The sequence below is a fragment of the Vibrio sp. 10N.247.311.47 genome (genome assembly GCF_041467535.1).
GTDB classification, from domain to species: domain Bacteria; phylum Pseudomonadota; class Gammaproteobacteria; order Enterobacterales; family Vibrionaceae; genus Vibrio; species Vibrio crassostreae_C.
Genome location: NZ_JBFSUR010000015.1, coordinates 57,672 through 115,342, shown reverse-complemented (window position 1 = coordinate 115,342; position 57,671 = coordinate 57,672). Strand labels below are relative to the sequence as shown.

The following is a 57,671-nucleotide window of genomic DNA, read 5'->3' as shown; positions in this document are numbered from 1 at the left end:
TATTGCGTTGCTCACCACTTAAGCGGGCGTAATATACCAATACAGATAGGAAGTAAGAATGAACGCTGTATATGAATTTCTATATGTACTTTCATTATCCAAACGCACTCAATTTGCATTGATTCTTGGTGTCGTTTTTTACTTTGTAATTTTATTGGTTGGCAAATACTACATCGCTGAAATTGAGTTCCAAGGGGTAATGAAACCTTTGGAAGATGCCATAGTTGGGAAGCTATTACATAGATACGACAAGCTAGCGTTGTTTGCCTTGGTTTCTTTCTGGGTCTTGGCTTTTAAATGCTACCGTAAAGATCACAAAAGGTTTTATAGTTTATAGTCCTTACTTTAGGCTCCCATTAAGGGACTTTCAAATGTGGGGGGAACTGGCTTTAATAAACGAACATGGCGCCAAAGCAACTTGGTGCTATCTATCCCTTGCATACCATCATCTCTTAGCTTCAAATCTGGCAGCGTGTAAACCTCCTACTGCCACAGAGCCAATAGAAACACAAATAGCCCAATCACAAGCGTTACTTTTAGAAGCAAGGCAAGAGGGGCTCCACCTTTTGGGGCTTTGTTACAACATCCCATAATTGATTCCTAATTCAGTGTTGGTTCAGTTCAACCTTAAACCTTTCCCTTACGGTAAGGTCAATGCATTTGTTGACGTTGAATTTCAGAAAACAAAAAGGCGAACCACTTGGCTCGCCTTTTATTATGTTTTATCGCTTAGCGTCCGAATTAGTCTTCGTAGTTGTCGATGCTTGGGCAAGAACAGATTAGATTACGGTCGCCGTATACGTTGTCTACACGGTTAACTGTTGGCCAGTACTTCGAGTTCTTCGTTGCTTTCGATGGGAAGCAACCAAGTTCACGAGAGTAAGGGCGATCCCATTCTGCGCCAGCTAGATCAACTTGTGTGTGCGGTGCGTTCACTAGAGGGTTGTTGTCTAGTGGCCATTCACCGTTTTTCACTGCTGCCATTTCGTGGCGGATTGCGATCATCGCTTCACAGAAACGGTCCAGCTCTTCTAGGTCTTCTGACTCAGTTGGCTCTACCATTAGCGTGCCAGCTACTGGGAAAGACATAGTCGGTGCGTGGAAACCGAAGTCCATCAGACGCTTAGCAATATCTTCTTCGCTGATGCCTGTGTCTTCTTTAAGCGGACGAATATCGATAATACATTCGTGAGCTACGCGGCCGTTAGTGCCACGGTAAAGAACAGGGTAGTGAGGACGTAGTTTCTCCATCACGTAGTTCGCGTTTAGAATCGCAACTTTAGTCGCGTCCGTAAGGCCAGGTTCGCCCATCATTGCGATGTAAGCCCAAGAGATAGGTAGGATTGAAGCACTACCTAAATCTGCTGCTGATACCGCGTAGTCAGAACCTTGGACACCGTTTTCGATGTGACCCGGTAGGAAAGGTGCTAGGTGCGATTTAACACCGATAGGACCCATACCCGGACCGCCACCACCGTGTGGAATACAGAATGTTTTGTGTAGGTTCAAGTGAGATACGTCTGAACCGATGAAGCCAGGTGAAGTTAGACCTACTTGAGCGTTCATGTTCGCGCCGTCTAGGTAAACCTGACCACCCGCTGCGTGAACTTGTTCACACACTTCTTTCACTTGCTCTTCGTATACGCCGTGCGTAGAAGGGTAAGTGATCATGATGCTTGATAGGTTTTCTTTGTGCTTCTCGATTTTCGCTGCTAGGTCTGTCATGTCGATGTTGCCATCTTCATCACACTTAACAACCACTACCTTCATTGAAACCATTGATGCTGTAGCAGGGTTAGTACCATGCGCAGAGCTTGGAATCAGACAAACGTTACGGTGAGCTTCACCGCGGCTTGCATGGTAACGTTGAATTGCGATTAGACCTGCGTATTCGCCAGATGCACCAGAGTTAGGCTGTAGTGAGAAATCGTCGTAACCGGTGATTTCACATAGCTTCTCTTTAAGATCTTTTGCTAGTGCCGTGTAACCCGCCGCTTGCTCTAGAGGTGCGAATGGGTGAATTGAACCAAACTCAGGCCATGTTACTGGAATCATCTCAGCAGCAGCGTTCAGCTTCATCGTACAGCTGCCCAGTGGGATCATGCCGTGCGTTAGTGAGAAGTCTTTGTTCTCAAGCTGTTTTAGGTAACGCATCATTTGCGTTTCGCTGTGGTGCGTGTTGAACACTGGGTGAGTTAGGAACTCTGATTCACGACGACAGTTTTCTGGAATTGCCGCAAACTCATTTGATGCAATGTCAGAAGATAGCGCTTGAACGTCTTCTTTTACGTCGAAGATAGCGAATAGGGCATTCACGTCGTCGACTGTGGTTGTTTCATCTAAGCTGATACCGATCTTACCTTTAAGAAGGCGCAAGTTGATGTCTGCTGCTTGTGCTTTCGCGTACAGTGCATCTGTCTTCTCTTCAGAGTTGATTGTGATGGTATCGAAGAAGCTGTTGTTTGTTAGCTCGTAACCCGCTTTAGTCAGGCCAGCCGCTAGGATAGCTGTCATGTGGTGTGTACGACGAGCGATAGTACGTAGGCCTTCTGCACCGTGGTAAACCGCGTAGAAAGACGCCATGTTTGCTAGAAGTGCTTGAGCTGTACAGATGTTCGATGTCGCTTTCTCGCGGCGGATGTGTTGCTCACGAGTTTGCATTGCCATACGTAGCGCTTGGTTACCGTGAGTATCGATAGAAACACCGATTACACGACCTGGCATTGTACGCTTATGCTTTTCACGAGTACCCATGAATGCAGCGTGTGGACCGCCGTAACCCATAGGAACGCCGAAACGTTGCGCTGAACCGATTACTACGTCTGCGCCCATTTCGCCAGCTGGCTTAAGTAGAGCAGAAGCAAGTAGGTCAGTTGCAACCGTTACAAGAGTCTTGTTTGCTTGAGCTTTCGCAATGATGTCTGTTAGATCACGAACTTCGCCTGTTGTACCAGGGTATTGAACTAACGCACCAAATACGTCTTGCTCTGGAAGTGTTTCAAGAGCGCCAACCATTACTTCAAAACCGATGTACTCAGCACGAGTTTTAACAACTTCTAGTGTTTGAGGGTGAACATCGTCAGCAACGAAGAATACTTTGCTCTTGCTTTTACCAGCACGCTTACACAGTGTCATTGCTTCGCCAGCCGCTGTCGCTTCGTCAAGAAGAGACGCGTTCGCGATTTCCATACCTGTAAGGTCCATTACCATTTGTTGGTAATTTAGTAGAGCTTCAAGACGACCTTGAGAAATCTCTGGTTGGTATGGTGTGTAAGCTGTGTACCAGCCTGGGTTCTCTAAAACGTTACGTAGAATAACGTTTGGAGTGAATGTGTTGTAGTAGCCTTGGCCAATGAAAGTACGTTTCACTTGGTTTAGGTTAGCGATCTCTTTTAGAGAGGTCAGCATGTCCATTTCGCTCAGTGGCGCAGCAAGTGTCATTGGTTTTTCAAGACGGATTTGTGCAGGAACCGTTTCGTCGATCAGTGCGTCTAGGCTAGTCGCGTTGATCGCTTCAAGCATTTTTTGCTGGTCTGCTTTATTTGGGCCGTTATGACGAGTAACAAACTCGTTTTGTGTACCCAAGTCTTTCAGTAATTGGCTTTGAAGTAATTCAGTCATGATATGTTCTACTTTCTCTCTGGAGCCGTGAGCTAGCCCCTAAAATTAAGCTGCTCAAAAGAGCAGCTTTATCGTAATGAGGTTACCTATTAGTCTTCTTCGATAGAGCTTAGGTATTCTTCCGCATCTTTAAGGTTGTTTAGTTCAGACGCATCAGACATCTTCACTTTAACAATCCAACCACCTTCATAAGGTTCTTCGTTGATTAGCTCTGGGCTATCTTCTAATTCTTCGTTGATTTCTACGATTTCGCCAGAGATTGGTGCGTAGATATCAGAAGCAGCTTTCACTGATTCAACTAGAGAGAAGCTTTCGCCAGCTTCAATTTCGTCGTCAGTGTCAGGCAGGTCAACAAACACAACGTCACCTAGCATCTCTTGAGCGTGCTCAGAGATACCGATAGTTACAGTACCGTCACCGTTGTCTTTTACCCACTCGTGGCTGTCTGCAAACTTTAGTGTATTGTCCATTGCTTATTCTCCAAAAATTTATGAGGTTTTAATTTAAATCTTAAAAACGGTTTAACGGTAAAGAGGGAAGCGTTTGCAAAGCTCTTTAACTTGCTTGCGAACACGTTGCTCAACTTCAGCGTTGCCTTCAGGGCTTTCAACTAAGCCGTCAAGAACATCGCCGATCCATTCACCGATAAGTTTGAATTCTTCAGTGCCAAAACCACGACTGGTTCCAGCTGGCGTACCTAAACGAATGCCAGAGGTAATCATAGGCTTCTCTGAGTCGAATGGTATGCCATTTTTGTTACATGTGATCCCTGCACGCTCTAATGCTTCTTCAGTTACGTTACCTTTCAAGCCCTTAGGACGAAGGTCAACCAGCATTAGGTGCGTGTCTGTTCCGCCAGTCACAATGTCACAACCGCGAGTTTGCAACACTTCAGCAAGAACTTTTGCGTTGTCGATCACTGAATCAATATAAGTATTAAATTCTGGGCCAAGTGCCTCGCCAAACGCCACTGCTTTAGCCGCGATAACGTGCATTAATGGGCCACCTTGAAGGCCAGGGAACACTGCAGAGTTGATCTTTTTGTTGATGTCTTCGTGGTTAGTCAGAATCATGCCGCCGCGTGGGCCACGAAGTGTTTTGTGCGTTGTTGTAGTCACAACGTGTGCGTGTGGTAGTGGGCTAGGGTGAGCACCTGTCGCGATAAGACCCGCGATGTGTGCCATATCGACCATTAGGATAGCGCCAACTTCGTCAGCGATTTCTCGGAACTTAGCGAAATCAATAACGCGTGGGATAGCACTACCACCAGCAATAATCATTTTAGGTTGGCTTTCAATTGCTAAAGCGCGAACCGCTTCGTAATCGATTTCAAGTGTGTCGCGGTCTACGCCATATTGAACTGCGTTGAACCACTTACCAGACATTGCAGGGCGCGCACCGTGTGTAAGGTGACCACCAGCGTCTAGAGACATACCTAGGATAGTGTCGCCAGGTTGAAGTAGGGCAAGTTTAACTGCGCCGTTCGCTTGAGCGCCAGAGTGAGGCTGTACGTTTACGTATTCACATTTGAACAGCTGCTTAGCACGTTCAATCGCAATAGCTTCTACTGTATCTACGTGCTCACAACCACCGTAGTAACGACGACCTGGGTAGCCTTCTGCGTATTTGTTGGTAAGGCAAGTGCCTTGAGCTTGCATTACTGCTTTAGAAACGATGTTCTCAGAAGCAATAAGTTCGATTTGTTCGTTTTGACGAGTGTTCTCTGCTTGGATTCCAGCAAATACTGCGTCGTCAGTCGCAGATAGGTTTGTAGAGAAAAAACTGTCTAAGCTATGGTTTTGGTAAGCGTTCATTGTCGAGACCTTTCATTAAGCTAATGGTGATTGTTTTTATAGTCCATTAGGTCTTACGTTGATTTCTGCATCGGTATCGTTTGCGCTATATAGGTATAGATAAACGTGAATTGCGTTATAAATATACTCTTACAGCGTCTAAGCGATCGTTGTAGGGTCAATGCAGCACGAATTGTTTCCCAAAAAGTTCGGGTAAAAAACAGCTCTTACAAATGTTAAATCTATCATTTGCTGCAAGCTGAAGTAGCATCTCTTCATCTAACAAGTCGATAACATAGCTCCGATAAAATCAATTTTCAACAAAAATTTCCAATAGGAAACAACTTTTCTTGTTTTGCTACGGGGAGCACGCTTTATTTCTCTGTGTGCTCTTTAATCAACAAAGCGCTTCATGCAACAATGAAATGAATAGACAGGAAGTAAGAAAATAATGAGGGACCTATGTCAGAAGACATTTATGATGAGTACCCATCTTTAACGTTGGCGAAAGAAACGTTAGACCAGAATATAGAGCCACTTAGGCTTGGCCAGCGCATTAAAGATATCCGCGGCAAGCTTGGGATCACGCTAGAAGAAGCAAGCCAAAGAACTGGCTTGGCGCGTTCTACGCTCAGCAAAATCGAGAATGAACAGATCTCACCAACCTTTCAGGCTATGCAAAAATTAGCGATGGGTTTGCAAATAGATATGCCTCAACTCTTTGAGCCACCGAGAAAAAAAGTGGCAACAGGACGTCGCGATTTAACCAAGGCAGGCCAAGGTAAACCACACCCAACACCGACTTATGAACATGAGCTGCTTGCGACTGAGCTTTCTAATAAGAAGATGATGCCGTTTAAGAGCCGCGTAAGAGCACGTACTTTTGAAGAGTATAATGATTGGGTGCGTCATGACGGTGAGGAGTTCTTAATGATCATCTCTGGCGATGTGATGTTCTATTCAGAATTCTACGAACCTGTGCCAATGAGCGAAGGCGATAGCATGTATTACGATGCTAATATGGGCCACATGCTGATTTCTACCAGTACAGAAGATGCACTTATTTTGTGGGTGACTGCAAAATAAGTTAACAAACTTAGAATTTCTTATAGTGAATGCAAACGTTTGCTTTTGTTTCGAACGTTAGGCAACAGACGCGATATTGATGTGAAAATCATCAATATCGCGTTTTTGTATGCATCTATAAATTGTTTTTAAATTGTTAAATGTCACATTTTGAGCTGTTTTAATCTTGTTAAGGGTGTAAAACTCACTCAGGCTTGTTTATTATAGTGAACACGGTTTACTCATGTTGATTGAAGTTTACTGAAGTGAATTCTTAGAAAGTGAGTTGTATGGGATTTGTACAGCTATTCAGATTTATAAAGCTAACAATATAAGCCTATATAAAAGACATCACTTTTTACTATCTACTGTTTCTAACGTTAATCCGTATCGTTAGAGGCGACTCTAAATAGAGATATAAGCGGCAGACTCGATTTTGGACAGCCTGCAACGCTTCATGGAGAATAAAATGACTCAAGAACACGCTAATCAAGACCTACTAAAAACACCACTGCATGCACTTCACGTTGAAGAGGGTGCGAAAATGGTTCCTTTCGCTGGCTACGATATGCCAGTTCAGTACCCACTAGGTGTAAAGAAAGAGCACTTACACACTCGTGACGCTGCCGGTCTTTTTGATGTTTCTCACATGGGGCAACTTCGTCTACATGGTGCAAACGCAGCTGCTGTCTTAGAATCTTTGGTTCCTGTGGATATTATCGACCTTCCTTCTGGTAAACAGCGTTACGCTTTCTTTACTAATGAGCAGGGCGGCATCATGGATGACCTTATGGTTGCGAACCTAGGCGATCACCTATTTGTTGTTGTGAACGCGGCTTGTAAGACACAAGATATCGACCACCTTACTGCGCACCTACCGGCTGACGTAGAGATGGAAGTGATCGATGACCGCGCTCTATTAGCACTTCAAGGCCCTAAAGCGTCTGAAGTTCTTGCTCGTTTCCAACCAAGCGTTGCAGATATGCTGTTCATGGATGTTCAAAAAGTCGATATCGATGGCGTTGAATGCATCGTGAGCCGCAGTGGCTACACGGGTGAAGATGGCTATGAAATCTCAGTACCGAACGATCACGCTGAAGCACTAGCGCGTAAACTAACGGCAGAAGCTGAAGTAGAGTGGATTGGCCTTGGCGCACGTGATTCACTTCGTCTTGAGTGTGGCCTATGCCTATACGGTCACGACTTAGATACAACAACGACTCCAGTAGAAGCTAGCCTTCTATGGGGCATTCAAAAAGTGCGTCGTACTGACGGTGAGCGTGCTGGCGGTTTCCCAGGTGCTGATATCATCCTTGAACAAATCGCAACTAAAGACGTTCAACGCAAGCGTGTTGGTCTAGTGGGTCAAACTAAAGCGCCTGTACGTGAAGGTGCTGAACTGTTCGATGCGGAAGGAAACAAAGTAGGTGTGGTAACGAGTGGCACTGCGGGTCCTAACGCGGGTAAACCTGTTTCAATGGCATACGTGCGCACTGATCTAGCGGCTATCGGTACAGAAGTATTTGCTGAAGTTCGTGGTAAGAAGCTACCAATGACAGTAGAAAAAATGCCATTCGTACCTCAACGTTACTACCGTGGCTAATCTCTTTTAAGAGAAAACACAAACTATAACGAAAGCCTATTGTTAGCTTCTCTTTTTAGGGATGTTTAACGGTAGGCTTTTTTGTTTTTTGAAACGTATACAAGGCAGAATAGAACAATTGAAGTCAGGTTGTTAAATTCGTCTATAAATTGAGAGATGTGGCAATATCGTTACAAATACTTACTATAATGATGGTCAGTACGTGTTATGGTGTCTATTCATCAATTTTGTAAATAAGTAGTAGGGGTTACAAGGAGTTATCTATGAATGTGAATCATACAATGAGTCCAGTTCGTAAAGCCGTTTTAGGGCTTTTAGCGCCAATGATTTACACATCAAGTGTTATGGCGACAGAAAACTCGGTCGAAGTTTCTCCTGACGCGACTGTGACACCTTATATTGTTAATGGCAGCGACGCTTCAGTCACGGAATTTCCTTCGATGGCAAGCTTGTTCATTGATCGTATTGATTATGACGGTGTTTACTCAACAGGCCCTTACTGTGGTGCAACAATTTTAGATCCAACGCATATTCTAACCGCAGCGCATTGTATATACGGTAATGAAGAAGGGCAGTTGTTTACTGTTGTCGTCCCTCAAATTGAAAATACTTCTCAGTTTCCCAACGGTAACATCCAAAAAGCTCGTGTATCTGAGGTTTACTATCGCAGCGATTATTCAAATGCGTTGAGCGACCTATTACGCAATGACGTTGCAATACTTAAGTTAGAAAGCGCACTGAATATCGACTCAATCAATGATGTTGTAAAGCGTCCTAGTTCGGATGGTTATCGCAGTTCTTCTGAGGCGTTTACCGCTGTGGGCCATGGTGATACACGCACTGGTTTCGACGGAACCACTTTGCTACAAAAAGCAAACCTCAATTATGTAGACAATGCGACTTGTAAAACGGTATTTGCTGCTGGCAATGAGTTAACAGAGAATCAAATTTGTTTCGTTGGAGATGTGGCTACTTCTGGCTTGTACGGTGGCACTTGTCAAGGTGACTCTGGAGGTCCTGTCTACTGGAAGGATGGTTCGGTTTACAGACAAGTAGGGATTACCAGCTTTGGTCCTGAAACGTGTGGTGGCAGCTCAAGAGTAACTTCGGTATTCACTGAAATCTATGACTACAGAGATTGGATTACAGATGTAACTGGTGGTGTGATAGATAGTTCTGAAACCGTTCAAATTTCAGCAACAGAAGCTAAGCGAACGGCTTATGTGAATGCACGGACTTCATCTGGTTCAGGCGGCAGTGGAGGCAGTTTGTCGTTTGGCGTGCTAGGCGCGTTGATGTTACTCGGTAGGTTTAGAAGAGCGATGTCTTGTTAGATACCCACGTCTTCATGTTAGCTAAACAAACGGCCAGTCATTCAACTATGACTGGCCGTTTTTGTTTTGTTTGTTTAAGCCGTTCAGAGGATTAGGCACAGAATTCAGTAGACGCTTTTCTAATGTACCTTTCGACAATCACATCCATCTCTTTAACTGCGTCGTTGATGCTTTGAATACCGCCTTGTGCGACACCTTTTTCATTTTGGTTCAGAGCAGAAAAGGCCTGCTTCAATTCTTTCTCTTCCAACATACTTCCGTGCAGCATCACTTCTTTGTAAGTGAGTAGCCTATGCTGCACTGCAATAATTTCGGAGCGGGCATTGTCCGTTTCTAATGCGTGCTTAATGCAAGGAAATGCCAATTTATAACGATTCGCAATTTCCAATATGACGTCTTTCTTATTCGCAATTTGCAATTTTTCTAATTTCCCAACACTTGAATACTCAAGTTACCTAGCCTGTACGTTCACAACTGATATCAGTGTGAAGGTTTATGAAACGTAACGGTTTTATCAAGCGAATAATATGCCTTTGATGGCTTATGTAAACCATCACAAGTCAATATGGTCTGCTTCTTGCTGAATTTAGGACATAACTGTCTTTTGAGGATGAGCTTATGTCGCAAGAACCCATAATATTGGCGCTGATTGAGCGTAGGAAACAAGCCAACTTGTCTCAAGAAAAGTTGGCCTCGAGTGCAGGAATGAGCTTAAAAACCTATCAAAGGATTGAACGCGGAGAGGCGGACATCAAGATGTCTCAGTATCGTTCAATCACTAGAACCTTAAAAGTGACGGATTTGGATGTGGTTCTTGATATTGTTGGCGCATCACAAGTAACAGCGGAAGATGTAGCTGCGGTCAGTCGTCTGCTGACCAGCGAAGAGCGCCTGTTGTTGATCAAGCTGATTTTGTCGGTCAAAAAGAAGCAGTAGTCTTTCTTTCAAATAAACAGCGTAATAGATCGATTCGTTAGTCAAATTGACAGATACTTCTAGGGTAATGTGTTCTCTGAGGGCATGAAGCCATCAGCTCACTCTTCCACGCAGCTGTTTGGTGGTGCTTCTTTGTTTTTTGCTTTCTAAACGTCTTTTCTGAGAGCCACGCGTCGGCTTAGTTGCTCGTCTTACTTTTTGAACCTTTGTCGCTTCCAAGATCAATTCTTTCAAGCGCACTAAAGCATCATCTCGGTTTTGTTCCTGAGTTCTATACTGTTGCGCTTTAATGATAATCACACCGTCTTTGGTGATGCGGCTATCTTTGTGTGCGAGGAGCTTTTCTTTATAGAAGTCAGGTAGGGTAGAGTGCTTGATATCAAAACGTAAATGTATCGCGCTCGATACTTTATTGACGTTCTGACCGCCGGCTCCTTGTGCTCTGATCGCTGTTAACTGAAGTTCCCAGTCTTGAATCGAAACAGAATTAGATATTTGTAACATAAACATCCATTTTGAACGGTAATATGGCGCCATGATACTGAATATTGGTTATGGTATCAGTAACTTTATTAAAGAGTGGTAGTAGTGATGAAAATAGATTTAACGGCATATGAAGGATTAATCTTTGATATGGACGGTACGTTGATCGATACAATGCCTGCACATGTAAAGGCGTGGCAGCAAACGGCTGAAGAGTTTGGTTTTCATTTTGAAGCGTCTTGGCTACATAGTTTAGGTGGCATGCCGAGTTATAAGATAGCCGGTGAGGTGAACAGCAAATACGGTTTATCGCTCGACCCACAAGCGGTTTCTACGTTTAAAATGGCGTCGTTTGCGGCTATTGAAGACAAAGGAGACGTTATCCCTTGTACTCACTCTCTGTTGTTAGAGCATCTGGGTAACAAGAAGATTGCAGTAGGAACGGGCAGTCAACGTAAAAGTGCCGAACAGTTGTTGGACAAAACAGATATTTTGAGCAAGCTGGATATCCTAGTGACAGCAACAGATGTGAAGAATCACAAACCAAATCCGGATACCTTCTTAGATGCGTGTTTTGGTATGGGATTACAGCCAAAGCAGTGTGTTGTGTTTGAAGATACGAACTTAGGTAAGCAGGCTGCTCATGCTGCGAACATGGATTGTATTCTGGTGGTAGAAGGGAAAAAGTTAGAGTTCTATCCAGCACCAAGCTGATTGAAAGGATTGGGTTGTTAAACCGCCAAACTGATAGCCTAGCGGAACAATACTGATTTTCTGTTAGGCGATTTCGCTCATTTCGCTGTCTAGGAACAGGCAAACACTGTTTCGACCTGCGGCTTTGGCTTCATAGAGTGCTAAATCCGCACACTTGTAGTTGAGAGTAGGGTCGTTGGTCAGGTTGGTGATTCCGCCACTGACCGTCACCACGTTGTCGAGCTCAATATTGACTGCGATTCTCAATCTGTTAAGCACATATTCAGCTTCTTCAGTTGTGGTATGAGGCAGAATAACGCCAAATTCTTCACCACCAATGCGAGCCACAAAATCAGTTTCTCGACACTCACGTTGTAATACCTCAGCAACGGTTTGAATGACGCGATCACCATAATCGTGACCAAATCTGTCGTTAATGCGTTTGAAATAGTCTATGTCCAAGATCGCTAAGCAAGAGTGTTCGCGAGTAGGGTATCGATTCACACGAGAGCACTCATCTCTCAGCTCAAGATCGAACTTACGGCGGTTCCAACACCCAGCTAAGGCATCTTTTTCGCTCAGGTTTCTCAGTTTGTTTTCTAGCTCTTTGTGTTTACTGATATCCACAAATGAAGCGACATAAAACTGAATCACGTCTTTCGAGTCTTTAATGGTTTGGATTCGCAATATTTCCGTGATCAAAGATCCGTCTTTACGGCGATTGACCACTTCGCCTTCCCATACCCCAGTCTTAGTGATTATGCTCCACATCTTGATGTAGAACTCTTCGTTGTAGCGACCAGAGGCAAACATGGATGGTTGGCGGCCTTTTACGTCTTCTAACTCGTAGCCACTAACACGGGTGAATTCTTGGTTTACCTTGATGATACGGTTGTTTCTGTCGGTAATCACTAAGGCAGACATACCATTCATCGCGGCTTTAGCCAGTTGACTATCGATACTGTTCTTCTTGTGGTTACTGTTCCACAATACAAAGCCAGCGGAGATCATCGAAATCAAGAAAGACAAGGTGATGATCTGAACGACAATCGCTTGTTTTTCTTGTCGGTATTGACTGCTGAAATGCTGATTCTCAATGTGAAGAACCATGTAAATAGGGCCTGCAAACTGCTTTATCTTTGGGCTGATGTCCGAGTGGAAATACCAGTTCTTACCATCGAAATAGCTAGACGAAGAGTTGTCTTGAATGTCTTTCCAAAGCTCTGGGTATAGCTTTGCGTATGTCTTGTCTGAACGTGATTCAATCACATGCCCAAATGATTCAGCTGGGTCAGGGCCCATGATGACATGACCAGTTTTGTTTAGAATGACCGGGACTGCATCTGAGTCTCCAATTTGGTAATGAAGGCGGTTGTAAATCTCTAGCATGTTTAGATTTGCAATGAAGTAACCAATAATTCGATTCCCTTCAGCGACTGGTGTCATAATGCGAAGCGCCGGCGTTAACGGGTGGATGATTTCTCCATTTTCCATTTCTAGGTCAATGCCTCTGGATCTGACATCGCCAATCTCTAATTTCTGAAGCATCTGGTAGTAATCTCGAGAAGATTTGTTCTGCAGTTCGTTCTCGGGGACGACAGTGGCTCGACCGTCTTTGTAGTTAACGCGGAACACTTCGTTGCCGGCTAGATCGAGATAACGAAGCTGGGAATAGTATTTTTGGCCACGAGCTAACATCACCCAAAGATCTTGCAGGGTTTCTTTATGGATAATAGAAGGTTCTCGAATCGCTCGGAGTAGTGTTTGAGAGTCGGCGATTGACGGAACAGAGTTAGAGATTTGCTCAACAATAACAGCGAGTTCATGAAAGCTGTATTCGATCTGGTTCTGGCTGGACTGTTGGATATTTAGCGTGTGCTGAGCTTCAACCCTGTCAAATTCAGAGTTAATGTAGAGGGCAGGGACTAGTCCTAGGGCAAAGATGGTACATAGAAATTGGCTGACTAGTTTTTTTATACTTGTATTCATCACTGTCCTCAAAGAATCAGCGCAATACTATATATTTTATAGGGTTTTTAATGTGATCTTGACCCAGAAGTTAAGGCAAGATTCGCATATAACTACGATTTAAGTGCAACTTTTTGCATTTAAGCTTGATTGTTGAGCAATCACTTCGTTAGTAAATGATTGCTCAATATAGAACACTGCTCCGAAACCTAAGCTAAATTAATCGCGATTAATTGCCGATTATCTAACTAAGGGCAGCTAGCTTAGGCCGACGATATTTCCATTACTATCAATATCTAACGACATGAACGCCGGTTTGTCAGGCAAGCCTGGCATGGTCATTACATTGCCGCACAACGCGTAAATAAAGCCAGCACCAGCACACAATTTTAGTTCTCTAACAGGCACGTCAAATTGGGTTGGTGCACCTTTTACGTGTGCTTCTGTCGAGATCGATAGTGGTGTTTTTGCCAAACAAACTGATAGGTCGCTATAGCCATGCAGTTTGAATTCAGCCAGTTGTTTTTTAGCCAGTGGAGATAGCGAAATACTTGCCGCGCCATAACCAACTTCAGCAACTGCCATCAGCTTTTCTTCTAGGCTTTGCTCTGAGTGATACAAAGGCTTAAATTCACTCTGTTTTTGGCAAGCTTTGACTACAGCGTGAGCCAGTTGAGTCGCGCCTTCGCCACCTTGACCAAATGCTTCGCTTACTTCAACGTTAACGCTTGAGTCGAAGTCGGTGATCATCTGTTTCAAAGCATCGAGCTCTTGAGCTGAGTCTTGTGGGAATCGGTTAATCGCAACAACTGTAGGCACTTGGTATTGCTTAACGTTGTTGATGTGCCATTTTAGGTTCTCAAAGCCTGCAATTAGCGCGTCTTGGTCATCATTAAAAATTGAATCTGGTAATGGAGTGCCGGGTCTCAAATCGTATAAACCAGAGTTGGCCTTTAATCCACGTAATGTTGCAACAACCACAGCGCAATCGGGCTTTTTGTTCGACGCTTTTGCTTTTATGTTGCACGCTTTTTCAAAGCCCATATCTGAGCCGAAACCACCTTCGGTCACGACAAAGTCACTCAGTTTTAACGCTATCTTATCGGCAATAATTGAAGAGTTACCATGTGCGATGTTCGCGAAAGGCCCGGCGTGAATTAGGGTAGGAACGCCTTCAAGGGTTTGCATCAATGTTGGTTCAATAGAATCCTTCATGGTTACGGTCATTGCGCCTGCAACGTTGAAGTCATCTGCGGTCAACGGCAAGCCTTGTTTGTTGTAGGCAAGTACCACTCGTCCGATGCGCTTTCTCAAATCTTGAAGGTCATTGGCTAGAGCAAGAATGGCCATTAGCTCTGAAGCAGCTGAGATATCAAATCCATCTTCTCGCTCAAAGCCGTTAATTGTTTTGTCTGCTTCGTTCTTGCCAACCGTGATCATGCGTAGTGCGCGATCATTGTGGTCAAGTACACGTCGCCAAACGATTCTGCTTGGGTCAATATCCAAGGCTTTTAAGCCAGAACGCGCTTCAAACGCCTCTAAGCCTTCCCGTTGTTCATGATACAAACGTGCATCAATGGCGGCAGAGGCGAGGTTGTGAGCGGCCGTAACAGCATGAATATCGCCCGTCAGGTGCAGGTTTAATTGTTCCATAGGGGCAACTTGAGAGTAACCACCACCCGCAGCGCCACCTTTTACACCAAATACCGGACCCATTGAAGGCTGGCGAATGCAGGCCATTGCAGATTGGTTAATCTCTGCGAGGCCTTGTGCTAATCCGATAGTAGTGACGGTTTTGCCTTCACCAAGAGGTGTCGGTGTGATCGCCGTGACTACGACTAATTTACCATCTTGTTGGTTGGCGAGGCGTTCAAGTGACGTGAGAGACACTTTAGATTTGAATTGCCCTAATGGCTGATGTTCGTTGTGGTGCAGGCCAGCTTGCTTGGCAACCTCACTGATGTTTTTAAGGGGAGTAGAGCGACAAATATCAATATCAGACAGCATATTTGATCCTTATATCAGAACCGAAAGGCGGTACGTAAACGTTTGCGTGGCGATAGTACTGTATAAATTTGCCAAGTAAAGGCAAACCACACGAATTATGTGCTGGAAGATAACAGATCTAAAGAGTCATTGCGCGAGATCAAATCTTAAACGAGCAAAATATTCGTTCTGATTACCTTCAGTTGCAATTATATTGGCGTTGAATACAAAAAGGGCTGCATATAGCAGCCCTTCAAGGAATGGGTAATCTCACTTGGCGTTAACCTCTAAGAGGTAACTACCTAATATGGCCGATTAACGATCCCAGTATGTTTCTTCTAAGCTATCTTCGCGTTCAGGTAATGCACGAGAAAGGCGAGGAGAGTGCTGAGTCAACACTTCGTAGCTTACACGGTTTGCGTACTTACAAATTTGAGACAGTGAAGAGTACGTCAGACAAGCGTGCTCGTGTTTCTCTGAGTTTGGTACATTCACGTGGTGGTAGCTGTTTGCTGCCATGTCGTGAAGTAGTGCTGAAAGTGCACCATCGCCAGCGCCATTGGTATTCTTAATCTCAAGTGGGCCGCCTAGGTAAGGGCCAATGTGAGAGTACACTTTTACTGGGTCTTTACAGTCTTGCTTACGCATCGCACGGCTGAATTCGTATTTATTGAACTCAGGGATGTTACCCGGTAACAATGGCAGTGTGGTTTCGCGTTTCGCTGGTTCGTCAGTGTAACCTGCCATGTATAGACCAATAGGACCTGCAGTACATAGAACTAGGTCAACCCACTCAAGTGCCTTGTTAGCAGCCAATAGAGGATCTTTTTCACCCGTTAGCGCTTCACCTTCATCTTCGTTCATCGCGACGATGGTTACGTTTTCTTTCAGGTATTCTTGCCACCATTCAGCGTTGCCTTCGATCACATACTTAGTACCAAGTGTTAGTACAACAGGCACATTGTGCGCTTTCGCGTATTCAATCGCTTTTTGTACCGCTTTTGGCATCGGATCTTCAGGTTTGCCACGCATTAGGTATGACGACACAACCAATGCAGAAGCTTTCTCGAAGACTTTTTCAGGAATGCTTTCTGGAAGAAGTTGGTTCATGTGGCCTTCGTTGATTGCAAACGTACGTTCGCCATCTTCAGAAATCAGCGTGTAACAACGACCAATTGGACCATCAACAGTTTGAAGGTGGTTTAGATTCATACGAGAAGAAGTGCGGCAAAGGTAACGATAACCAAATGAGCCAACTTCAATCTTCTTAGACATTACGCCAAGCAGGACAGATTTGCTGTCCGCAAGTACGGAATAGTTGTGCAGTGTGTTGCCGATAGTATCGCCAGGATATTGATGCGTGATCAAACCGCGCTCAACTAACTCTTCATACAGCGCATCTGCTTTACTTTCTTCCAATACCAGTGAGTGACCTTTACTCAGCTCGTATTTTTCTAGGAACTCGTTGTCAACACGGGCTTCGATATCAACAATCGTTTGGCCAACACCCACAATCGTTGCGCGGTGAAGCTTAGGCGTTTGTTGAATTTGGTTGACCAACGGATCACGTGCGTGAGTTGGAAAGTAGTGCTTAGATTTACGCTGTCCAGGAAACTTCATATGAAAAATACAGTGAAAAAATTTTGCCGCATGATATCACATTTTGTTTCTGTTTCTTTCATTTTTATTACATTTTGAATCACCTGCACAATGTCTGTACAGGTGATTCAACTAACTATATGTTTGAAACTACTCGGTTGGCTGTACTAACGTCGCTGGATCAACGTAAGCCTCTGTACCCCATAGTGGAACAGTTGAAAGGCTGTGTTTGAAGCTACCTTCTGTTTCTTTGGTGGTGTAAGACAAGTAAAGCAGCGACTGATTCTCTGCATCGTAGATACGACGAACCTTCATTGTTTTAAAGAAGATACTTTTCGATTGCTTGAATACCACTTCGCCAGACTTACTCTTGTCTATTTGAGCAATCATTTCTGGTGTAATTTCACCTGTTTGACGACAAGATATAGAGCTATCACTTGGATCAGAAAGGCTAAGGTTTGCTTCGATTGATGCGATATGACAGGTAACACCCGCGATCTTATCGTCATCTAATGAAGACATCTTGATATCCTTCATTGTGAAGAAACCCAGTGAGACGTCGCCAACCTCGTTGTCCGAACAGCCAGCTAACATTGTCACGATACCTGCTGCTATTAAGGCTTTTTTCATAAGAAGTCCTTTTTATTTATATAGTTCTGTTTACTATAAGGATATTGAAAGCTTGGATACGAGTGTAGAGCTTTTCGTTAAGTTCTTAAAGGATGTTGTTGGATAATGAAAAATATGAAGCATTTAAAGTACTTGTTGGCCTTGGTCATGCTCTGTATGCTCTCTGCTTGTAGCTCGGCACCTCAGCCGACCGTATGTCTTCCAAATAACTGCGATATTTGGGGATACTAACCGTAGGTACTAAAAGAATGAATAACGAAATACCTGAAATTGCACACAAGAAAAACCAATGGCTATTTAGTCAGCTCGATATTGCTTACCCCGCAAAAGAGAGCCTCCTCGGCCGTGAACTTTATCAAAGCAAACTTCCATCCAAGACATACCAACTCCTAGCACAAGATCAAACTCCTTCCCAAATTGATGAACTGCATAAAGTCGATTTCCATAAATTGACCGTGCTATTTTCACTCAACCAAGCAAGCGTTTACCAAGATGAAATCGAAAGGGCACACATGCTTGAGTTCTTGAGCCAAATTATGCTTTCTGACGATCATGTATTATATATTGGTACTCAAAACGGTGAAGTTGTGGCGAGCGCTATCGTCACAGAAGCGGATGGTTCCCTATTGATCTCGGATGTCGTTGCTGAAAATGGTCAAAGTATCAACAACTTTGCTAAGCAGTTACACGATTTTTGGGCACAAGATCATGCTTCTTGCGATAAAGTATGGATCGAGAACTAAAGATTCTTTGACAAAGCGTTAATCTAAGTACAATACCCCGTCTTATTTAAAGGGTATTGTATGTACAAGCTATTGATATCAATCGCTGTATTATGTGTTAGCGCTTATTCTTCACTCAGTTTTGCTAACGACTGGGATATTAAACGCATCCTAGTTTTACACTCATACGAACCTTCTTATCAATGGACTGCTGACTTCCAAAAAGGGATAGACAGTGCGTTCAGCCAGTCTCAAACCGAAGTTAAACTCTCAATAGAGTATTTGGATTCAAAGCGTGTCCACAGCCCAGAGTATTACGACTCTCTCGCGAACTACTTACGTGCGAAGTATGCAGGTTATAAATTTGATGGCGTAATTGCGACGGACGATAACGCAGCCAATTTTCTTGAATCTCTGCCTAATTTGATTGATCGCTCCACACCTGTCGTTGCAGCCGGCATCAATGATTTCAGCACCGACATGTACGCGGTGTCTGACAGAGCAACTGTGCTTTACGAGAACGATCAGATAGACGTTAATATTAAGCTGATCTCCAAATTAAGACCTAATCTAAAGAATCTCTATTTTGTAAATGATTATAGTGTCACGTCTGAATTGATTCATAAAGAAATGAACAAAATGATGGCTGAATTTTCAAATATCAATCTCGTAGAAATTCGCGACTTGTCGCTGGAGCATACGAGCCAATTTTTGGAAGGGATCTCTGCGGACGATGCGGTATTGCTCAGTCATTACAACACCGAGTTAAAGCAAGGGGTTTATCACACTTACCAAGAGATTGCGGATACGTTGTCAAAAGCGAGTGCTGCTCCGGTGTTTGCTTTATGGCAGTTCTATATTTCGGGTGATGTACTCGGTGGTTACGTTAATCACTCACAAAGCATGGGTGAACAGGCCGTCGATGCGTTGGATAAATACCTTCCACTTGGTTTTACTACACCGTTAACTCCCGGAGACAACAAACGTTTTGTATTCAATTACCCTGCAATGAAGAGATACGGGATTAGTGGAAACGCGTTACCTGACGAAGCGGTTTTCATTAACGAGCCTTCATCCTTTATTCGCAAAAACTTCCAGTTGTTATTGGGGCTGTCGATGGTGATTGCGGGTTTGAGCCTGATCATCTTGATGCAATTTGTCACTCTGCGCCAAAAGAAAGAGTTGGCGAATAAGAACAAACGAATCTTAAAGCTTCAGAAACAGACCTTGAATATCCAAAAGGATATGATTCATGTTCTCGGAGAGGCAATTGAAACCCGCTCTGGCGAAACTGGTAATCATGTTAAGCGTGTAGCCAAGTTGTCTGCACTGCTTGCTAAGTATCGTGGCTTGAGCCATCGCGAGGTCGAGATGATTGAGATCATCAGCCCAATGCACGATGTGGGTAAGATTTCAGTCCCTGAATCAATCTTGGATAAACCTGGGAAATTAACCGACCAAGAGTGGGAGGTGATGAAGCTTCATACTACGGCTGGCTATAACTTACTAAAGAGCGGAGCGGGTGATATTACCAACCTCGCGGCAATCATTGCTAACGAACATCACGAGCGTTGGGATGGTGCTGGATACCCGAATGGAAAAGTGGGTGATGAAATACACCTGTTTGCTCGTATCACTGCCGTAGCCGATGTGTTTGATGCGCTGCTTAGTGCACGTTGCTACAAAGAACCGTGGCCGTTAGATATGGTGGTCGATTTGTTTGAGCGAGAGTGTGGCTACCAGTTTGATCCTCAGCTAACTAAATTGCTACTGAAACACTTATCCGAGTTTGTCGCTATCCGAGATTCGTACCCCGATACTGGAACTGTAGAATATGCGTCTTCACCTTCGCTTGAAGCTAAGGTCTTAGAAGAGTCGGTTGTTAGCTAATTGTCGCTCTATCTGAGTAGCCTATAAGCCATTTTTTTTATCGATTCACCACGATCCGGCTAGGAAGTAGTGATTTATATTTTCTCCTGAAATTGAGTAGCTTATGTAAACCTCGCAGTATTTGGTTTCGTAGAATCTGGGTTAATTTAATGAAAACTGTTGCTTATGCTGAGCGATAAAGTGATCAACTCCATATTTCGCGAAGAGAAATAAGCCTGTATCTGCAAACTGTTACCTCAATCATCTCGCGCATTGAAAGAACACTATAGGATAAAACTTGGATTCAATCTGAGTGAGATACCTATGCGGTTAGAACAGACTAAATGTGTGATTTTCGATTGTGACGGAACACTTATCGATAGTGAAAAGCTGTGCTGCCAAGCTTTGGTGAACGTTTTCACTGGCTTTGGAGCGGAGCTAAACGTCAACGACTGCTATGCGCACTTTCAAGGCGGGAAGCTAGCCGACATCTTAATGGATACACAAGAACGTCTTGGGTTATCTATCTCGATTGATACACTTGAGCCGTTATATCGCAATGAATTACAAGCACTGTTCCAGCGTCATTTAAAACCGATGGATGGCGCTATCGAACTTATTGAATTCCTCAAACAACAAGACATCGAGTTTTGTATTGCTTCCAATGCACCGAAATCTAGGGTTGAATCTTCATTGGCGATGACAGGCATGCTAGACGACTTCAAAGGCAAAGTGTTCTCAGCTTTTGATGCTAACAGCTGGAAGCCAGAGCCTGATCTAATCATGTACACGGCCATGAACATGGGCTTTCTGCCAAATGAGTGCATCTACGTGGATGATACGTTGAAAGGGATTGAGGCTGGTGTTCGCGCGGGTATCCAATCGTTTCGATTACGCCCGAGTATTGATGAAGCAATCGTAGATCCCGAAGCCGACTCAGCAGAACTCGCGGCTCAGGATATCTACAGTTTAGAAGAAATTTCAGTTTGGATTAATGGCAAGCACTGCTCAAATGGTGGTATATCGAATTCTGCAGCTTTGGTGGGGTAGAGCTTAGTTGAAGGCTGACTACCTTACTAAATTGTTTGGTGTGGAAACCGCAAGATGCACAAGTAAACTTTTCTCCACTTTCTGAAAGCAGATACTCGTCGTGTTGGCATAAAGGGCATGCAATGTCGTCGGTGTTTGGTGTTTCTGTTTTATTCATTATGTGTCACCTGCAGCAAGGGGGTAAGCGAAAAAAGACCCGTTCAATTAGATTACTCCTAAGCTCGAATATTAGACAGTTCTGACACTTCTTAATCTCTCCTTTGCGACTTGCTTCATGGTAATTGATAATGTCATCGTTATTGACCATGGTTCTTGTAATGTTATTAAACAAAAGCCAAAAAGAAAGGACCCATTACGAGTCCTCATTAGTTTGTTTTCAATTCACGCCGCTAGTTCACCAGTTGATCCTTAAGTTCGGTAGCGTGCCAATGTCTGAGATAGAGAAACCGACGCTTCTGTTAGCCTAGATACGCCATTTGAAGAATTCTGAGCCACGTCTTTAATCACATCGGATTGGCTTCGAATATCGTTAAGCTCTGCTGCAATCGTATTGGCAACGTTACTTTGCTCATCGGCTGATGTTGCGATTTGGATACTCATGTCCATTAGTGCTTGAGCTGAATCTGCAATCGAGTTTACGTCGTGACCAATGTTTGAAATCAACTGGCTACTGGTTTGCGCTTGGTCAACCGTCTGTTCGGTGATCTTCGCGATATTTTGGCTCTCTTGCTGTAAGCGTTCAATCATCGCTTGGATTTCTACAGTAGCCGACTGAGTGCGGCTTGCCAGTGTTCTTACTTCATCAGCAACAACAGCGAAACCTCGGCCTTGCTCGCCCGCACGAGCGGCTTCAATCGCGGCATTTAAAGCAAGTAAGTTAGTTTGCTCTGAAATAGCATTGATCGTCGTGATGACCTCGTTAATTTGGCTCGTATTCACATTCAAGCTAGTAACAGAAGATGAGGTTTGCTCAATCAAAGAAGAAAGGGTGGTGATTTCCGAGATTGCCTGTTGAACCTTCGCGTGGCTATCGTTGATTTGCTGCGCGTCTTGTTCTGTTTGTTCAGTTGAGCGTGCAGAGATGTTAGAGACTTCATTTGCCGAAGCTGTCATCTGATCCATTGCTGTCGCTACAGAGTCTAGAGAGGCATTTTGGCTCATGATTTGTGTTTCGCTGCGCTTCATCTCAGTTTCGAAAGAAGCCGATGTTTCGCTTAGCGTTGCTGCACTGTGGTTTACGTTGTTGACTAACTCACTAAGCGTGTCCATTGAACGGTCAAGCGCACAACCAATCGTGCCGAACTCATCACGGCCAGGGTGGAAGCCAAGGCGTGATGTTAAGTCACCATCACCAATCTTTTGAGTCGTTGAATAAAGAACCCAAAGTGCGCCGCCTAGGAAAGTCGCTACCCAGTAACAGAAAAGACCAAAAGGCACACACCACAAGAAGCTCAGTAATAAAGTGTACAGTGCTTGCTGCTTTTGATTCTGTATATCGTTAGTTGAAACGGTAAGTGAGTAGTAGTTGCCATCTTGTGCGAGTGCTGTGGCAGTCACAGAACCATTATTTGAAATAGTGGTTTGTTGAGCGCGAGTTTGCTGGCTAACAGAGCGAACAGAAGCAGGGGAATCTGATGCTGATAAAATGCCTTGCAGTTGATACTCGACCTGCTGTTTTGCAGTTACGTCAATGTGTTCCATTTTGTTGACGTAGTTCAGTCCAGCTAGGCTTGCCAAAGCGGCAAAAAAGATTAAGAAAATGACCCAAAATTTGTCGTTGATCGACATCTTGATAAACAGTTTGTCTATCGTTCGAAATTGTACTTCTTTCATAAAAACTCCACGGTAAATCCTTTACCGTGGACTCTAAATAACCGACCTCAATAAAAATGTGACTTCAATCTACTAATTGTGAAAATTAATGATAGTGACATGTTATTTGTGAGATCTGGATCAAGTAAATTAGTTCTGTATAGGTTTATTAGCCCAAAGAAGGCAGTAACCCTACTGAAATAAGAACTTGAATGGCAATGATAAATACGCCAACGCTACCTGCTAAAAACAACGCTTTGCTACCGCCTAACACTTGGTAACTGGCTTCTGCAGATTGAGGTTTGACAGAGAAATCAGTGTAACGAACCTTGTAGACCATCACTGTTGGTAACAGAATCGCGAGCACTGAAAGTGCAATGGCTGCGTAGCCTAAAGCCATGATGAAGCCTTGTGGGTAAAATAAGGCAAAACCCAGTGGCGGTAAGAAGGTGATAGCAGCTGTCTTAACACGTTTTGCGTTACCTAGTTTCTTGCTCAGTGAGTCGCCCATGAATTCAAATAAGCCCAAGCTCACACCAATAAAAGATGTCAGCAGTGCAAGGTCTGCAAACACACCGACGATCACGCTTAGGTTGGATTGATGAACCGTTTGCGATAGCGAGACTAATAGCGCGCCCAAGCTTGTGTCAGACAACAACTGCTCTTGGCTAATCACGCCCAAAGTAACACTTTGCCAGAAAACGTAGATAACCAGAGGCAGTGCCGAGCCAATAATCATTACCTTACGTAAAGAACGAACGTCACCATCTAGGTATCGAACAATTGATGGGATGCTGCCGTGGAAACCAAAAGAGGTAAACACAACCGGAATAGCCGCAACAATCAGGCCTTGCTGTAAAGGCATGCTCATTAAGTATTGAGAGGTAATGTTTGGCGCTAGGAAGCTGAGTACCAAAACCATCGCGATAAGCTTTAAGCCAAACAAAACGCGGTTAACTTTATCAACACTGTGTGTACCAATCGTAACAACGCCGGCAACTAATAGGGTAAATAGAAGCGTGGTGATTTGAGCATTAAGTTCGATACCCGCGATATCCGAAATTCGTTGGTTAAATTGCGCACCGCCGCCAGCTATGTATGCCGCACACAGAGCGTAGAAAAGAAACATCACCGCGAAGCTCGCAATCCACTTTCCTTTTGTCCCCAAAATGGTATGAGCTAACGTGTGTAGGGTAGCGTCAGATTCTGCGAATTGGTGAAGCTCTACCATTAATAGCGCAGTAAAAGCCATTAACGCCCATAAACCCAGCATCAAGAAAAGTGAAGTTGAAAAGCCAATACCTGCAGAAGCAAGTGGAAGAGCGAGCATGCCAGCACCAATGGTTGTGCCTGCAATGATCAAAGTACTACCAAAAACCTTTGATTTATTCATTGTATATAATTCTTTACGTTAGGGTGTGTTTTCATTGTAATTCTTCTAGCTTAAGCGCATAAACCCAAAGAATATCTCGATTTTGAAGTATTCTGATTGAATTTAATTCCAAATGCAATTCTTATTGTAATTAAAAACATCCACTGTAAATTAATATTTACACAAAGGGCGTGTCAGCATTCAAATGAGCAAAGCAAACGTTTGACCATGATCGGTTTCAAAATTTATAGAGTAATTTGTTGTACTTGGTGTAAGGTGGCAGTACATATGTCGTTCGCGTATACCCCTTTAACGCAAAAAAGCGTTAATGATCGCGAGTAGCTTTAAGCTATGAATATGGAATGGGTAGAGTAGAGTGCGTTCATCAAAGTGACATAATATAAGTCCAAGATGGTGCACTAGTTAATCGGACATCATGTCCACATCAAGGAATAGAGGGGGCACAATGAGTGACCAATCTTATAATGACGAAAGTCTAGAGTTGTTAGATGCTATGGAAATTGGCATTGATTTGTCTGACTATGAGCAGACAGTGAAACAGTTAGCAGAAGAGCTTTTCAAGTCTTCGAACTAAGCTTTTAAGATCTTTAATTCAGTTTCAACTGAAACGTTTTAAAGCTAAAAGTTTTCTTAGCTAAAGCTTCTCAAAGCAAACAATTCTAAACTGAGCAAATCGTATTCGCTCACACGTCATACCAAAACTATCCTCATTAAAGTTCGCGAAGATAAACGAGTACGTTTACCATGTTACTTAGTTCTCGATACTTTAATGAGGTTCAATGAACTTTCTCGCACACCTTCACATCGCCAAGCACTGTAACAGCAACTTAGCAGGTAACCTGTTAGGTGATTTTGTTAAAGGCGACCCTAATAAACACTATTCTGATTCCCTTTCTGACGGTATTAGGCTTCATCGATTTGTTGATAGCTATACTGATCGTCATGATGTATCTCGTTCTGCAAAATCACTTTTCTCAGACCAAACACGACGCTTTGCGCCTATCGCACTCGATGTATTTTGGGATCACTGCTTAGCCAATCATTGGGATCAGTTTTCACAGCAGACATTAGAGCGTTTTTGTTTAGATAGCCATGAGCAGATCTTTGAACATCAAGAGCCACACTGGCCTGAAAATTTCGTTATGGTTCATCAGAAAATGGCTGAGCATAGATGGTTAGAGAGCTATCAAGACATGTCATCTATAGAGGTGGTGTTGCAGCGAATGGCGTTGAGAAGGCCTAAGCTCGGTATGCTCGAGGCATGTTACGATGACCTCGAACGTCACTATGATACGTTGCAGTGTCACTTTAATGAGCTTTATCCCAACGTTTTAGAGGAAGCTAAGCAGTTTAATGCGCTTCAAATGAAGAAAAATCAAAAGGAAAGGTAAACAGCGTAATGTAGGTTTGCTACAATCCGCGCCTATTTAATCTTTGAGCATCTTACTATGTCTGAATCTACCAAATCTTTTAATCAATTAGGATTGTCTGATCATCTACTTGCTACGCTAGAAGAGCTGAACTTCACGGCTCCAACCAGTGTTCAAGAACAAGCGATTCCTTTGGTTTTAGAGGGCAAAGATGTACTGGCTGGTGCTCAAACGGGGACAGGTAAAACGGCGGCTTTTGGCTTGCCAATTATTCAAAGATTACTTGCTACTAAAGATAATGTAATTCCAAATCCTAAACTGGTTCGAGCTTTGGTTTTAGTGCCAACCCGTGAGCTTGCGCAACAGGTGTTTGATAACGTAACCAGTTATGCAAAAGGTACCGATCTTAAAGTGGTCGTAGCTTACGGTGGTGTAAGTATGAAGGTGCAAACTGATAACTTACGCGGTGGCGCAGATATTCTTGTCGCGACGCCTGGTCGTCTTATTGATCACATGTTCACTAGAAACATCATGTTGAGCCAAACGGAAGTACTGGTACTGGATGAAGCTGACCGTATGTTAGATATGGGCTTCATGCCTGACATTAAGCGTATTCTTTCTCGCATGAACGAAGTGCGTCAAACTCTGTTCTTCTCTGCAACGTTTGATAACAAAATCAAAGCGATTGCACACCGTATGATGCAGAAGCCAAGTGAAATCCAAGTTACTCCAAAAAACAGCACCGCTGAAACCGTAACACAGATGGTTTACCCGGTAGATAAGTCGCGTAAAAGTGAGCTATTAGCGTATTTGATTGGTTCAAAAAACTGGCAACAAGTGTTGGTGTTCACAAAGACTAAGCAGGGCACTGATGCTCTCGTTAAAGAGCTTAAGTTAGACGGCATTAAAGCGGCATCAATCAATGGCGATAAGAGCCAAGGTGCGCGTCAAAAAGCCCTAGACGATTTTAAGTCAGGCAGAGTTCGTGCGTTGATCGCAACCGACGTGGCAGCTCGTGGTATTGATATTCAGCAGCTAGAACAAGTTGTGAACTATGACATGCCATTTAAAGCAGAAGATTATGTTCACCGCATCGGACGTACTGGCCGTGCGGGTAACAGCGGCTTAGCGATCTCTTTGATGAGTCAGGATGAAGCTTACCTATTGGGTGACATTGAGCGATTACTTGATACGCGCTTGCCTCAAGAGTGGCTAGAGGGCTTTGAACCAAGCCTTGAAAAAGATCTAGCGCCCGATCGTGGTGGTCGCAGCAAGAGCCGTTCATCAGAAAAACGTAAGATGAAAGCGAAGCTTAAGATTCACCAAAACCGCGGTAAAGCACGTCGTTAACAAGCTGGACAAAGCTCCAGTTTAAAGATCTATACATATAAAAATGCGCCGTTACAGTGACTTCTGTAACGGCGCGTTTTTGTATCTTATAAGCTCATCATGGGTATGAACCCGATTAAGCTTTATGTTCCTGGTTACATTTCCATTCACATGGCACTTCATAAATCAGCTCTTCAATCGAGGTTGGGTTTAGAACCCACTCTTCATCAATATTGAACTTGCTGACCATCTGCGTGTTGAAAAGCTGCCAATGCTTAAGTAGAACATCTTCAGGAGAGGTGACCATATCGCCTTCATTCCAAGTGCTTTCCATAAAGGGAGTGAGGCATACAGCGCCGTTTGCGTACATGATCATTTGCCATTTAACTTCGTAAATGTTGATCATTTTGTCTGGGTTAGCTGCATTGTACTCAGCGGCAAGCCCGTTAATCTCTTTTTCAACATCGCCGACATTGTCGATGAAGTAATCAACTAGGTTGTCTTCTTGGCGAACAGAGTCTGAAATAAGCTGCATTGGCCTACGTGAGTGAATCATGTTGGTGAACAGACGCATGCTAAACAGGTAGATAGCGATATTTGGCGCAACATCTTTGGGCAGCTCTTCCATAATCTTACTGATGTAAGACTGAAAATAATCGTGTAAACAATCACTTATTGCATGCCAAATCTTTTCTTTGCTACCAAAGTGGTGGCGGATAAGGCTATGCGAGACGCCTGCCTTTTCACTGATGTTTCGCAGTGATACACGATCGTAGCCAAAGTCACAGAACATGTCTGCGGCAACGCTCATGATCAAAAAACGCGTCTCTTCGGCGTCTTTTGCACTTCTTCTACCTTGCTTCTTTTCGGTCATCTTCATTTCACATAATTACCTGATTACAACATTCTACACTGTTTTTACAGAAATAAAAAATACTGCACAAGTGGAAAGTAAAGCTTGAGAATTATTTAATATTAAATATACTGCCCACCTGTGTAATAAATCATAATAATTAAACGGAGAGGCATCATGCAGTTCAATTTGTCGATCAATGCCATATCGAGCAAGCGCATGGGAGCTGTTATTGCAGCACTATTGCTCGCAGGCTCTCTAACTGGATGTGACAAAGTTCAGTCAGAGGAAAATGTGCAGGTAATCAAGCCAGTCAAGCTGTTCGAAATCCCACAACAGACTGATATTGATCTCGATAGCTTCATTGCAAAGGTTGATGCAACCGACCGTGCGGCACTTTCTTTCCAAGTGGGTGGAGATATAGAAACCTTCGATGTTCGTATGGGACAAGAAGTGAAGAAAGGTCAGGTGTTAGCCGTATTAGACGCGACGGATTACCGTATTGCCGTTGACGCAGCCCAAGCTAAATTTGATCTGGCGAACAGCCAATACAAACAAGCTTCTGAGTTGTATGCGAAAAAACTGGTCAGTACCGATTACTACGACCAAGCCGTAAACACCTTTACTGCCGCTGAAGTTGAGTTGGACCAAGCAAAAACAAACCTTGGCTACACTACCTTAGTTGCTCCATTCGATGGCGTGGTATCGATGGTGTTTGGAAAGCAATATCAATTGATCGCAGAAAAGCAGCCTGTACTGAATATTTTGAATCACAGTGAAATGGATGTGACGTTTTCAATTCCAGTATCAAAGCTTGAAGACCGTTCTATTCAAGACCTAACGAGCTCAAACATGTGGTTTGTGATGGAGAGCCACCGCGGCATTCGTATCCCGACTCGCTTTAAAGAAATCTCAACGCAACCAGATGAAGATACCAACAGCTACCAAGCGGTTGTGTCTATCGAAAAGCCAGAAGGCATCAATCTACTTTCTGGTATGACAGCGCAAGTTGAAGTTCAGAAAAGTAAATCTGACTACGGCATTGGTATTGTGGATTCAGCTTGGTTAAACAAAGACGTAGGCCATGGTGAACTATGGCGTTATAACCCTGACTCTCAACTGATTTCTAAAGTACAAGTCCTTCTTGATGAGCAAGGCAAGGTTATCGACGGATTGTCGTCTGGTGACCTTATCGTTGAAGCGGGTGTGGATGTGTTATCAGACGGACAACAAGTAAAAGCTTGGCTTCGTGAGGGCGGTATTTAATGAACCTTTCAAAATTATCAGTTGTTGTCGCGTCGGTTCTGTTACTTCAAGCCTGTAACAATGAAGCTGTACACCGTGAACAACCACCTTTGTTGGTTTCTACCTTTGAAGTTGGCGCACCGCTTACTAATCAGTTCAGAAGTTTTAATGGACAGGTGATGCCAGCTGAATTGACTCCCTTGGCATTTAAGCTAGCAGGCGAGATTCAACAAGTATTAGTAGAAGCGGGCGACAATGTCGAAAAAGGGCAGTTATTAGCCACCTTAGATAACGCAACGTACGTCCAAGATCTGACTGATGCTCAATCTCAATTCAAACTGGCGAGCAAACAGTTGGCCCGTGGTACTGAGATGTTTGGCAGCGAAATGTTATCGCAATCAGAACACGACCAACTGACGGCTAACTACAAGCTCGCATCGGCGAATTTGGCGGCGGCGAAACGCAAGCTAGGTTACACAGAACTTTTAGCGCCATTCTCAGGAACAGTCTCAACTGTCGATAAGCATTGCTAGCACAACAAAACAGTGTGGTATCGGCAGGCGAGGTGATGCTGAATGGTCAAAGCCTAACGATTAAGCCAAACGGCACATTAAGCACGGTTGAAGAACTAGAAAACCTAATCATTCATGGTCGTGACACTGGCAATCTAATTCGTCTAAAAGACGTTGCTGAAGTGACTCGTGGTATTCAAGAAAAGCCGGGCAATGTATTAACGTACAACGGTAAACCTGCAATCAACTTAGGTATTGCTTTCTCATCAGGCGTAAACGTGGTTGAGATTGGTAAAGCACTGGATGCGGAACTGGATCGCCTAGAAAGCATTAAGCCAGCGGGTGTAGAACTGAATTACTTCTACAACCAAGCGCAAGAAGTAGACAAATCTGTGGCTGACTTCTTAATCAGCCTAGTTGAAGCGGTAGCCATCGTTATCATTGTATTGTTGTTCGCAATGGGCTTACGCAGTGGTTTGATCATCGGTTTGGTTCTTCTATTGACGGTATTCGGTACCTTCATCCTGATGGATTACAACGATGTTGAACTGCACCGCATCTCTCTGGGGGCACTGATCATCGCGCTGGGTATGCTGGTGGATAATGCGATTGTTGTCGTTGAAGGTATTTTGGTGGGCTTGAAGAAAGGCAAAACCAAGCTTCAAGCAGCGAAAGACATCGTCAAGCAAACACAATGGCCACTGTTAGGTGCGACCATTATCGCTATCACAGCGTTTGCACCGATTGGTTTGTCGAAGGATGCGACAGGCGAATTCATGGGTTCACTGTTTTGGGTACTGTGTTTCTCACTGTTTTTGAGTTGGGTAACTGCACTAACACTAACGCCATTCCTTGCCGAGATGTTGCTTAAAGAAGAAGACAAGGTTGATGAGAACGAAGACCCATACAAAGGCATCCTGTTTGTGGTATTCGGTGCGTGTCTGAAAGTAGCACTTCGATTTAGATGGCTTACTGTAGTTAGTAAGGTCGCTCTATTAGCAGTTTCTGTCGTCGGTTTTGGTATGGTGAAGCAGCAGTTCTTCCCGCCATCAAATACCCCAATGTTTTACGTAGACATGTGGATGCCAGAAGGCACCGATGTTCGTGAAACGATCAAGCAGACAGAAAAAGTTGAAAGCTACATTAGCCAGCAAGACGACGTGGAGTTTGTAACGACAACAGTTGGGCAGGGCATGCAACGTTTCGCACTGACTTACCAACCAGAGAAAAGCTACGAAGCGTACGCCCAGTTACAAGTAAGAACCACTGACCGCGACACTATGTTTAAGGCTCTAGCGGCGCTAGACAAAGACTTAGCGAACGAATTTGAGCAACCAACGTTCCAGTTCAAGTTGATTGAGTTTGGTCCGTCACCCGCTTCAAAAATTGAAGCGCGTATTATCGGTGCCGATCCACAAGTACTGCGTAACATTGCAGTTGAAGTCGAAGACATCTTGCTTGCCGATCCAGGCTCTCGAAATGTTCGTCATGACTGGCGTGAACGCACTAAAGAACTTGTACCACTGTTCAACGAATCTAAGGCTCGTCGCCTAGGCATTTCAAAAACTGACTTGTCTGAGACATTACAGATGGCGTTTGGCGGTTACAACATCGGCCTACTGCGTGATGGTACTCATATGTTACCTATCGTGGCGCGTTTACCGGAAGAAGAGCGTTTTAATTTCGAATCGCTAAACAATGTGAAGATTTGGAGCCCATCACTACAAACTTACATCCCAGTTGAGCAAGTGATTGATGGCGTAGAGCTTCAATGGTCTGAGCCACTGATTCAGCGTCGCGACAGAAAACGTACGCTAACAGTATTGGCTGACCACGATGTTCTTGGTGATGAAACGCCAGCGAGTCTGTTTGCTCGTGTGAAACCAAAGGTAGAAGCATTAGATTTACCAGAAGGCTACAGCATTAGCTGGGGTGGTGAGTACGAAAGCTCTAAAGATGCGCAAGAATCTCTGTTTGGTTCACTGCCAATGGGTTATTTGCTGATGTTTATCATCACGATGCTTCTGTTTAACTCGGTTCGTAAGCCGCTTGTGATTTGGTTTACGGTTCCACTCTCTATCATTGGTGTTTCAATTGGTCTGTTAGGTACCAATATGCCATTCAGCTTCACAGCGTTCCTTGGCTTATTGAGTCTAAGCGGCATGATTTTGAAGAACGGCATTGTACTGCTTGACCAGATCAACAGTGAGCTATCAACAGGTAAAGACCCATATTTAGCGGTTGTCGACAGTGCGATTAGTCGTGTACGACCGGTATCTATGGCAGCATTAACGACTATCTTGGGTATGATTCCTTTGGTATTCGATGCATTTTTCGGCTCGATGGCGATTACCATCATGGCAGGCTTAGGCTTTGCTACCGTACTAACGCTAATAGTAGTACCGATGATGTTCGCTATTTTATATAGAATCAAACCGTCCACTGCGGGTTATTAGGGAATGATATAAAACAGATTCTTTTAAGCCAGCCCAGTCAAATTTGACTGGGTTTTTTATGCGTGTTGTCCCGTCCTGAAATGTGTTGACACGTGAGAGCGGTATGAGGGTACGAATAGGCAAGCATTAAAAAATCCGCTACTCAATGGTCAAGCGGCTTTGAGAAGGATAGGGCAATTCTAGATTGCTAGGCGTATGTCTAATTCAATCGGCTTTGGCATGGCTAAGTGATAGCCTTGATACATATTGAAGCCTAAGCTCTGCATCGCTTGGAGTTGTTGTTGGGTTTCTATGCCTTCAATCACTGTCTTTGCGCCAATTTGGTTTGCAAGATCAAGCACTAACTCCATTCCTCGAGTGTCGCCTTGTTCAAAGTCCAACATAACCGAGCGGTCTATCTTGATGATATGAGGGTTAATGTGACGAACGCGTTGTTCGGTTGACGCTTGTGTTCCGAAATCATCAACAGCGATTTGAAAGCCATTATCCGCAAGAGAAAGAGCGGCATCTTTCAAGCGCTCTTCACTTTCTGCATTCAACTCTACCAACTCCATCACTATCTGTTCGCATGAAAGATTAAGCTCGTGAAGGCGTTTAGCTAACAAGCTATCGCTGACCTTTTCTGCAGCAAACAACTCACCAACGTTTGGAAGAACGTTCAAAAATAGATGTAAATGACGGATTGTCGATTGTGCGAAGTTACGGATATGAATCGCTCGACTCAACCTCTCTACATTGATTTTGTCTGTGCTTGAGGTTTCGTCGGAATGGAAGAAGTGATCAGGACGAACAATATCACCTTTGTTATTTGAAATGCGCACCAAACCCTCAACACCTATCTGAGTCATAGAAGAGTCGAATATAGGTTGATAGACGCTTCTAAGCGTCAGGTCTTGGTATTTCGCAATAAACTGCATATCAGCATCTACGGATATACAGCTAATAAATTCACTTCTGTCTGATAAAATCATAGTCGCTAGTAAAGAGGGCTTATTCAATGGCGGACGTACATGTCGCGGCTGTCACAATATTGACAGGTGTAAGTAAATTGTCAATTAATAAAAACTCTTTTGTAGAGTCAATATTTAAATAAATATAATTAACGAAAAAACAGCATGATATTAGTCATTAAAATTACTTATCATTCACCATTAATAATGACTATTGTGAATTTAATCTCTGAGTGATCTATCTCATATCAACACCAATCAATATAAGCTTTCAACGCCAATACACCAGGTGAAAGTAAGGATAAAGCCTCAGGTTATGGGGGAATGTCAAAGTTACATTATTAACAAACAACTCTGTTTGCATATAAATGATATCTACTTCTCAAAATATGAACGATGAGCTGATAAGTTATTATTTTATCGAAGATAAACTTTGATTGATTATTGGGTAGGGCTTGAGTTAGGTTTTATAAAATGTTGGGATGGAGGTCTAACTATTTACTTTCAAGACTGATTAAAAAAGTTGACCCGTATTCTTACTGCCATTGAAGTACTGCGTAAAGTTGCAGATATTTACGAACCAGTTGTTGATTTCCTGACCGCTTTAAAGGGTGTCCAAATTTAATGAAGCAAGGGCTGATTTTAAAATTATTATTTAAGTCAGTAGCAAATTGAGAATCACTCTCTCTTAGCGTGATACCTTGTTGACTATATTCCGTGATCTCATCTGGGAGTTCACCCATCCACCAATGCAATAATTCGCCACTGTTTTTACTTCGGCTAATCCAATGGTCGGAGACAATGATCAAAACGTCATTGGGTTGAATGGAAAATCCATACTCTTGTTGCCAATTATGGATGTCCAACATCAACTTTCTACGACATGTTTTCCCGGCGCTCACCATATGATGACTGATCATCCAAACGGTACCGATTTCGGAAGATATTCGGAAGTGTCGAGGCGTTTCTCTAGAGGAAAGCATTTCAAGTGGGCTGATGTTGCTTGCATGATTAAAGCTAACGAAGGTGTGCTCCATTCGGCGGGCAAATGCCTTACCTATATGGTGCTCACTGATCCCTTGATTGTGCACCGTAGGGTAGTGGCGTTCACAGAGCTTTAGGCAATCGTCTTGAAATTGATTAACGCTTTTAATCACTAGATCTAATAACAATGAAGTCCCTTATACACAGCTACTATCTTATTGATGGGCAATAGTACGGTAATTGCGGTTCCGTTACCTATCGTCAAAGTGCGAGTTCTTGATCTCTCTATCAAAATTAACCATTGCTGAGTGATTTTATGGATAGCACTGGCGCTCTACAGGTCTGTATTCTAAATTATGAGGAATTCTAGCTAGTTACCTCGACTATAGTCTAGTCAGCAAATCACAATTGATCTACTTACTCTTTATTTGGAAACATTCATGACCATTCAATTAGATTCGAAACAAAAGTCTGAGCTTACTCATACGCTCCAAAAGTACCTGCAGGATGAACTCGATGTGGAGCTTGGTCAGTTCGACACAGAATTCTTGGTCGATTTCATAAGTAAAAAGTTTGGGGCGGTTTACTACAACAAAGGGATAGAAGACGCTCAAAAAGTCATGGAACGTAAAATGTTAGATATCTCAGATGAGCTTTACGAGATCGAACAAATCGTTGAAATCTAACGTTTAGCCCAAACTTGTTCAAATAATTTGAATAACTCGTTTAATTTGAAATGATGTTACCAATGTAAAGCTTGGTAAATAATATGTTACACAAACTTGGTGTAGGGTACGCTTTTCGAAACTACACTACTCGTTAACATTCGGAAGAGATGCATGGACAACAACGTTAGAAATTACAACCCTTTAGCAAGAGCGATGCATTGGATTTCAGCTCTCGCAGTATTTGGCTTATTTGGTGTAGGCCTGTGGATGGTTGATCTTTCATACTACAGCGAGTGGTACAAAACAGCGCCAGACTATCACCGCTCGGTAGGCATTCTTTTGGCTGCCGTTACCGTTATCCGTTTGGTCTGGAAACTAGTTACCGCGTCACCTAAAGTGAAAGGTAAAAGCTATGAAGTTGCAGCAGCGAAGATCGCTCACGGCTTTATGTACATTAACTTAGCGGTTTTATTTATTTCAGGTTATTTGATTTCAACATCAGATGGCCGCGGGATCGACGTATTCAATTGGTTCACTGTACCAAGTATGGGTGAACTGTTTGCAAACCAATCTGATCTCGCAGGAACGATTCACTACTATGCTGCATGGGTACTGATCATCATGGCATCAGTACACGCCTTAGCGGCGATAAAACACCACGTTATCGACAAAGACGATACGCTACGAAAAATGATAGGAGCTTCAAAATGAAAAAGTCAATTATCGCTACAGGATTAGCATTTGCTATGGCAATGCCTTTCGCTGCGAACGCCGCTGATTACGTGATTGATACAAAAGGTGCGCATGCTTCAGTTAACTTTAAAGTTAGCCACCTAGGTTATAGCTTTATCCAAGGCCGTTTTAACACATTCTCAGGTGATTTCTCATTTGATGAAAGCAACGTTGAAGCATCAAAAGTAAACGTAACTATTGATACAACAAGCCTTGATTCAAACCACGCAGAGCGTGACAAGCACATCCGTAGCTCTGACTTCATTGATGCAGGTAAATTCTCTGACGCTACTTTCAACAGCACAAAAGTGGTTGATAAAGGCAACGGCAAACTTGAAGTAATGGGTGACCTTAAGCTTCACGGCGTAACTAAGCCAATCGTTATCGAAGCTGAATTCATCGGTGCTGGTCAAGACCCTTGGGGCGGTGAGCGTGCTGGTTTCGTGGGTACAACTCGTCTAGAACTTGCTGACTTCAACATTCCAGTAATGGGCGCTTCAAGCTATGTAGACATGGAACTACACGTTGAAGGCGTAAAAAAGTAATCTAGCTTTCTAGCTCTCTGACAGGTATCAACATTATTTAGAAATATCAAAAGTTTGGTCGATACTAAATAGGTCAGCAGTTAGAAATAGAGAAAGGCGCAAAGTTTTCACTTTGCGCCTTTTTTATTGAGATAAATGGCAACGCGTTTAGGTCTGTTTTGTGTCAAACCGTTTAGTACGTTAAAAGCCACCATTTGCCTCTAGCCAGTCAACGTTGCCATGACTGAGTTATCTAATTGAACTACTAATCCCTAATAGTTCAACTTAAGATTAGTTAAGCCGTTTCTAGTTCAGCTTGTGGAACCACGTTTAGTCGGTCACCGTAGATTGGACGTAGTGCTTGCATCACTTCAATGCGAGTCAACACACCTACCATTACGCCGTTTTCTAACACTGGAAGCATATGTGGTTGGCTTACTTTCATCGCTTTTGCACGCTCTTCTAGAGAAAGAGATGTCAGGCGAGTAGCGAAGCCCATGCTTGTCGTCGGGTACAGTTGCTCTTTGTCGATGCATAGGAACTCAGCAACGTCCACTAGCTTGTCGTTTGCGTCGATTGCCACAACGTCACGGCTCATTAGGTCTACAACTTTTTGGCCTTTAGTTGGGATGTAATCTTGGCACCAAAGGTCAACCATTACGTCATGAACAGAGAAGATACCCACTAGACGACCTTCAACATCGCAAACAGGAGCGCTAACAAGTTGCGCGTCTAAAAGTGTATCAATCGCGACTGATGTTGGCATTTCTACGCTCAGTGTAATTGGTTGAGTGTTCATGATTTGCTTGATAGTAGTTGCTGTGTTCATAGTAATTTCCTTAACTGACGTAATTTCTGTTGTTTGTGTAATAGCGGTAATTTTTGCTGCTTTAAGTTGTGGGCGACGGTAGATGCTCCAGTTCGCTAAGCCGACCAATACTGAACCACCTACGATGTTGCCGATTGTCACTGGTATTAAGTTTGCGGTGACAAATTGCATGACGTTTAGGTCTGCATACTGGGCTGGTGTTGCGCCGATTTGCATCCAGAAGCTTTCTGGTGCGAATGCTTGAATCGTGATGCCTAGCGGAACCATGAACATATTCGCCACACAGTGTTCAAAGCCTGAGCTTACGAACATTGCAACGGGTAACACGGTCATCATTGCTTTGGTCATTGCGTTAGCAGAGCTGAACGTTAACCAAATCGCTAAACACACCAACAAGTTACAAAGCACACCCAAAGCAAACGCTTGAACTGGGGTGTGGTGTAGCTTGTGTTGAGCAATGTTTAAAGCGTTTAAGCCCCATTGCCCGCCATCCAGTTGATACAAGCCTGCTGCGCTTACCAAAGCCAATAGGAACATGGCACCGATAAAGTTGCCGACATACACCTTGCCCCAGATAGACAGCATCTTAGTGAAGGTGATTTGCTTGTTAGCCCATGAGATGCTGGATAACACTGAGCTGGTAAATAGCTCACCACCGCAAATCACAATCAAGATCAAACCCATACTGAAGGCAAGACCGCCGGCTAAGCGACTCAGTCCCCATCCAGCATCAGCGCTGCCCGTGGTTACCGTGATGTAGAATAAAAAAGCAAGCCCGATGAATGCGCCAGCCATGATTGCCAAACTCAATGTCATGCTGCTGGTTTTATTTGCTTTACTTAATGCAAACTTCTCTGCTTCCGCCATCATTTCTGTTGGTGAGAACAGTTGATGATTTTCAGAAGTGCTGGTTGCCATATCCCCCCCTTGAACAATCCGTCATGTGTAATTCCTAGTGTTAATGACCTGGTTAATCCGTAATGGTTAATCAGTAATGTTTTGCAGGGCTCGTTGTGTCCTGCCATTCCAGATTAGGGCGTTGAGGGGTAGAGGTAAAATTGATAATTTTTAGAAACCACATCAAATTTATTGATATAGATTGGGTTACGCGTAGAATGAAATTGATTGCTCATTGGCTTTATAAAAAACGAGCATCAGGACACAAATAATTAAAAGCACTAAGGATGAATTTTGCGTTATTCATTAAAGCAACTCGCGGTATTTGATGCAGTAGCAGACTCCGGGAGCGTTAGTCAGGCAGCAGACAAATTGGCGTTGACTCAGTCAGCAACAAGTATGTCTCTTGCACAGTTGGAAAAAATGCTCGGCAGGCCTTTGTTTGAAAGGCAGGGCAAGCAAATGGCCCTGACTCATTGGGGCATGTGGTTAAGACCAAAAGCGAAGCGTTTACTGCAAGATGCGCAGCAAATTGAGATGGGTTTTTACGAGCAGCATTTGTTGAGTGGCGAACTCAAATTAGGTGCTAGCCAAACTCCAGCGGAACACCTCGTTCCGGATCTCATCAGTATTATTGATAACGACTTTCCTGAGATGCGAATCTCGCTTGGCGTGCAAAGTACCGACGCAGTCATTGATGGTGTATTAGATTATCAATATGACTTGGGTGTTATCGAAGGTCGTTGTGATGACAACCGAGTTCACCAAGAAGTGTGGTGTACCGACCATTTAACGGTGGTTGCATCGGCTCATCACCCGTTTGCGAAGCGTGAACGAGTCAGCTTGGCACAATTAGAACAAGCAAAGTGGGTATTACGCGAACATGGTTCGGGTACTCGCAAAGTTTTTGATAGCTCTATTCACCATTTAATTGGCGATCTCGATGTATGGCGAGAGTATGAACACGTTCCTGTTTTAAGAAGTTTGGTTGCAAACGGCCCATATTTAACGTGTTTACCTTATCTAGATGTCGAACAGTTTGTTGAGTCAGGTCAACTTGTGACGTTGAATGTTTCTGAGCTTGAAATGGAAAGAACCTTGTCCTTTATTTGGCGTGCTGACATGGCAGAGAACCCACTTGCTGAATGTATCAAGCGTGAAGGTAAGCGCATGATGAAAGGCAAACGGTCGGTTCTTTAGCCGCTATTCAACACCAATGCTAATAACTAAATGTGTTGAATAAGCGATTCCGGTCTCTATCTAGTGATAAATGAACAACTTCATACATTATTAATGTGATCGTGATCGGCTAAATAAGGGCTATCTTCCCATAGTATGCTTACTTGATTTTAAGTGAGGCTAAATCCGGTTGCGTTCAATTACGTAATTAGGCTTTAGAAATAGTATGAGTACATTAGTCGCGATTTCATTAACAACAGGTATTTTGTCAGGTCTATGGGGATGGATTGCTATCTCTTTCGGCTTATTGTCATGGGCAGGTTTCTTAGGTTGCACCAGTTACTTTGCTTCGCCAACAGGCGGCGTTAAAGGACTTGCAGGTAGCCTATTGACCAACATGACTGGCGTATTCTGGGCAATGGTGATTATCGAAAGCTCAACCTTCGCAGGGTTAGAGATTTTAGGCTACATGATTACTGCTATTGTGGCTTTCTTTATGTGTATTCAAGCGAAACAAGCGTGGCTAGGTTATATCCCAGGCACCTTCATTGGTTGCTGTGCGACGTTTGCTGCAGGTGGTGATTGGCAACTTGTAGTGCCATCTTTACTGCTTGGTGGTGTATTTGGATACTTGATGAAAGCAACGGGGCTATGGCTTCACGAGAAATCGACTCAATCTTCGGAAGTTGTTGAACAACACGCTAAACAGGCAAAGGCTTAATTCGTTAACCTAACCTTAGTTAGTCACTGTGAACTCTTGCAAGATAACCCCCAATTAATTTGTATATCGATTTATACAGGCACACCGTTTGGTGTGCCTTTTTTGGTTGAGGCGACTAGCTAAATATTTCATCAGTAGAGCAACTGATAGCATCTATAAAACAAATTATGTTTAGGTATTTCCATTCGCCATGGTGATCACGCGTTTTAATGTCCACCTTAATAAAAGCGGAATGCATTCTTGTCCTTGATTCTCGCAATGAGAAACAATGGCGAGTGCAAGGTCGGGTTTTGCATGTTTCTTCAATACCTTGGCAACCACTTTCTTTGGAGGGATAGGGTGATCGTATGGAATCTTAACCATGTCACGGAAAAAGCTCTCAAACCCATTCATATATAGATAATGCTCTATATCTTTATCAGGCAGTTCGGTGAGTCTGTGTCTTTCCTGATCATTACCGAGTTTCGATAACACTGTCGCGGCATATTTTTTACCCGCCGCATCGCCGTCAGTCACTACATGCCAATCAATGCCAAACTCTTGTGCAACCTTAATCAGCGCCTTAAGTCCTGATTGGGCGAACTCAATAATCTGCACACCTTCCGCTGCTAGGTTATAGCCACATTGGTTGGCAAGTTCATTGAACAACCAAACCTCGGTTTCACCTTCTACTAATAGCCAACAGCGAGCAAACAGCGCCCCTGAACGATGGAAACGGATATGAAAACCAATTCGTCGAAGTTCGTCTTTACTGAAGTGGTTCATGTTGAGTTGATTGGCGATGGTTTTATCTGACTGACGAACCAAGCGACGAATCGATTGAAGTGGGACCGCCGCAAGTAGGTCGCCACTGTTGGTGGTCAGGATTTTCTGCATGGGCAATTTCTGCATCAAGCTCCAAGCCCTTGCCAAGTGTGTTGGGTGTAATCGACCTTCTGGATCTTCAAGGATCAAAAGAGGGCGCGCACATCGCCTTAAGTCGTTTGGCCCTTTAGCTTGTAGATAAGCGTTAAGTAACCCCATGAATAATAAGCGAGTTTGTTTGTTCTTGGTCTCTTCGACAAGTTGATGAATACTCTGATCATTGGCACCCGCAGAATAAAGTAATCCGTCTCGCTGTTTTCTAGGGTTACGACGAGAAGTACTTTTGAAAGAAAAATAGTGCTCAATCAGACTTTGCATCGACTCTAGGCTACTGCGCATTTCACCCTTATTAACATGTCCGGGTATCGCCATAAGGCGGCGGCAGGTGTTGTCGATGCGCTTTTCTATTCTTGCCTGACGGCCATTGCCATTGCCGTTGCTGGCGTTTCCATTCGTGCCATGACCATTGGTTGTGTGATTATGTCCGTTCCCATGCCCGTTATTTGGATTGTTGTTCCCATTTCCGTTTGCATTGTTAGCGTGACCGTTATTAGCGTGAACATTAGTCGGCAGGTGAGCATTGTGGTTAAGGGACTTGCCGTTGAAAGGACGATCAAAGTGCCTTGCATCACGCAAACGGATAACGGGATGTAAGGTCATTAATTCTTGAGCAAGCTTTTCTGAATGATGAAGCTTGAGCGGATTACCGTCCAAACCAAGAAATGCATAGTGTGTTGTTGTCTCATACTGTTCTAACGTCGCGCTGATGCGATAGTAGATGCGAAATACGCCAAATTCATCTTGAACCCAAATAGGTTTGAGTTTGCGATAACGACCTGCGTTAAGTTCGCTCTTATCGTTAGCTTTTAAAGCGAGAACAATTTGAAGATGTTGAGACTGCGGGTGTGAAACAGAGTAATCGACATGAAAATCGGTCATTTCAAAGTGATATGGCACACCGTCTGAGGGCAGAATGACGGAAAGGGCATCCAATAATGAAGACTTACCCCAAGTATTTTCACCAATAAGCGTGGTTAGCTCGTCAAACGCGAGTGACATGCGCTTGATACCTCGAAAGCCAGAAATCTCGATTCTTTCTAGTTGCATAGGCTTACTCCTAACGGAAGGCTCTGCTAATTATTTGAAAGCTAACAGATATCTTTAATCATAATCGAAAAATCCAAATCCGGTATGCTCACCTGTCACAAAACCCGTTGTTTATTAATACGGTGCAAAATGAGATTTTTGATCTATCTCGAGTATTTTTTTGCAGTGCAGTTTCATAAAATTCACGATTCTGTCATGATTCTCGACCTAGTATGAAGGGACAAAGAGAGAAGAAAATATGACTAAAAAGAATAAGCCGACAAAAATAGTGTTGGCACACATCAACGACACCCACTCATACTTTGAACCAACCTCGTTACAGCTATCACTTAAAATGAACAACCACATCATTGAACCTTATGTCAGTGCTGGTGGCTTTGCTCGAATTTCAACACGCTTCAAACAAATAGAACAAGATGCCCAGCGTCAGAAGGTTGGAACCTTGTTCTTGCACGCTGGTGACTGCTTCCAGGGCACGTTGTACTTTTCCTTATTCAAGGGAAAAGCCAATGCCGATTTGTTGAATGCCCTTAATATAGATGCCATGACGCTCGGTAATCACGAGTTAGACATGGGTAATGAGCCCGTTGCGATTTTCGCGAAAAGAATCAAATTCCCGCTGTTGGCCGGTAACTGGAATCTATCGAATGAGGATATCAATAAAACTCATACGCTAGCGGACAACGACATTGTTAAGCCTTATCGGCCTGAAACACGAAGTGCTTCTTTTATAACGAAAGAGTTTGATGGCGAGAAGGTCGCAATATTCGGCTTAAGCATCGACAAGATGGCAGGCATCGCTAACCCAGATATCGATACACCGTTTGAAAATGCTTTGGAAACAGCAAAAGCGACCATTGAGCAAATCCATCAAGCAGGTATCAACAAGATTGTGTTACTTAGCCATCTTGGTTACGAAGCTGATTTAGAGTTAGCAGCCAACGTAACAGGTATTGGTGTCATCGTTGGTGGTCATAGTCATCGCTTACAAGGTGATTTCTCTGATATCGGCTTAGTTAAAGATGATGAATACGGTGTGAAAATTGGCGATACCTATGTTGTGCAAGCGGGTTTCCACGCCATGAGCTTAGGACACTGCGAAATCGAGTTCGATTCTCAAGGCAAAGTGACGCACTTCAATGGTAAAAACGAACTGTTATTAGGCCGTCGACTCTTTATAGACGCGAAACTGAGTGAAGTAGGGCAAGACGATGCCCACGATATGGCGTGTGAGTTTTTAAACAATCACCCTAATATTGCAGTGTGTAAGAAAGATCCTGAGCTGCAGAGCATTCTGACGGATAAATACCAGCCGCGAGTTCGAAAGCTTCAGCAACAAGTGATTGCTCATGCAGACACTAAACTTCGCCATGTACGTATTCCAGATGCTAAAGGCCCGAGTCAACTAGCCCCCTTGGTTGCTCAATCATTTCACCATCTAATGAACAAGAAAGGGCATCAGGTTGACTTTGCCATTCACAACGCCGGTGGTGTAAGAAATTCACTGAACAGCGGCGATGTCTCTGTTGCCGATATTGCCGGAAAACTACTACCGTTTGCCGTACCTATTGGTGTGTATGAAGTAAAAGGTGAAACGATCGCTGGCATGCTTGAAGGTGCAATCAATAACGCGATTGATAATGGTGTCGTGGGCACAGGTTCAGGTAGCTTTCCTTATACACATAATTTGAGGTTTTGTTACCACAAAGAAGCGCCTATAGGACACAGGATTCACCATCTAGAAATTCACTCTGATGATTCAGGTTGGCAAGCTGTTTCTCGCAACCGTATTTACCGGGGCGCGTCGTCAGCCTATACAATGAAAGGCAAAGAGGGCTATAACGCTGTGTTGGATATGATCGGTGATGGCACGGTCACCACTGACTCTATGGCAGACTGCTTCATCGAGTTTCTGCAAGACCACCCAGAGTCGCTTCAACTCAATGAACCGTTGAATTGCATGGAGTGTTTTAGATAACTAAAGCTGATACTGATATTTAACACTATTACTTTGGGTTATTTATAAAATTGGCATTGTTTATGCTTTATCTCTGCAGGTCGCCTTCTTGTGGAGATATGCATGGATAAGAAAGATTGGTTAGATGCGGTAGCGGTTGTCGGTTGGGTATCAGTTTGGTCAGCGTTAGTGTATTTAATACCTGCCGCAGGGCTGTAAATTGCTCTTTTTGCAACTTCATTACGCAGTGCAATAGTGTGTTTGACTTACGAATTTATTCTTAGAATCAATTCGCGTGTCTATTTGACAAAGTGGCATCAATCAGAAAGGAGCGTTTGCTCCTTTTTTGCTTTTTCCGTGCAAATTTATATAGACGAAACACAACCAGAGGATTATTATCCACGCGTTTGGGGAGTAGTTAGCGCAAGTTTACATATCGTCATCTCGTTAGGCCAAGAGTCTATCCGGTATGTAAAAGTGAAATCCCATATTTCACTTCAACGAGACCAACGCAATCACAGTCAAGATCCGTAATGGAGCTTGATATGCTTTGTTTGCGGAAGGTCTTTGTACAGTTCTTCCGCCCGGAGGAATAATGAACTCAACTCAATCTCTATTATCTACAAATAGTGAATCCTTTTTTTCATCGCCAATCATGACGACTTATGCGGGCTTTTTCCTGCTAACGGTTATTCTCGTCTCTATTGATATCTATCAGACTCGTGGCGGTAACGTTACTATCAAGAAAGCGGCAATCTGGAGTGTTTTCTGGTTTGTACTTGCGTTTTTGTTTGCTGGCTCGATTTACCTATTTTGGGACATTTATGCGCCGAACAGTGACTACACAGCGCAAAAAGCAACCGTGTCATTCATTACGGGTTACTTGTTAGAAAAATCCCTTAGCGTAGACAACTTGTTTGTTTTTGCGATGATCTTTGCTCAATACCAAGTTCCTGAGCATCTAAGACCTCGTGCGCTTCTTTGGGGCGTAATTGGTGCATTGGTGCTTCGTGCAATTATGATCGCACTAGGCGCACAGCTATTGGCGGAATATCACTGGGTGCTTTACGTGTTCGCTGCGTTCTTGATTGGTACAGGTATTAAGCTGGCATTAGACAAGGGCGAAGAGGAGAGTGTGAATACTCTGCCTGAAAAGCTACTTCGTAAAGTGATGCCGGTAACAGAGGACTTCCATGGCCCTGCATTAATGGTTAAACAGGGGGCTAAATGGGCATTCACTCCAATGATGTTGGTCATCGGTGCGATCGCAGTCATGGACGTGATGTTTGCATTAGACTCTATCCCTGCGATCTTTGCGGTAACACAAGAACCGTTCTTGGTACTTGCGGCTAACGTGTTTGCGTTACTTGGTCTTCGCTCGTTGTATTTTGTACTGCAAGGTATGATGGACAAGTTCATCTATTTGAAACCCGCGCTTTCATTCATCATGGTGTTCATTGGTGTGAAAATGCTTCTGGTTGATAGCGAGTGGGCTATCCCAACTTACTGGTCATTGGCGGTATTGGTTTCTACGATGACGATTGCGGTTATAGCGTCGGTTTATGCGAAGAAGCCAGGCATTGAACAAGTAAATTAAAAACAAATATAACTTATCGAAAAGTCGATAATGAACACGTGGTTGATGAAGTGGAAAATTTATTTATGTAAATTTTCTGTGACATTGGCCACTGTTGTTTGCGGGGTATTTGTACTAAATGCATGATTTAAACACTATATTGAATTTGTACTCACATAATCCGCATATCTATTTTGTGGCATTGTTAATGGTTTGTTTTATTAGAAAAACTAATCCCAAAATCTAATTTTAGTCATTTTTTAACCTGCAAAAGATCACCTATTATTCTTGTCATCAGAACGAAACACATTAATAAATTTATAGAGAGGCAATCATGGCTCAAGCAGTACAAATGAATACTATCGCTGTTCCTAACTCTATGGATAAGAAAACCTACTCGGTTAACTTCAAAGGATTGATTGCACACATTTTCGATATTCTTTTCGTAGACAACTCTCCACGTAGTTACTACGCAAGCGACCTATCTGGTCACATGCAACGCGATATCGGTATTAACCGTTAATCTCAGCGTTAACATGTAAATATAGAATTTTAAGAAAACGCCAGCTTCTAAAGCTGGCGTTTTTGTATCTGAAATAAACTCAATCTCTTCGTAAACTAAGCACCTGAAAGAAAAACCTAGGCATAACGGTCTGTATTTGAGCGCCATTCAATTCGCTTTGTACAAGGATCTCGGTATGTCAAACGCCAAACGCAATTCATCATTGATTAAACTTTGTTTATTTGCCTTACCGATCGGCTTCTATTCCTCAGTGTCGCTTGCACAAACCTGGAGTAATGAAGGCCAGCCCGCACAGGTTATCGAGCTCTTCACCTCTGAAGGTTGTTCAAGTTGTCCACCTGCTGATCAGTACCTCAGTACTTTTGAAGACCATCCAAAACTTTGGACACAAGTTATTCCGCTTGCCTATCACGTCGATTATTGGGATTACTTAGGTTGGGGCGACAAGTTCGCGAGTAAGGCGTTTAGTCAGAAGCAACGCTTGTACAAAGCTTATGGAGTAACAAGTGGGGTTTACACACCCGGCTTTGTTGTCGATGGAAAAGAGTGGCGCGGTTACTTTAACTGGTTAGACAGAACGTTGCCTTCGCTCAAACAACAAAATAACCCCAAGCTAACGGTCAACCATAAAGGCGATACGTTCAGCGTAAGTTACGAAGGCAAAGGTGATTATGTGGCACATATCGCTCTATTGGCGATGAACGAAGTCACCAGCGTTAAGGCGGGCGAGAACAGGGGTAAGAAACTCGAACATGATTTTGTTGTGGTTTACGATGGTTATCAGCGTGGTGAGTCTGAATGGCAATTTAATATCAATTTTGAGCCACTTGTCGCTACACCAGACGCAGTCGCTGTTTGGTTAACCGAGCCGAATTCGTATGCACCGGAACAAACGGTAGCAGGTTGGCTGAACTAACTGCAACCCACGACAATTGTGTAGCTGGAATACTCTTAGACGAAGTTGGTACGGCGAGTATCGAGGTTCTCACATCGATAACTTCGCTTCTGACGGATATTAATCAGTGAAATAGAAGCGAAAGGGCGATTTAGTTACGTAATACTGCTGAAATACGTTAATATAGCGCGCTATTATTTTAGCTTTGAGTTCCTGCAATTAATGACTAACACCACTACACCAACCAACTTCTCTGATCTTGGCTTAATCTCTCCTTTGATGGCTCGTTTATCTGAGCTTGAATACCAACAGCCAACGCCTATCCAAGCGCAAGTTATTCCAAGTGTGTTAGCAGGACGCGATTTAATTGCAGGCGCAAATACCGGTTCAGGTAAAACCGCAGCATTTGCACTTCCACTGTTACAAAAGATTCATGAAGATGCCCCTCTGGACCGTCGTTCAGGCAAAGGTAACTTTGTTTCTGGCCTTATCTTGGTTCCTACTCGTGAACTTGCTAAGCAAGTGGCTGACAGCGTTAAATCTTACGCTGTGCATTTCAATGGCGCGATTAAAACGGTTTGTGTGTTTGGTGGTGTATCGGTAAACACTCAAATGCAGGCGCTACGTGGCGGCACTGATATCTTGGTGGCAACACCGGGTCGTCTGCTTGACCTTATTTCAAGCAACGCTATCAAGTTAGACAAAGTGAAAACGTTAGTGCTTGATGAAGCTGACCGAATGCTAAGCCTAGGTTTTACCGAAGAACTTGATGCAATCTTGAAGCTCTTGCCGAGCAAAAAACAAACCTTGTTGTTCTCTGCAACTTTCCCAGAGCAAGTTAAAACGCTGACTCACGAACTTCTAAGCGATCCAATTGAAGTTCAACTTCAAAGTGCCAATGCGAGCACACTGGTTCAACGTGTATTCGAAGTAGAAAAAGGTCGCAAGACAGCGTTACTCGCACACCTAATTCAACAACATGAATGGCGCCAAGCTCTGATCTTCGTTAATGCGAAGAACAGCTGTGAGCACCTAGCAGACAAGCTTTACAAGCGCGGTATCATCGCAGAAGTATTCCACGGCGATAAAGGGCAAGGTTCACGTACTCGTATCCTAGAAGATTTCAAATCTGGCGAGATTGACGTTCTGATCGCGACAGACATCGCGGCACGTGGTCTGGATATTGAGAAGCTTCCAGTGGTAATCAACTTTGACTTACCGCGTAGCCCGTCAGACTACATGCACCGTATCGGCCGAAGTGGTCGTGCAGGTGAAGTTGGTCTTGCGTTATCTCTGATCGATCACGAAGATTACCACCACTTCAAAATCATCGAGAAGAAGAACAAGATTCGTCTTGAGCGTGAGCAAATTGAAGGCTTTGAAGTGGATGAAGAAGCGACAGCTGAACTGATCGCAGCACTAAAACCTGTTGCGCCACCGGCCGGTACTGGCAAGAAGAAAAAGAAGAAGAAAGCTCCAAAAAACCAAGATGTGTGGCTGAACAACAACTGATCTTGAGTCAGCAAGCCATATAAATCAGCAAGCCATATAAATCAATAAGTAATAGACATTCAAAAGGTGCCTAATTGCGCCTTTTTTGTGTCTGTAGGGCTGGGATTTGAGTCGTTAATAAACGACTGTTGCGGTGTTAAACAACCCGATAATCCGTTCGAAGGATAGCGTCCTCCATAAGAGATTCAGCGATTTAACGCTTTGCTCATAACCTGTTCGGGTTTTGAGCAATTGGGTAACCGCGTGAAGACCTCGATTAAACAATTAGTGCTGGCCACTTCATTTTTCCTGTTTACCCAACACTCTTCTAGTGCTGCTGAATTTGAGGTTAAAGGGGTTAATAAAACTCTCACCGAAAATGTAGAATTATATTTAGAACCTTTATCCGATGTTCCTGCATCACAGCTATCGAAAACGAAGCTATCTAAACGTATTCAAGATGCACTCAACCCTTATGGTTATTATCACCCACAGCTCGATATCGACCTCAATGATTCTGATAACGTGATCATTAACATCGATTCTGGTCCTGTCATGCGCATCGCAGAATCGATAGTAAAAATAACAGGTGAAGCTAGCCTAGATGCGGAGTTCATCAATATACTCAATCAAAGCAAGTTAGGCTCAGGTTTAACTTTGTCTCACCAAGAATACGACCAAACTAAGCGTGCGATTTTCTCTTTAGCAAAGCGGAAAGGTTATTTTGACGGCAGGTTTATCGAGTCAAAGATTGAAGTTATTCCTAGCGAGAACATCGCGAATATACACTTGTATTTTGCAAGTGGTCCACGCTACAAGTTCGGTTCTATAAGTATTCCTGATGATGGGGTTGACCCTACTCGTATCGAGAAAATACCCACCTTTAAAAAAGGTGATGACTTTGACACCATCAAGTTAGGTGAACTGCAATCTGATTTGTCAGACACTCAATGGTTTCGAAGTGTCATCGTACATGGTGACTTTGACAAACTTGATGACAACCTAGAAGTTCCAATTGAAATCATTGCCGAGCCAAGTTCTCGAAATATCGTGCAGGTCGGTGGCGGCTATTCTACAGATCTCGGTTTACGCGCCTCTCTCAGTTGGTCAAAGCCTTGGTATAACCGGAGAGGCCACAGCTTTGAAACACAGACATATTTGTCTGAACAGGAGCAATCACTTCAGTTGGGGTACAAAATCCCCACAGAGAAAGTCACAACGGATTACTTTGGTATTCAGTTTGAATCGAAACGAATTGATCATCGAGACACCAATAGCTTTACAAACGATCTTAAGTTCGAACGTTACTGGCAATTAGACAGTGATTGGCAAAGCACCATTTATGTCAAATACTTGCACGAACAGTACCGTCAGGCGTCTGAGGAAGAGCAATCGCAATTGCTGTTACCTGGCATCAGTTTTTCTCAGGTTGATCGTAAAAATGATCAGTTGGAGCTCAATCATCGACACATCTATTCTGTCGAGTATTCTGACCCTAGTCTGTTCTCTGACTCAAGGCTGTTGCGGTTGGAAGGAAACAGTGTCCTTTCATGGGATATTAGTGACAGGCAGAAGCTCCATTTCCGCTCCAACGTAGGCATCAACATTGCCAAATCACTATCTGATGTGCCGTCGTCACTGCGGTATTTTGCTGGTGGCGATGGAAACCTGCGAGGTTATGGTTACGAATCTATTTCCCCTAGAGACGAGAATGGTGAACTAACGGGGGCACGTTATATGTTAACTGCTGGGCTCGAATATCAGCATCAAGTCTATCGTTCAATTTGGTTGGGCGCATTTCTTGATGTGGGTGATGCATTTGATCAACAAGCGGATTGGAAGCGTGGGACGGGCGTGAGTTTGATTTGGAACTCACAGTTAATGCCAGTTAAGCTCGATTTTGCTTACGGCTTAGATGCGCCTGAAGGCGACGAATTTCGTATTCATTTTTCCTTTGGTACTCAATTCTGATTTTTGTACGCTGTTTATGCACTCGCGAGGATGCGAACCATCTAATAGGATTCAAGTAAATCGAAAGAGCGTAATAACCTTTGTGCTTTAGCAAACACAAAGGTAAAAACAATGAAAAAGCTACGATTCGGTGTATTTGGTAATATGGGCCCTGAAGCAGATGCTCTGTTCCAAGATATCGTCGCCAAGAAAGAAATTGAACACGGCGCACTTAAAGACTAAGACCACATGGCCATGATAGTGGTGAAAAACTCAGATATCCCCGATCGATCTGAAGTGATTAACGAAGGCGGTACCGATCCTGTGCCTGAACTGATTGAGTCAGCGTGCATTTTAGAACATGCCAATGTTCAGTTTGGCGTAATGACCTGTAACACCGCTCATTACTTTAGACCTGAGGTTCAAAAGCACACCAACGTTTATATCGTCGACATGCTCAAACCACCGTTGATCAAATCAAAGAGCAGAACTCTGAATCTGTTGTTGGTATTTTATGTACCAACGGCACATACAATTCGGGAATCTATGATCGTTACCTAACGGACGCGAATCTGGTGTTCGTTAAGCCAGATTCCTTTGAGCAAGAGCATAACGTGCATAGTGCTATCTATGGTGAAGTAACCGGTGAGATGACAGAGTGTGGACAAGCAATCCGAGAAACCAACGGGATCAAAGCGGGCGAGTTTGAGCGTAATGCCGCACTGCTTGCTGTAGCGATTCAATCCATCGTAGAGAAGGGCGTTGATACGGTTATTTTGGGATGTACTGAACTTCCTCTGGTTAGAAACCAACTTGAGACCGCATTTCCAACCATTACTTTTATTGATCCTATGGAAGCGGTAGCTGAACGTGTTGTCGATATCTATCGACTCGCAGAACAGTATGTGGAGCGTGGACATGTGGATTACGACATTAACAATGTTGATTCGATCTTCACGACGCTTGATATGGTGAACTATGTAGCGAACAGAGCGATGACTTGTCGCCCGTAAGCTAAGATACGCTTATGTGAAACACGAAAAAGCCGCGAACGTGACGCGGCTTTTTTGCATTTGGACTGGAGAAAATTAAAAATTAAGATTCGAAGCTGAACACTTAAAGCTCGAACTCGCCATTCATTTTTCGAAATAACCAATCAGGTACCTTGTTCCATGAACTGTAGTTCGGGTTCTTAGTATGGATTTGTTCCTCTGAAGCCCAGATGGTGTCACCTGATTGTTCTCGCGACACAGCCCAGAACAACTCCTCTTTCTGACGTGTTAAGTAGTGTGTCACTTGCTTCGCAAACTCTTCACTGTCAACCAACACCCCAAACTCAACGTTGAGAAAGTCTGATCTTGGATCGAAGTTAGAAGAGCCAATATAGGTGACACGCTCATCTAAAATTACTGTCTTGTTGTGGTAGTAGGTATCAACATGAAAGTAGTGATCATCATTGATCGCTTGGCTTTTGTACTCATAGATACTTACGCCCTTGTCGAGTAGAGTCTCACGGTGTTTTTCGTAATACGCAGGCACAAAGCCCGAATCATTAGAAGCCGATGAATTCGTCAGTAAGGTGACTTCGGCTTCGCTCTCTCTAAGTGCATCGACGAATACAAACTTGTTATCGCTTGGCACCATATAAGGCGTAGAAATAATAACCTTAGAAGGTGTCGGTACTTTTTGCTTCATCAAGTGTTCAATACGTTGGCGAAAGTAGGGCTTGTTGTCATTGAGTTTCTCCAGTGAGTCAAATACCGGCGTGACAGAGGCTGAAATGAACTTCGGTTGGTTTAAGCTCTTTATCTGCCTTTCGACTTCAGACGTGATCAATGCTTGATTCTTTTCACCTTTGTTCAACGCTTTGGTGAACGCTTGGTATTGCTCTTTCTCTTTGATTTTAATGCGTTCTTGAATTGGCACTACATGCTCACTGTTCCACAACGCTTGGTAGTTTCGGTCGAAAGCAGCAATCACGTCGCCTTTAAACAGCACATCCATATCAAAGAAGTTGGCACTTTCGCTGTAGCCAAAGTAGTCATCACCGATGTTGCGCCCACCGAGGATCATCGATTGGTGATCAACGTTAAAGTATTTCTCATGCAGCCGATTATCTAACTGTTTTTGATGAGTAGAGAAGTTGAGCGCACGACCAATCCAGCCAGCTTTACGTGACTCAAAAGGGTTGAACAGTCGAATCTCAATATTGGCGTGTGAGTCCAACTCCGCAAGCCATTTGTCATTGAATACCAACAAGTCATCCAGTGTGAGGCGCACGGCCACATCGCGGTCAGCGGCGTGTTTCAGCTCGTTTAACAGCATCAGACCCAGAGTGTCGTTTTCCCAAGAGAAGTAAGTCATATCAATCGAGTGTTTTGCTTGGCGAACCAGATCAATGCGGCGCGCAAAGGCTTCAGGCGCACTCGGGATCAAATAGACTTCGGCTTGATGTTCTGTGCTTTGCCAGTTAGCTTCGAAGTCAGGTTCAACATCGGGGTAAGGTTGGGCGCAGCCAGTAACTAAGATCGACAAAAATAGCACCATCAGCGCGTGAATACGTGTGAAGTACATTGTGATGTTCCGTAAAAATAGGGTAGAGGTGACAATGGCCAGATAACTGGCCATTGTGTGAGTGATTGATGATTAAGCGTTAGTTCTGATTAGGAATTTCGTAATCAGGCATGTATTTTAAGGTAAGTTCAAGATCATTTAAGCCTTGAAGTCTGCCGTTAAGCATATTGCCATCTGCAGCTCCGTTGAATCGAGCGTCCCAATTGTCTTCAATGATGATTTGACCATCACCATCGACGAACATTACGTTATCTTGTTGCTGGCTGTACTCATAGTCTGTAAACAGATTGTCGCTGAACCATAGGCGAGACATGTCGTTCATCAGAGCTTGGTCTTTTGAACTTAGGCTCACTTCTGAACCGTCTAGTTTATACGGTTTGTTGAAAATAAACGGCAGTTCTGAACCACCACAAGCACCGGAGATACAAGCAAACGTTTTTAGCAGGTCACCGATATCTAAATCGCCATCTTCACCTTGAGTATTGTATGTCCAAACGTTGAAGCTAGGCTTGAACGCAAAATGGTACATTGAAACTGGCGCGTATACGTCTGCATTTTCAGTTGAACGAATCGCTTGGTTACGTGCTGGCGCTTGGAATAGCATGTCATTCATCAGCATTTTGAACTCAGTCATGTTCTGTGTTGCACCACCCAGTTCATTTTCCAACTCAGGCTTGTAGTCTGCAAGTTCCAGTAATTCGTTGTTCATGTCAGAGTTACCTAGGCCAAAAAATAGCTTGGTCACGGCTTCATATGCGGTGGATGGTAGTAAATTCAGCACATCACCGAGTTCAATCTGCGCTTGAACTTCTTCAGCAGACATTGCTGACACCATATCGATAATGCGTTGCTTATTGCCATCAAGTTGCAGCCATACCGCGAGTTCTAAACCTTGATTGTTTTCGCTTAGCGATTCAAAAGTACCGCTGTCTACATCTTCCTTTAATAGCTCCAAAATGGTCGGAATTAAGAATGTAAGACTAGGCAGCATAGCCATCGTGTCCGCATCTTTTTCATTGTTACCAATGACGGTTGGTACTGAAAGGTCATTCAGAGCTGGTTGTGAAACAAAATGGTATCCCAATTCACAATCATTGATACACAGCGGTTTTCTGCGATGTTCATTATATGGTGCGAAAGGTAACAAATTTGCCATTGGAGTATCATTGATCGTTGATGATGGTAAAAACACACTTCCATTCATTAATGTTAACAAACTTTCCGAAACCCAATTTAGAGTCTTATTCAATGGGTTTGACAATACTGTCCCTTGTGCATCTAAAATTTCACTTAGTAGTAATTTCTTTTGCACATCTAGGGAATCGTCGAGGCAGAACGTGGTTTCTATTTCATCTGGCATTAGCTCAACGATAGGCGCTAAAATATCTTCTAGGGCTGGAACAGCATTCATTATATCCTGTAACGTCTCTTTTGTAGAATTATCTGCAAGCTCAGTTTTGGCTGACTTCGTCGCCTCACAGATAGATACGCTATTTTTTTCAGCCGATTTATAGCTTGTGTACTCGAAACCATAAGGGTTACTTTGCATGATTGAACGTTTGAAATAACCACCCTCACCGGCGATTGGCTCTTTACTATCGTTTTGTTGAAGTATGCCAACCGACATCGCACCTGAACCTTGGCCCATCAAAGTGACGTTTTCAGTGCTACCACCAAACTTATCAATATTCTTGTTAACCCACTGCATCGCACGCTTTTGGTCACCAATACCAAAGTTACCGCCCATTTCATGGTCAACCCACATTGAACCCAGTAGACCTAGACGATAGTTAAATGTCACGTAAATAAACGGGTTACCCTCGTCGGCGCCTTGCGCTACAACCGTATCACCTTGGATGAGCGGCTCTGCACCAGAACCGTATTCGAAATCACCACCGTGAATGAATACATAAACCGGTAGTTCTGCGTCAGCATCTACGCCTACTGGACGCCAAATGTTCAGATTCAAACAGTCTTCAGATGTGTTCTGTGAAACGGTCTTCAATTGAGGACAAGCATCACCAAACGACGTTGCTTCAACAATGCCTTCTGAATTGATCAGTTCAGTTAAATCGACAGGATTGCTGTGTTCAAAACGCTCTGCATCGGCAAACTTAATGCCTTTAAAAGACTCAACAGAAGCCAGTTTATCGTCTTCGGTATTAGATGTAACAACCAGCTCTTCTTTGGTCGCAGTAATCATCACATCGCCGATTTGAGTGGTAAAGGTTTCTGAAGGTGCTGGAATTAAAGGTTCAGGTTTATCAGGGAAAGGAACCGTTGGTTCAACGTCTGTGTCACAGCCAGCAAGAGCGGCCGCAATAGCGAGTGCGATGAGAGAACGATATGCAATAGTCATAAAAAATGTGTCCACAATAGAATTCGGTAAAATAACGAACCGCGCATCGATACCGTCAAACCTGTAGATCCATAAGGTGATGGCTCCGTCTTTGGAGCATTTGACGTTGTGTTTCTTCGTGTGTTATCTACTGGATAACCAACGTTGGCGCGTTTTCATTTGTATGATGTCGACCTAATACAACGTAGGTTCACATCAGAAATTTGGTTAGATTTAGTCTAAAAGCGATAGCCAAGGTTCAATGTCACAGCCGAACGAGTTTCACCTTTGTTGTACAACACGGTCATGTTGTAATGCTTGCCAATCTGTTTGTTGACTCCGGTTAAAAATGCCCACTGGTTAATGTCGACACCAACGTCGTAATCAAACTCAATATCATCTGTCTTTACAGTACCTTGCATACGTGAATCTAAACCTTGGTATTCAGCACCAACGAAGAATTGAGCGCGATAATCAACTAATTGGTAGCCCAACATTGGCTGAATCGTGACAATGCCGTCACCCCAATCATCCATCCCTTTCAGACGGGTTTGTGAATAGGTGCCGGTCAGTGATGCAAAGAACTCTTTGTAACCAACAGATAGTGTTGTACCCGCACCGCGTAAGTCATATTCGAGATGCAGTGGTACATTTAAACGCCCACTGTTACACAGTGCTGATACGCCCTCGCATAGTTTGTCACCTAGACCAGGTAGTTTGTTATTGAGTTTATCTTGTAGATATTCTCCCGCAGCGCCGGTGTAAGAGGCATCAACATTCGCGTCAACGTTTACCTTTCCTACATATCCGAATACATTCCAGAACGGCAGAATATTCACATCACCACGTATTGAAAGACTTTCTGCTTTAACCGTTGCAACGCTATCTTCAGGGTCGAACAGGTCATTCAAGCGCACACCGCCAATCACGTAATCGGTCATAGGAAGGTTCATGTCTTGATTGCGATAAGCAACTGAAACACCGAATGGTAATGGCAAATCGATACCTTGACGACGCACCATGTCACCCATTAAAGGGAATACTCGATCTAACTTAACACTCGCTTCTTGCATACGAGGATCTGAAACTTCTTTTAGACGCTCTTCATGCAGGACATTAACGCCGTTGTCGTCTTCATAAATTGCGACGGGTTCAGTTACAGCGCTCATGGTCATCGGTTTCGTTTTAGACGTACCCTCGATGTTAGTTGTCTTACGTTCAATAACGACTTTACCAGAGTCTAACGTTTGGAAATCAATCACTTGGTAATAGGTATCGACTTTTGACTTACCAAGATTAAATGGCTTGTCGTTGGTGATTACCATGCGTTTTGGTGTGCCGCCTACAAGTTCAATATCAACATTCAAGAAACGGAAATAGGCGATGTCTTGTGGTAAGCCGTATTTCGAATAGTTGAAGCTAATGGTCACGTCGCCGTTGTCTTTTTCATTGACTTTCACTGACGATGGATCGAAGCTTTCTGCATAATTTCTTAGTCGATACTCAGTGCGCGTAAACTCTTCAATTTCATCGATCAGTTTTTCGTTTTCATCCAGCTCTTGCGGGTTGTATTTGATGCGCAGGTCGATGTTGCCTTTGCTGTCTGTGTTTTTTATCAGATAGACGCTTGAGTCACGAACCTCATCGCCAATTTGTATGGTTCGATGTGCGTGTTCAACTAGGTGTTCGCCCTGTACGAGCGAACTGATTGCTAGCTTTGGTAAATCATGACTGATGCCATATTTGTCAAATAGTGCTCGACCTTTTTCCATAACTTCGCTGTAAGTCTTGGTTTCTGCCGCAGACGCAAAATTGGGGGTGGTAAGTAATAGGGCGCTCGCTAACACAGAAAGAGTATGGGTCTTACAGGCGCTGGTGCGTATTTCAAAAAAACTCATGACGGTTTCCACGCTGAGTGGCCTCAAACCTTCGAGACTCAAACAGTCGATGTAATACTGAACGTCGTGTTCAGTTGTTATGTATTTATCCGTTAGGATTGCTAGTGTGAATGTCGCGACTAAAAATGCATTGCGTCAATCAATGAGAGGATTTTAAGAGGAGGTGGCAGATCGCGTTAATCGCTTTTGATGGACGCTATCCTCACTTAGTAATAATTAGCGTTAATCAATTGATTTATAATGATTTTCAATAGATAAAAAAACGGCCTGTGAAGTAAAAATACTTGGCAGACCGTTTTGTTGTGAGTTGTTAAGCGCATTTAGTTCTAAGCAGTTACCCTCACTCTAAATAGATCAGTAAACAACTTCGCTATCATCAGAATAATCAAAATGTTTACGAGCATCAAAAGTGGCGTTTCAATTCCATAAACAGGTGTGAGGTTGAGCGCACCAGATGTGAGAACAACTAATAAGTTAATACCCAATATTCGGTGTACCATGAGCTTAGGTGTCGCGAACACTTTCCATATCACCATAATGTTAAGGAAGTAGAATAGTCCCAGCTCCCATAGTTCTGTCATTAATGGCATCACAAAGATGTATTGCAACAGAACCACCGACCCTGTACCCAACACACCATAAAAAGCGTCCTTAATAACGCTTGGTGGCATGGTCGGCACCATAGAAGAGAA

General features: G+C 43.5%; 44 protein-coding genes and 3 pseudogenes (1 of these 47 only partly in view). 27 read left to right on the top strand and 20 right to left on the bottom strand.

All coding sequences use genetic code 11. The features are described 5' to 3' along the window. Window positions 1-58: 58 nt before the first annotated feature. Window positions 59-337, top strand: a complete 279-nt coding sequence (locus AB6E51_RS12105; protein WP_136973501.1) for a hypothetical protein — start codon at window positions 59-61, stop codon at window positions 335-337. Between the two features lie 404 nt (window positions 338-741). On the opposite strand, the gene gcvP is transcribed toward AB6E51_RS12105, so the two are convergent. From gcvP to AB6E51_RS12090, 3 genes are all read right to left on the bottom strand, one after another. Continuing rightward, window positions 742-3,621, bottom strand: coding sequence for an aminomethyl-transferring glycine dehydrogenase (gene gcvP / locus AB6E51_RS12100; RefSeq protein WP_372058287.1), 2,880 nt, complete (start codon window positions 3,619-3,621; stop codon window positions 742-744). A gap of 89 nt (window positions 3,622-3,710) precedes the next feature. Continuing rightward, a complete protein-coding gene (gcvH, locus tag AB6E51_RS12095) occupies window positions 3,711-4,091 on the bottom strand; it encodes a glycine cleavage system protein GcvH (protein WP_017064654.1) in 381 nt (126 codons plus the stop codon). Window positions 4,092-4,142: 51 nt separating this feature from the next. Continuing rightward, on the bottom strand, window positions 4,143-5,435 hold the full coding sequence (locus AB6E51_RS12090) for a serine hydroxymethyltransferase (protein ID WP_017064653.1): 1,293 nt from the start codon (window positions 5,433-5,435) through the stop codon (window positions 4,143-4,145). Between the two features lie 441 nt (window positions 5,436-5,876). On the opposite strand from AB6E51_RS12090, the gene AB6E51_RS12085 reads away from it, so the two are divergent. The 3 genes from AB6E51_RS12085 to AB6E51_RS12075 all read left to right on the top strand — a co-directional run bounded on the left by AB6E51_RS12085 (window position 5,877) and on the right by AB6E51_RS12075 (window position 9,416). Then, the gene (locus AB6E51_RS12085) at window positions 5,877-6,500 is read left to right on the top strand and encodes a helix-turn-helix domain-containing protein (RefSeq protein WP_017064652.1); all 624 of its coding nucleotides are present in this window, start codon (window positions 5,877-5,879) and stop codon (window positions 6,498-6,500) included. 448 nt (window positions 6,501-6,948) lie between these two features. Next, window positions 6,949-8,082, top strand: a complete 1,134-nt coding sequence (gene gcvT / locus AB6E51_RS12080; protein WP_055319500.1) for a glycine cleavage system aminomethyltransferase GcvT — start codon at window positions 6,949-6,951, stop codon at window positions 8,080-8,082. Window positions 8,083-8,345: 263 nt separating this feature from the next. Continuing rightward, the gene (locus AB6E51_RS12075) at window positions 8,346-9,416 is read left to right on the top strand and encodes a trypsin-like serine protease (protein ID WP_372058288.1); all 1,071 of its coding nucleotides are present in this window, start codon (window positions 8,346-8,348) and stop codon (window positions 9,414-9,416) included. Window positions 9,417-9,507: 91 nt separating this feature from the next. Here AB6E51_RS12075 and AB6E51_RS12070 read toward each other — a convergent pair whose 3' ends face one another. Further along, on the bottom strand, window positions 9,508-9,834 hold the full coding sequence (locus tag AB6E51_RS12070) for a hypothetical protein (RefSeq protein WP_372058289.1): 327 nt from the start codon (window positions 9,832-9,834) through the stop codon (window positions 9,508-9,510). Between the two features lie 200 nt (window positions 9,835-10,034). Between AB6E51_RS12070 and AB6E51_RS12065 the strand changes: the two genes are divergently transcribed. Further along, window positions 10,035-10,352 (top strand): helix-turn-helix transcriptional regulator, encoded by a 318-nt coding sequence (locus AB6E51_RS12065; RefSeq protein WP_017059843.1) that lies wholly within the window; start codon window positions 10,035-10,037, stop codon window positions 10,350-10,352. Window positions 10,353-10,445: 93 nt separating this feature from the next. On the opposite strand, the gene arfB is transcribed toward AB6E51_RS12065, so the two are convergent. Further along, window positions 10,446-10,856: an alternative ribosome rescue aminoacyl-tRNA hydrolase ArfB gene (gene arfB, locus AB6E51_RS12060; protein ID WP_017059842.1), complete on the bottom strand. Its 411-nt coding sequence runs from the start codon at window positions 10,854-10,856 to the stop codon at window positions 10,446-10,448. A gap of 87 nt (window positions 10,857-10,943) precedes the next feature. Here arfB and AB6E51_RS12055 point away from each other — a divergent pair, with 87 nt between their 5' ends. After that, complete coding sequence (locus AB6E51_RS12055; protein ID WP_102331909.1) at window positions 10,944-11,549, top strand: beta-phosphoglucomutase family hydrolase; 606 nt, start codon at window positions 10,944-10,946, stop codon at window positions 11,547-11,549. A gap of 63 nt (window positions 11,550-11,612) precedes the next feature. Here AB6E51_RS12055 and AB6E51_RS12050 read toward each other — a convergent pair whose 3' ends face one another. From AB6E51_RS12050 to AB6E51_RS12035, 4 genes are all read right to left on the bottom strand, one after another. Beyond that, complete coding sequence (locus AB6E51_RS12050; protein WP_102331910.1) at window positions 11,613-13,517, bottom strand: GGDEF domain-containing protein; 1,905 nt, start codon at window positions 13,515-13,517, stop codon at window positions 11,613-11,615. Window positions 13,518-13,754: 237 nt separating this feature from the next. Continuing rightward, window positions 13,755-15,503, bottom strand: a complete 1,749-nt coding sequence (locus AB6E51_RS12045) for a formate--tetrahydrofolate ligase (RefSeq protein WP_017059839.1) — start codon at window positions 15,501-15,503, stop codon at window positions 13,755-13,757. Window positions 15,504-15,797: 294 nt separating this feature from the next. After that, entirely contained in the window at window positions 15,798-17,102 is a 1,305-nt protein-coding gene (locus AB6E51_RS12040) for an inosine/guanosine kinase (RefSeq protein ID WP_017064646.1), read from the bottom strand. A gap of 129 nt (window positions 17,103-17,231) precedes the next feature. Continuing rightward, a complete protein-coding gene (locus tag AB6E51_RS12035) occupies window positions 17,232-17,711 on the bottom strand; it encodes a CreA family protein (protein WP_017064645.1) in 480 nt (159 codons plus the stop codon). A 248-nt stretch (window positions 17,712-17,959) separates the two neighbouring features. Between AB6E51_RS12035 and AB6E51_RS12030 the strand changes: the two genes are divergently transcribed. From AB6E51_RS12030 to AB6E51_RS12020, 3 genes are all read left to right on the top strand, one after another. Then, complete coding sequence (locus tag AB6E51_RS12030) at window positions 17,960-18,454, top strand: hypothetical protein (RefSeq protein ID WP_017064644.1); 495 nt, start codon at window positions 17,960-17,962, stop codon at window positions 18,452-18,454. Window positions 18,455-18,514: 60 nt separating this feature from the next. After that, window positions 18,515-20,323, top strand: coding sequence for an HD domain-containing phosphohydrolase (locus AB6E51_RS12025; protein WP_102333464.1), 1,809 nt, complete (start codon window positions 18,515-18,517; stop codon window positions 20,321-20,323). 303 nt (window positions 20,324-20,626) lie between these two features. Next, complete coding sequence (locus AB6E51_RS12020; RefSeq protein WP_017059834.1) at window positions 20,627-21,352, top strand: HAD-IA family hydrolase; 726 nt, start codon at window positions 20,627-20,629, stop codon at window positions 21,350-21,352. Window positions 21,353-21,760: 408 nt separating this feature from the next. Here AB6E51_RS12020 and AB6E51_RS12015 read toward each other — a convergent pair whose 3' ends face one another. After that, window positions 21,761-23,185 carry a methyl-accepting chemotaxis protein gene (locus AB6E51_RS12015; protein ID WP_017064641.1) on the bottom strand — a complete coding sequence of 475 codons (1,425 nt, stop codon included), beginning with the start codon at window positions 23,183-23,185 and terminating at the stop codon, window positions 21,761-21,763. A gap of 148 nt (window positions 23,186-23,333) precedes the next feature. Further along, complete coding sequence (locus AB6E51_RS12010) at window positions 23,334-24,557, bottom strand: aromatic amino acid transport family protein (RefSeq protein WP_017064640.1); 1,224 nt, start codon at window positions 24,555-24,557, stop codon at window positions 23,334-23,336. A gap of 445 nt (window positions 24,558-25,002) precedes the next feature. Here AB6E51_RS12010 and AB6E51_RS12005 point away from each other — a divergent pair, with 445 nt between their 5' ends. The 3 genes from AB6E51_RS12005 (at window position 25,003) to AB6E51_RS11995 (ending at window position 27,277) form a co-directional block, all read left to right on the top strand. After that, complete coding sequence (locus tag AB6E51_RS12005) at window positions 25,003-25,131, top strand: hypothetical protein (RefSeq protein ID WP_017059831.1); 129 nt, start codon at window positions 25,003-25,005, stop codon at window positions 25,129-25,131. 205 nt (window positions 25,132-25,336) lie between these two features. Next, on the top strand, window positions 25,337-25,948 hold the full coding sequence (locus AB6E51_RS12000) for an ACP phosphodiesterase (protein ID WP_017059830.1): 612 nt from the start codon (window positions 25,337-25,339) through the stop codon (window positions 25,946-25,948). Between the two features lie 57 nt (window positions 25,949-26,005). After that, window positions 26,006-27,277 carry a DEAD/DEAH box helicase gene (locus tag AB6E51_RS11995; protein WP_372058290.1) on the top strand — a complete coding sequence of 424 codons (1,272 nt, stop codon included), beginning with the start codon at window positions 26,006-26,008 and terminating at the stop codon, window positions 27,275-27,277. A gap of 115 nt (window positions 27,278-27,392) precedes the next feature. Here AB6E51_RS11995 and AB6E51_RS11990 read toward each other — a convergent pair whose 3' ends face one another. Next, entirely contained in the window at window positions 27,393-28,136 is a 744-nt protein-coding gene (locus AB6E51_RS11990; RefSeq protein WP_017069888.1) for a TetR/AcrR family transcriptional regulator, read from the bottom strand. 150 nt (window positions 28,137-28,286) lie between these two features. Between AB6E51_RS11990 and AB6E51_RS11985 the strand changes: the two genes are divergently transcribed. The 3 genes and pseudogenes from AB6E51_RS11985 to AB6E51_RS11975 form a co-directional block, all read left to right on the top strand. Then, on the top strand, window positions 28,287-29,375 hold the full coding sequence (locus AB6E51_RS11985) for an efflux RND transporter periplasmic adaptor subunit (protein WP_372058291.1): 1,089 nt from the start codon (window positions 28,287-28,289) through the stop codon (window positions 29,373-29,375). Beyond that, a pseudogene (locus AB6E51_RS11980) lies at window positions 29,375-29,878 on the top strand (efflux RND transporter periplasmic adaptor subunit); the annotation flags it as partial. The gene AB6E51_RS11985 and the pseudogene AB6E51_RS11980, both read left to right, overlap by 1 nt. After that, window positions 29,878-32,322: pseudogene (locus AB6E51_RS11975) on the top strand (efflux RND transporter permease subunit); the annotation flags it as partial. The pseudogenes AB6E51_RS11980 and AB6E51_RS11975, both read left to right, overlap by 1 nt. Before the next feature lie 179 nt (window positions 32,323-32,501). Here AB6E51_RS11975 and AB6E51_RS11970 read toward each other — a convergent pair. Beyond that, window positions 32,502-33,239: an EAL domain-containing protein gene (locus tag AB6E51_RS11970; RefSeq protein ID WP_372058292.1), complete on the bottom strand. Its 738-nt coding sequence runs from the start codon at window positions 33,237-33,239 to the stop codon at window positions 32,502-32,504. Between the two features lie 569 nt (window positions 33,240-33,808). Next, window positions 33,809-34,444: a hypothetical protein gene (locus AB6E51_RS11965; protein WP_017067365.1), complete on the bottom strand. Its 636-nt coding sequence runs from the start codon at window positions 34,442-34,444 to the stop codon at window positions 33,809-33,811. Window positions 34,445-34,696: 252 nt separating this feature from the next. Here AB6E51_RS11965 and AB6E51_RS11960 point away from each other — a divergent pair, with 252 nt between their 5' ends. From AB6E51_RS11960 to AB6E51_RS11950, 3 genes are all read left to right on the top strand, one after another. Continuing rightward, entirely contained in the window at window positions 34,697-34,942 is a 246-nt protein-coding gene (locus AB6E51_RS11960) for a DUF2164 domain-containing protein (protein WP_017059821.1), read from the top strand. Between the two features lie 153 nt (window positions 34,943-35,095). Continuing rightward, window positions 35,096-35,635, top strand: a complete 540-nt coding sequence (locus AB6E51_RS11955) for a cytochrome b (protein ID WP_065584246.1) — start codon at window positions 35,096-35,098, stop codon at window positions 35,633-35,635. After that, entirely contained in the window at window positions 35,632-36,201 is a 570-nt protein-coding gene (locus AB6E51_RS11950; protein WP_017064630.1) for a YceI family protein, read from the top strand. The genes AB6E51_RS11955 and AB6E51_RS11950 overlap by 4 nt, the downstream gene beginning before the upstream one ends. A 274-nt stretch (window positions 36,202-36,475) precedes the next feature. Here AB6E51_RS11950 and focA read toward each other — a convergent pair whose 3' ends face one another. Then, the gene (gene focA, locus AB6E51_RS11945; protein WP_050650436.1) at window positions 36,476-37,927 is read right to left on the bottom strand and encodes a formate transporter FocA; all 1,452 of its coding nucleotides are present in this window, start codon (window positions 37,925-37,927) and stop codon (window positions 36,476-36,478) included. A 273-nt stretch (window positions 37,928-38,200) separates the two neighbouring features. Here focA and AB6E51_RS11940 point away from each other — a divergent pair, with 273 nt between their 5' ends. Both AB6E51_RS11940 and AB6E51_RS11935 read left to right on the top strand, forming a co-directional pair. Beyond that, a complete protein-coding gene (locus tag AB6E51_RS11940) occupies window positions 38,201-39,106 on the top strand; it encodes a LysR substrate-binding domain-containing protein (protein WP_102333462.1) in 906 nt (301 codons plus the stop codon). Window positions 39,107-39,311: 205 nt separating this feature from the next. Then, the gene (locus AB6E51_RS11935; RefSeq protein WP_017059817.1) at window positions 39,312-39,806 is read left to right on the top strand and encodes a DUF1097 domain-containing protein; all 495 of its coding nucleotides are present in this window, start codon (window positions 39,312-39,314) and stop codon (window positions 39,804-39,806) included. A 171-nt stretch (window positions 39,807-39,977) separates the two neighbouring features. On the opposite strand, the gene AB6E51_RS11930 is transcribed toward AB6E51_RS11935, so the two are convergent. Next, the gene (locus AB6E51_RS11930; RefSeq protein ID WP_372058293.1) at window positions 39,978-41,777 is read right to left on the bottom strand and encodes an ATP-dependent endonuclease; all 1,800 of its coding nucleotides are present in this window, start codon (window positions 41,775-41,777) and stop codon (window positions 39,978-39,980) included. A 238-nt stretch (window positions 41,778-42,015) separates the two neighbouring features. Here AB6E51_RS11930 and AB6E51_RS11925 point away from each other — a divergent pair, with 238 nt between their 5' ends. The 7 genes and pseudogenes from AB6E51_RS11925 to AB6E51_RS11895 all read left to right on the top strand — a co-directional run bounded on the left by AB6E51_RS11925 (window position 42,016) and on the right by AB6E51_RS11895 (window position 51,182). Beyond that, complete coding sequence (locus AB6E51_RS11925; protein WP_372058294.1) at window positions 42,016-43,755, top strand: bifunctional UDP-sugar hydrolase/5'-nucleotidase; 1,740 nt, start codon at window positions 42,016-42,018, stop codon at window positions 43,753-43,755. A gap of 574 nt (window positions 43,756-44,329) precedes the next feature. Continuing rightward, window positions 44,330-45,331: a TerC/Alx family metal homeostasis membrane protein gene (locus tag AB6E51_RS11920; protein WP_017059813.1), complete on the top strand. Its 1,002-nt coding sequence runs from the start codon at window positions 44,330-44,332 to the stop codon at window positions 45,329-45,331. Between the two features lie 313 nt (window positions 45,332-45,644). Continuing rightward, window positions 45,645-45,833, top strand: coding sequence for a hypothetical protein (locus AB6E51_RS11915; RefSeq protein WP_017059812.1), 189 nt, complete (start codon window positions 45,645-45,647; stop codon window positions 45,831-45,833). 175 nt (window positions 45,834-46,008) lie between these two features. Further along, on the top strand, window positions 46,009-46,749 hold the full coding sequence (locus tag AB6E51_RS11910) for a DUF1223 domain-containing protein (protein WP_372058296.1): 741 nt from the start codon (window positions 46,009-46,011) through the stop codon (window positions 46,747-46,749). A 201-nt stretch (window positions 46,750-46,950) separates the two neighbouring features. Then, window positions 46,951-48,240, top strand: a complete 1,290-nt coding sequence (locus tag AB6E51_RS11905; protein WP_017059810.1) for a DEAD/DEAH box helicase — start codon at window positions 46,951-46,953, stop codon at window positions 48,238-48,240. A gap of 231 nt (window positions 48,241-48,471) precedes the next feature. Further along, window positions 48,472-50,190 (top strand): autotransporter assembly complex family protein, encoded by a 1,719-nt coding sequence (locus tag AB6E51_RS11900; protein ID WP_372139911.1) that lies wholly within the window; start codon window positions 48,472-48,474, stop codon window positions 50,188-50,190. 228 nt (window positions 50,191-50,418) lie between these two features. Then, a pseudogene (locus AB6E51_RS11895) lies at window positions 50,419-51,182 on the top strand (aspartate/glutamate racemase family protein). 103 nt (window positions 51,183-51,285) lie between these two features. On the opposite strand, the gene AB6E51_RS11890 reads toward AB6E51_RS11895, so the two are convergent. The 4 genes from AB6E51_RS11890 to AB6E51_RS11875 form a co-directional block, all read right to left on the bottom strand. Further along, entirely contained in the window at window positions 51,286-52,743 is a 1,458-nt protein-coding gene (locus tag AB6E51_RS11890; RefSeq protein WP_372058298.1) for a phospholipase D family protein, read from the bottom strand. Window positions 52,744-52,822: 79 nt separating this feature from the next. Continuing rightward, entirely contained in the window at window positions 52,823-55,102 is a 2,280-nt protein-coding gene (locus AB6E51_RS11885; protein WP_372058300.1) for a carboxylesterase family protein, read from the bottom strand. Between the two features lie 218 nt (window positions 55,103-55,320). Then, window positions 55,321-56,979, bottom strand: coding sequence for a hypothetical protein (locus AB6E51_RS11880; protein WP_372058302.1), 1,659 nt, complete (start codon window positions 56,977-56,979; stop codon window positions 55,321-55,323). 326 nt (window positions 56,980-57,305) lie between these two features. Beyond that, window positions 57,306-57,671 carry the 3' end of an FUSC family protein gene (locus AB6E51_RS11875; protein WP_372058303.1) on the bottom strand. The gene runs 990 nt beyond the window's last position, so the window shows 366 of its 1,356 coding nt (coding positions 991-1,356); its start codon lies off the right edge, out of view; the stop codon is at window positions 57,306-57,308.

Excerpts from the sequence above, each read along its gene's own strand:
- AB6E51_RS12105 (WP_136973501.1), top strand. The coding sequence starts at position 59 with ATGAACGCTGTATATGAATTTCTATATGTACTTTCATTATCCAAACGC.
- gcvP (WP_372058287.1), bottom strand. The coding sequence starts at position 3,621 with ATGACTGAATTACTTCAAAGCCAATTACTGAAAGACTTGGGTACACAA.
- gcvH (WP_017064654.1), bottom strand. The coding sequence starts at position 4,091 with ATGGACAATACACTAAAGTTTGCAGACAGCCACGAGTGGGTAAAAGAC.
- AB6E51_RS12090 (WP_017064653.1), bottom strand. The coding sequence starts at position 5,435 with ATGAACGCTTACCAAAACCATAGCTTAGACAGTTTTTTCTCTACAAAC.
- AB6E51_RS12085 (WP_017064652.1), top strand. The coding sequence starts at position 5,877 with ATGTCAGAAGACATTTATGATGAGTACCCATCTTTAACGTTGGCGAAA.
- gcvT (WP_055319500.1), top strand. The coding sequence starts at position 6,949 with ATGACTCAAGAACACGCTAATCAAGACCTACTAAAAACACCACTGCAT.
- AB6E51_RS12075 (WP_372058288.1), top strand. The coding sequence starts at position 8,346 with ATGAATGTGAATCATACAATGAGTCCAGTTCGTAAAGCCGTTTTAGGG.
- AB6E51_RS12065 (WP_017059843.1), top strand. The coding sequence starts at position 10,035 with ATGTCGCAAGAACCCATAATATTGGCGCTGATTGAGCGTAGGAAACAA.
- arfB (WP_017059842.1), bottom strand. The coding sequence starts at position 10,856 with ATGTTACAAATATCTAATTCTGTTTCGATTCAAGACTGGGAACTTCAG.
- AB6E51_RS12055 (WP_102331909.1), top strand. The coding sequence starts at position 10,944 with ATGAAAATAGATTTAACGGCATATGAAGGATTAATCTTTGATATGGAC.
- AB6E51_RS12050 (WP_102331910.1), bottom strand. The coding sequence starts at position 13,517 with ATGAATACAAGTATAAAAAAACTAGTCAGCCAATTTCTATGTACCATC.
- AB6E51_RS12045 (WP_017059839.1), bottom strand. The coding sequence starts at position 15,503 with ATGCTGTCTGATATTGATATTTGTCGCTCTACTCCCCTTAAAAACATC.
- AB6E51_RS12040 (WP_017064646.1), bottom strand. The coding sequence starts at position 17,102 with ATGAAGTTTCCTGGACAGCGTAAATCTAAGCACTACTTTCCAACTCAC.
- AB6E51_RS12035 (WP_017064645.1), bottom strand. The coding sequence starts at position 17,711 with ATGAAAAAAGCCTTAATAGCAGCAGGTATCGTGACAATGTTAGCTGGC.
- AB6E51_RS12030 (WP_017064644.1), top strand. The coding sequence starts at position 17,960 with ATGAATAACGAAATACCTGAAATTGCACACAAGAAAAACCAATGGCTA.
- AB6E51_RS12025 (WP_102333464.1), top strand. The coding sequence starts at position 18,515 with ATGTACAAGCTATTGATATCAATCGCTGTATTATGTGTTAGCGCTTAT.
- AB6E51_RS12020 (WP_017059834.1), top strand. The coding sequence starts at position 20,627 with ATGCGGTTAGAACAGACTAAATGTGTGATTTTCGATTGTGACGGAACA.
- AB6E51_RS12015 (WP_017064641.1), bottom strand. The coding sequence starts at position 23,185 with ATGAAAGAAGTACAATTTCGAACGATAGACAAACTGTTTATCAAGATG.
- AB6E51_RS12010 (WP_017064640.1), bottom strand. The coding sequence starts at position 24,557 with ATGAATAAATCAAAGGTTTTTGGTAGTACTTTGATCATTGCAGGCACA.
- AB6E51_RS12005 (WP_017059831.1), top strand. The coding sequence starts at position 25,003 with ATGAGTGACCAATCTTATAATGACGAAAGTCTAGAGTTGTTAGATGCT.
- AB6E51_RS12000 (WP_017059830.1), top strand. The coding sequence starts at position 25,337 with ATGAACTTTCTCGCACACCTTCACATCGCCAAGCACTGTAACAGCAAC.
- AB6E51_RS11995 (WP_372058290.1), top strand. The coding sequence starts at position 26,006 with ATGTCTGAATCTACCAAATCTTTTAATCAATTAGGATTGTCTGATCAT.
- AB6E51_RS11990 (WP_017069888.1), bottom strand. The coding sequence starts at position 28,136 with ATGAAGATGACCGAAAAGAAGCAAGGTAGAAGAAGTGCAAAAGACGCC.
- AB6E51_RS11985 (WP_372058291.1), top strand. The coding sequence starts at position 28,287 with ATGCAGTTCAATTTGTCGATCAATGCCATATCGAGCAAGCGCATGGGA.
- AB6E51_RS11970 (WP_372058292.1), bottom strand. The coding sequence starts at position 33,239 with ATGCAGTTTATTGCGAAATACCAAGACCTGACGCTTAGAAGCGTCTAT.
- AB6E51_RS11960 (WP_017059821.1), top strand. The coding sequence starts at position 34,697 with ATGACCATTCAATTAGATTCGAAACAAAAGTCTGAGCTTACTCATACG.
- AB6E51_RS11955 (WP_065584246.1), top strand. The coding sequence starts at position 35,096 with ATGGACAACAACGTTAGAAATTACAACCCTTTAGCAAGAGCGATGCAT.
- AB6E51_RS11950 (WP_017064630.1), top strand. The coding sequence starts at position 35,632 with ATGAAAAAGTCAATTATCGCTACAGGATTAGCATTTGCTATGGCAATG.
- focA (WP_050650436.1), bottom strand. The coding sequence starts at position 37,927 with ATGGCAACCAGCACTTCTGAAAATCATCAACTGTTCTCACCAACAGAA.
- AB6E51_RS11935 (WP_017059817.1), top strand. The coding sequence starts at position 39,312 with ATGAGTACATTAGTCGCGATTTCATTAACAACAGGTATTTTGTCAGGT.
- AB6E51_RS11930 (WP_372058293.1), bottom strand. The coding sequence starts at position 41,777 with ATGCAACTAGAAAGAATCGAGATTTCTGGCTTTCGAGGTATCAAGCGC.
- AB6E51_RS11925 (WP_372058294.1), top strand. The coding sequence starts at position 42,016 with ATGACTAAAAAGAATAAGCCGACAAAAATAGTGTTGGCACACATCAAC.
- AB6E51_RS11920 (WP_017059813.1), top strand. The coding sequence starts at position 44,330 with ATGAACTCAACTCAATCTCTATTATCTACAAATAGTGAATCCTTTTTT.
- AB6E51_RS11915 (WP_017059812.1), top strand. The coding sequence starts at position 45,645 with ATGGCTCAAGCAGTACAAATGAATACTATCGCTGTTCCTAACTCTATG.
- AB6E51_RS11910 (WP_372058296.1), top strand. The coding sequence starts at position 46,009 with ATGTCAAACGCCAAACGCAATTCATCATTGATTAAACTTTGTTTATTT.
- AB6E51_RS11905 (WP_017059810.1), top strand. The coding sequence starts at position 46,951 with ATGACTAACACCACTACACCAACCAACTTCTCTGATCTTGGCTTAATC.
- AB6E51_RS11890 (WP_372058298.1), bottom strand. The coding sequence starts at position 52,743 with ATGTACTTCACACGTATTCACGCGCTGATGGTGCTATTTTTGTCGATC.
- AB6E51_RS11885 (WP_372058300.1), bottom strand. The coding sequence starts at position 55,102 with ATGACTATTGCATATCGTTCTCTCATCGCACTCGCTATTGCGGCCGCT.
- AB6E51_RS11880 (WP_372058302.1), bottom strand. The coding sequence starts at position 56,979 with ATGAGTTTTTTTGAAATACGCACCAGCGCCTGTAAGACCCATACTCTT.